Here is a 57,671-nt window from a genome sequence, read left to right as displayed (position 1 = left end):
AGCTTTATGAGTCGATATATTGTAGGAAGAACGAAACTTTTTTGACATTGAAACGTCTAACATTATAGGGTTTTGAAGCGAAAGATGTAAGAAATGTACAATTGTAGACAAAAGGGAGTCATCTTCCGGACTCGAACGTGTCTGAAATGTTCATAAAACGTTCTTAAACAGGGGGACGACGATGGTTACTGCTATTGCGTTAATAACGAGTTTTGTAGTGGCCTTGATAGCAACGCCTTTAGTGAAAAAACTAGCGTTTAAAATTGGTGCTACTGATCAGCCGAATGCAAGAAAAGTTCATACAGGGCAGATGGCCAGAATGGGCGGTCTTGCCATATACATTGCTTTTTTAGCAGGAGTGCTGATTTTACGACCCGAAAACGAAACTTATTTCTACATTCTCATTGCAGGCACTATTGTGATAGTCACCGGTGTGCTGGATGATATTTACGAATTAACAGCGAAGGTAAAATTTCTAGCACAAATTGCAGCAGCGATCATTGTCATCGTCGGCGGTGTGCAGGTAACCTTTATCAACCTGCCTTTTGGCGGAGACCTCGAGCTGGGGATTTTCAGTATACCTATTACGCTGCTTTGGATTGTTGGTGTTACCAATGCAATAAATTTAATCGACGGCCTCGATGGATTGTCTGCTGGCGTATCCGCCATTGTATTAACTACCATTTCGGTGCTGGCAATTTTGCAGAGCGATATTTTTATTGTCGCTTTAAGCATTGCGCTGCTCGGTGGAACGCTTGGGTTTTTAGTGTACAATTTTCATCCAGCTAAAATTTTCATGGGTGATGCCGGCGCTTTGTTTTTAGGATTTATGATTGCCGTTATAGCGCTAATGGGTTTTAAAAATGTTACCGTATTTTCTTTGATAGTCCCGGCGCTGATTTTAGCGGTGCCTATTTCAGATACATTTTTTGCGATTATTCGAAGGATCGTGCATAAGCAGTCGCTGTCTGCACCGGATAAATCCCATCTCCATCATTGCCTGCTGCGGCTTGGTTATTCCCACCGTGAAACGGTAATGATTATCTATTGCATAAGCGCAGTATGCAGTATCTCGGCTGTAGTGTTTACCCTCTCCACTTTATGGGTCTCCCTCATTCTATTACTGGTAATGCTGATTTTAATTGAGATCCTGGTTGAAAGCGTAGGGCTGGTCAGCCAGCAATACAGGCCGTTTTTAAATTTCATCAAGAGGTTAGCAGGATCCACAAAAGAGTGAGACACTTATTAAATTTTTGATGCAATAGATCCGCCGACAGCTTTTCACAGCTTTGGAGCCGGGTCTATTTTATTTAGATATGTAAATTTGGTTGAAGGTGGCGCAATCATGAAGATATTACTTGTATCTAATATGTACCCGAGCAGTAAACACCCTTCTTATGGAACGTTTGTAAAAAATTCCAAAGGCATTCTTGAAAGTAAAGGAATGGATGTCAAGGTATCAGTGATGACTAAAAAGAATTCGAAATGGGGAAAGGCGGCAGGCTATCTTTGGTTCTACCTCGCCTCTTTTGTGAAAACTCTTTTTCGCAGGTATGACATCGTTTATGTTCACTATCCTTCATTAAGCGCTCCCCCGGTAATTGCAGCTTCATGGTTTCGTTCAGTTCATTTATATGTAAATACTCATGGAAGCGACGTCCTGGCAAAGAATAAAAAGCAACGGCTCGTTAATTCTATAACCTCTATTGCGGTGAAAAAGGCAGAAAAGGTTCTTTGTCCCTCCAGTTATTTTAAAAAAATTGTGGAACAAAAATACAATCTAGCTCCAGAAAAGGTAGCAGTTTTCGCATCTGGAGGAGTGAACTCTAAGACATTTTCACCTAATTACAACCGTGAAGATGCGATAAATGAATTCAACCTTTCAGTGCCAGGTGAATATGTGGGCTTTATAGGAAGGCTGGAACCTGGAAAAGGGTGGAATACGTATTTGGAAACGATGCGCAAATTAACAGACAGGTATGGGCCGCGAGTAAAAGGAATAGTGATAGGGGATGGCAGTCAAAGAAACCTTTTCCATGAGCGGGTTTCAGAGTTAGATTTATGCTCCAGCATTATACATTTTGAAGCTTTATCTCCGGAAAAACTCGGCAGGTTGATGAGCTGCTTTGATGTATTTTGTTTTCCGACTGAAAGTGAAAGCCTGGGGCTTGTGGGAATTGAAGCATTGGCCAGCGGCGTGCCGGTGGTTGGGAGTGACATTTCTGTATTAAGAAGCTATATCGTTCACGGTAAAAATGGTTTCTTAGCTGAAAAAAATAACCCGGACAGCTTTTATAAGTCTATAATTGCTATACTGGACATGGAAGAATATGAATATGAGAGTATGAAAACGGAAGCGGTTAAGACAGCTGAACCATTTTATCAGGAACATATAGAGAAGGATTTTATAAATATATTCACGCGTAATAACTAGTAGATGCTTAAGCTGCGAGAGGAAGGGACTTTTGTAATGAGTAGTGAACTAATCAGCATAATCATACCAACAAGAAATAGAAGAGCATTATTGCAGCAGGCGGTGGATAGCGCTAGAGCCCAAACGTATAAAAACATTGAAATTATAGTGATAAACGAAGCATCTGAGGACGATACAGATGTTTACTTAAAAAATATTGAAGAACCACGGCTTAAAGTAATTACCCACAGTACTCCCCAGGGGGGGAATATTGCCAGAAACAAAGGGCTTGAAGCAAGCAGGGGGGCATATATTGCTTTTTTGGATGATGACGACGTATGGGCGGGGACGAAACTTGAAAAACAATACGAAGCATTCAAACGTGACAGCGCTATTGGGATTGTGACTTGCAGCAGCCTGGTCGTATACCAGGACCTGCAGATTGAACGCTACATGAACAGAGGGCAGAACTACTTATACAGTAATGAGGAAGCCTTCGCGAAAATTATGACAGAGAATTTTATAGGTGGCGCTTCTTTTCCACTTATTAAAAGAGAATGCCTGACGGAGGTAGAGGGCTTTCGTCCAGAAGTGGTGAGTGCACAGGAAACGGATTTGTATTTACGCATACTTGCGAATGGCCATAAAGTTTATGCTGTCGATGACGTTTTAATACTTTACAGAATACATTCCATGAACCGGATATCTGATAGCTTCAAGCCGAAAGTAAAAGGCCTCGAGCAGCTGTTTGAATACAAAAAAAACCACTTCATGCACCGCCTGCCGGCGCATGAAGCCAAAGAAGTGGAAGAAACGCATATAGTGGAAGTAAGTAAAATTTACACAAGAAACAGAAAATATAAAGCTTTTTTTCAGTACTTCAATGAAGAAAAGCAAAAATTGTCTTTAAAGAAAAAGATTCAGGTGTGGAGGAATGCTTTCGTGCACACCCTTCCCGTCCAGATATTTAAACAAAACTTGCAAAAAGTTAAAACAAAAAGGCTGGATAAAGAGTGGAAGGGGTATATGGACCAGAATTTTAAAAGCAATTGATAGAATCATTCTCAAGACCAGGCCCAGGTTTGAACTGCTTTAATACAAATTTATATAAAATCCTTTTATGCATAACCGAATTAAAATATTAAAATTTTTCTAAATTGAAAATAAAGTGAGTAATGACCGGGGCTGTTTAGAGACTTTTCTCTCTAGTGGAATGGTATAATGTATGATAGTATTCATGACGTGAGTGTACGTGCAAATGAATTAATATTATCTGTCCTTTTTAGGAGGATGCGACTTGATGGAAAGAACTACAAGCCTGAGGTTTGGGAATATAGCGAAGATTTTTCTTTTAACCTATTTATTAGTACAACCAGTTTTAGATTTGCTCATATTTTTTGACACCCCGCTGGTTTCGCAGTTCCGTGCTCTATTTATTGGGGCAGGGTTACTTTATTTATACTTTTTTTCTGCAGGCTGGATAAGAAAACTCTTATTCATTTATATTCCTGTATTATTTGTGTATTTTGCAATTAATTTCGGAGTTAATTATTTTGTGAAGGACCCCTATGTGCTTTCACTTGAAGTTACAAATATCGTAAAATCCATTTATTTTCCAATAGTTGTTTTTACGTATTTAACGTTTATTTATCAACAGGCAGAAGAAGGCATACATAAAAAAATCATCCCTTACATTTTAGGAATAAATATGCTCTTTATGGGGATTATAGTCTTCCTTGCCGATATTACCAATACAGGGCGTAGAGCTTATGGTTTTTTAGCAAAAGAAGGGCACACTGGGTGGTTTTTCTCGGGTAATGAAATCAGCGCCATTACTGCGATGAGCTTTCCATTTGTAGTGCTGGTGTTATTAAAAGCGGAGAAGCTATGGCAGAAGCTGGCTTTCCTGGCAGGAACCCTGTTAATCATATGGGCGATGATGACGCTTGGTACAAAGGTGGCTTTTGTCGGTCTTATTGCAGGGCTTGTTCTTGGGGTTATATACGCCATAATAATGCTTTTTCAGCGAAGATATCTAAATTTCGTTATTTTGGCTGCCGTTTTCGTTGTAACCGCCATAGCTGTTCCGGCTATGCCTATAGGCAATAACCTTGGTCTTGCTGTCACCGAGAGCATGAATGAAGAGCCGGAGCCTGTAGAAGAGGAAGAAGAAAGCGCGGCGGCAGAGGACCAGCCGGAAGGCGGGGAAAGTGAAGAAAGCGAAGAAAACGAAGATCAAAATACCGAAAAACCAAAAGAAGAAAAGCCAAGTCAGGAAATTTTGAACGCTATTAACAGTATTCCTTACCATTCTACTATTCTTAGCGGACGGGAAGAGCATTTGGCAGAGGCGGTTCACCAATTAAATGAAGCACCGGTTAGTCAAAAAATCGTAGGCATGGGCGTATATCAGAATTATCCAAGTGAAGAAGAAGCTGCACCTATTGAAATGGACTTGTTTGACTGGTTCTTCGATTATGGATTCATCGGCTTGCTGATACTGACGTTCCCAATATTTTTGACAGCGTATTTAATTATCCGAAATTTAATTAACTACAAGACGACTGCCCTGAATATGCACTTTTTCTTTGGGCTGATAAGCATGGGGCTTGGTATAAGTGCTTCCATTATTGCAGGCCATATTCTCTATTATCCTGCGGCAGCTATTTACTTGGCAGTAGCAATGGCATTGACCGTTAAGTATTCAGAGCAGCAGAATATATTATCGTTTCGCAGCAGAAGCAAATACTAATAAAAAGGATTCTATAAAATGAAAAAAGTAGTGTTTATTTCATCTGTCGGCGGTCATTTAACCCAATTACTGCAGCTAGAGCCGCTGTTTTCAGAATACAATTATCATATCATTACAGAAAAAACAGATATAACGGTGGATATGAAAGAAAAATACCCAATGTCCTTTTTAGTATACGGGGCCAGAAACTATCCATTCCGGTACTTGTTTAAGTTTTCTTACAACGTTATTAAATCACTATTCCTATTTTTGAAGCTGCGCCCAGACGTAGTGGTTACAACAGGCGTGCACACGGCGGTACCGATGTGTTACATTGCGAAGCTGTTCCGCAAAAAGGTCATCTATATTGAAAGCTTTGCCAAATCGCATTCCCCGAACCTGTCGGGGCGCCTGGTTTATCCTATTGCGGATCTGTTTATTGTTCAGTGGGAATCGATGAAAAAGTTCTATCCGAAAGCAGTCAACGGGGGGAGTATCTATTGATACTAGTAGTACTCGGTACACATGAACTTCCTTTTCCGCGGATCCTGCACGAAGTGGAGGCATTGATAAAGGAAGGATATATTCAGGACAATGTCATCGTGCAGAACGGCAACACGAAATTTGAAAGTGCACACATGACTCTTCGCCGTTTTATTCCTTCGGAAGAAATGGAAAAGCTGTTTCAGGAAGCGGAAATTGTTATAAGCCATGCAGGTACTGGCTCAGTGACGACGGCATTAAAGTATTATAAAAAAACCATCGTTGTGCCAAGGTTGAAAAAGCACGGAGAGCATAACGATGATCATCAGCTTCAATTAACCGAATCGTTTACAAGCAAGGGCCACGTTATTTCCATGACTGGAGAAAAAACGCTTAAACAGGCGATGGAGGAACTAACATTATTCGAACCTACTCCTTTTCACACGGGAAACGAGCAAATGCTGAAAACGATTAAAAATTATATTGATTCCATTTAACCACAGGTTTTGATTTAAAACCTGTGTTTTTTTATGCTTAACAATTTAAAAATCAGGGAAAAAAGATGGTTGAACAAGATAACGAAAGGAGAGTCAATGTAATGGGATTTATACTATTTCTTATCGTCGGCGGCCTGATTGGCTGGCTTGCCGGTTTAATTCTCGGCAAGGATATTCCAGGCGGCATTTTGGGTAACATTATTGCAGGCATTATCGGTGCCTGGATCGGTGGCTTGATTTTTGGTTCCTGGGGACCGGTGATCGGCAGTATTGCGATCTTCCCAGCGTTAATCGGCGCAATTATTTTCGTCGTCATTTTAAGCTTTATTTTAAAAGCAATCCGCTAAATACAAAAACGAAGCCGTCCTATTTTTAGGGCGGCTTCGCTTTTATGAAAGGGCGCGGTTTTTGCTGATCTGCTGCAGGGCTTTGTTGATGCCGAGCACTTCTGTGGCGGTATGGCCCATGCCGGGAAACGTTTCGAGTACAGCCCCGGTAATGTGATTGGCAAGGTAAACGGCATGCCGAAGGGGAATCATCTCATCTTCTTCCCCCGCCCATACATACGCGGGAGTATCGATGTTCTCCAGGTGATAGGCCCATGGCGTCGTGAGCGTCTGAAGGTCACGAAGGAAACCTTCAGCAGAGTGGGCGGATTCCTGAACCGCAAACCTCCATTTATCCAGCACAAATGGGGTCACGTACTGCTGCTCTTCCTTGGAAAGCTGTTCGTAATCTGTCTGGAAAATGTTATCCTCCATATTCGTCTGTTCCCAGCGGCTGCGCAAGAGCTCCGGTGCTTCCTGAATCGTTTGCAGCGGAGCTTTCAAAGAAGTGTCGAGCAGGCGAAACAACTCAGGATCCTCCGTAGGACCGATAGAGCCAACCAAATGAAGCTCGCTGATGCGTCCCTTTAAAAGACTGGTGCTTGTCACTGCATAGGGGCCGCCGCAGCCGACACCAATTAAGGAGCAGCGCTGAATCTCAAAATGATTCATTACTTCGTCGATATCTTTGGAAAATTGGAGAAAAGTGCCGTGAGGATCGGGGATGGACAAGCCGTAGCCCGGGCGGTCAACAGAAATAATACGAAGGGAGTTGGAAGCGGCAGCTTCTTCTCCGATCGCAGCTTCAAGCCGGGAGCTTCCGACCCCATGCACATACAGGACCGGTGTTCCGTCCGGGTCCCCGAACATGGAAATACTCAGCATGCGGCCGTCGCGTAAAGAAAGCGCTAATTGCTTCAATTGTCCCCTCCTCCTCCCGTTTCGTTGTCACTTGTAAAGGACGTGTAGGTATATTCTAGCATACAATGGGAAAAACGGAAGAATTTCATTCAGAAATAAAACGGCCCTCCGTGAAGGAGAGCCGCTGTTGATTCATTTTATACGGTGCGGGTCCAGTGAAGTACATCTTCTTTGTCCCCGGTCTGAATGCCGGTGATCGTGTCATACAGCTGCTTGGCGAGGGGGCCGGTTTCTTCGTCATTAATTTTATAGGTTTGGGCGTCCCACCGCAGCTTGCCTACAGGAGAAATGACTGCCGCTGTCCCGGTACCGAAAATTTCTTCGAGTGTACCTGCTTCATATGCAGTGCGTATTTCTTCCATATCAATTCGGCGTTCCTCCACAGGAATGTCCCAATAATGCAGGAGTTCAATGACAGAGTCGCGGGTAATTCCTTCAAGAATGCTCCCATTCAGAGCAGGCGTTACGACTTTTCCACTGATTTTGAAGAAAATATTCATGCTGCCGACCTCTTCGATATAGCGCTGCTCCACCCCGTCGAGCCAAAGCACCTGATCATACCCGGCACTCCCGGCCTGCTCCTGGGCTTTCAGGCTGGCCGCATAGTTTCCCGCTGTCTTCGTGAAGCCGACGCCGCCGCGGACGCTGCGGACGAATTCGTTCTCTACATAGATGCTGACTGGTTTCATGGCGTCGCCACCGCTTCCGTAATAAGAGCCCACAGGAGTTAAAATAATGAGCAGCTTGTAAGAGGAGGACGGCTTCACGCTAAGGCTTGCTTCCGTAGCGATCACAAACGGGCGGATGTACAGTGATTGCCCTTCCCCGCGGGGAATCCAGTCACGCTCAAGTGAAACGAGCTCCTTTAACGAATCAATCAATAGCTGCTCGTCGATCTCCGGAATGCTCATCCGGCGGTTGGACTGGTTCAGCCGTTCAAAGTTTTTTTCCGGGCGGAAAAGCATAATATCGCCGCCGGAATAATAAGCCTTCATTCCTTCAAACACAGCCTGGCCGTAGTGAAACACAAGGCTCGAAGGATCCATGGTAAGCGGCTGGTACGGCACGATTCTTGGATCGATCCAGCCTTCTCCTTCTACATAATCTACAACAAACATATGATCGGTAAAGTTTTTTCCGAAAGCGAGCTGAGAGAAATCCGGCTTCGGTTTCGGGGATTTTGTACGCTCAATGGTCAATGATTCAGCCACAGTAACATCACTCCTATGTATTTATCGTGCCATCCATCTCTCTTTTAATAACAACATTCAAATTGTATCATATATAGAAAAGTTCCATCCACTTGAAAGCCGGCGACAAGCGCTGTCCGCCTTCCGAAAAATAGCTCTTTTATTTTGCAGGAAGGAGACAGCGACCTCGAGCCGGCAGTGGATGGAACTGGACAAATAGAAAAGATTTCTCCACCTGCACACCAGCGGCAAAAGGTTAATCCAGCTTTAGTTCGCTGGTGTGTGCGCGCAGCTTGCGCAATGCGGATTTCCGCCATGATTTAACCGTGGAAGCTGCTACCCCGTGTTTCGCTGCAATGTCGCGTATGGGCAGGGCATGCACGGCGAAATCGGTGAGCCAGGTTCGTTCCCGTTCTGACAGAAGAGGAAAATAGGCCTCGAGCTCAAAGTGGTCCTCCATCTCTGATGGCTGCTCAAAAGGCTGGTGGTCATCAAACAGCTGATGCCGCTCGGAGAACCGCACTTCTTTTCGGAGCATCATTAGCATTTCACCTCGCACGAGGGTAAAAGCATAAGCGGAAAAAGTGCCTTTTTCGGGAGAAAAGGTACTGTAAGCCTTCCATAATCCTACATAGCCGGCCTGCATATATTCTTCCTGTTCCTGATAAATCCGGAGACGGGTAATCATTCGTTTAACGAGCGGAGTATATTGTTCGTATGTTTCTTCAAATGAAGCAGGAATTGTACTGGTCAATGGTCTCTCCTGGCGAAGCCGCGCGGTTCTGATTTATTCCATGGTAGGATCAGCATATACAAAGAGTAAGAATGCCGCCGGAGCACTACGTGCTGATAAATAGGGAGCGCTCTGTTGTATCATAGAAAGGGAAGGGCCTGCCAAAGTATAGAGAAAGAAACTCATGCCCAGAGAAAAAATAAAGCAGATCGGTTGAAAGCAAATAAAGATAGCGTACAATTAAAATAGGAATGATTACGATCAGGCAGGTGAATAAAATGCCAAACGAAAACAAAAGCGCGCAGGCAAATGTAGAATGGATCCAGCAGCAAATACAGGAACGCTCGCTCGGCATTATGACGGATATGCTGAAGGGGCTCGCAGACGGCAAGCGGATGCAGATTGCCCAGGCGCTCGCCCTGACACCGGAATTGAGTGTACATAGTATTGCAGAAATCATCGAATCTTCCATTGCTACAGCATCCCATCATCTCAGGTATATGCATAAGCTGGGATTGACGAAGTTTCGAAAGGAAGGAAGAACCGTTTACTATTCTCTTGATGATGAGCATGTCCGGCAGGTGGTGGAACTTGTCGTCAGCCACCAGGCAGAAATTAAAGAGCGGCAGGAAAATGAGGCGTAGCGGCGTCTCTTTTTTGTATCCAAATCGTGGTATAATGAAAGAAGAATCATTAAAGGAGGGGCTGAAGCGATGAAAAAACGTAAGGAGCTTATTTACTTACAGTGTTCTCATTGTAAGGAAGACACGCCCCATAACGTAGAGTATATTAATGGGGACGTGTACAGCATGGAATGCCGGAGGTGCGGCCGGGAGCTGACGTTAAACCGCGATATTATGAAAGAATGGTACAGCGAAGTGTATGACCGTGTAACCACTAAACCGACACGTTTAACAGAAGAATACAGGGAAAGCAGGACGCCGTTTGTCATAAGAATGCCGTTCCGGATGGCGAGCAAGCCGTACCGGCTGATGCGGGATTTCAATGATACCCAGAAAACCCTGCGTTATTATAAAAATAAACAAAAGAAATCTTCCTGACCACGCGTGAGCGGGGGAGGAAGATTTCTTATGAATGAGTATATTATCCACTGGCCAGCTGCCTGCGGGGGGAGGGGGCAGCCTCGGACACCCGGTTAAACTCCAACAGGGGACAATTTGTGCAGGCTTCTGATACTCCGGTGCATGTAGCAACGGAGTCAAGCACGCCATCTGTATATACGTAGGATAATTCGTGAAGGACCGTCTGTCTCGTTATTGAGCAATAAATGACCTGACGCGACATGGAGTAATCCATCGTATTTCACTCCTTCGGCGTATAATAAATAACATGAATAAGAGCAGTATATATCTGTTTACTTAATGACTATGTACCCGGAACTGCCTTGAAGAAAACTACGGGTTGTAAGCATATAGTCTCAAGCAGCTGATGTTTACGCCGGGAGGTATGCGGGGAAATAATATTTTTGATAGCCTATCAAATCTTAAAACAATTGACTCTGCACTAATGCTAATGAAGCTCGAAGGCATCACGGCTGAATAAGAAAGGAAAGAAAAAGGGGGAGCAGCCATGACACAGAAATACATGCTGATTGCAGTGGACCAGGACGGCCATGAAATTTCGCTGAAGAATTATAAGGGCCGTGAAGCGAAAGAAGAATTGATTTTAGAAGGAAAAGAGTGCGCAACTACAATGTATGAGCAGTTAAAGGAAGAACTTCATCCGAATTCGGTGAAAATGCTCAGCCTGTAAAATGAATATCAGAACCCCCCGGCAGCCGCTGCTGGGGGGTTCTTCTATCTCTCGATCAGCTCGATCCGGTTGACGAACGGGTCCTCTGTATAAAAGCGCGCAGCTCCATTCAGCGGCTGTTCAGGCTTTACAGGCCAATTGAACTCCTGAAGGCGTTCTCTGGCCAGCTCAAGGCTATGTACGCGAAGCGCGGGATGCGCTTTTAAGGCCGGAGAAAACGGCTCTTCTACGCCGATATGAACCTCAAGTCCGCCGCAGTCAAACCACACGCCGCCGCGGCTGGCTAAATCGTCAGGCTTTTGTATTTCCGGCATACCGAGAATGGCGTGGAAAAAATGCCGGGCTTTTTCTTCACTACCCGGCGGCGCAGCAAGCTGCACATGGTCGATGCCATTAAATAAAGTCATCAGAAAGTCATCCTTTCACTTTTTGGGCTATCGTTTTACCGATTTCAAGAGAAGCTGTTGCTGCGGGAGATGGAGCGTTTAATACATGCAGGCTGCGGCTGCCTGTAATGAAAAAGAAATCATCCAGAAGCGTCCCGTCTTCCTGGATTGCCTGCGCCCGTATGCCTGGTTCTCCAGCCATTAGCTCCTCCGGGAGAAGAGAAGGAATCAGCTGCTGCAGCTCTTTGGTGAACGCCTGCTTGGAAAACGAACGTACGTATTCCTGCGCTCCTTTCCTCCAGTACCGGGAAGCCAGTTTCATTAGTCCGGGAGAGCGGAAATGCTCCCAGGCATCGGCCGGATTCATATCCAATTTTCCGTAGCCTTCCCGTCCGAAGCTTAAGACCGCGTTCGGACCAGCCTCTACGCCTCCCTGGCTCATCCGTGTGAAATGAACGCCGAGAAATGGAAAAGCCGGGTCCGGGACCGGATAGATTAGCGAGGAGACCTTATGTTCAGCCTCCGGAGTAAGCGTATAGTATTCGCCGCGGAAAGGCACGATACGGACGTCTGTATGGTAGCCGGCCATCCGGGCGATTTTATCGCTGTGAAGCCCGCCGCAGTTAATAAACTTCCGGCCGGTGAACGTCTGATGCCTGGTGGTGACGCTGACAGTCTGGGCTTCTTCCTGAATATGCTGAGCCTGTTGGCCAATTAATATATCGCCGCCGCGCCTGCGGATCTCCCTGGCGAGAGCATCGGCTACCTCTGCGTAGTCGACGATCCCGGTTTCCGGCACTAACAGGGCATGCTGGGCGCTTACATAAGGTTCGCGTTCTGCAAGCTCGTCGAGCGAAAGGTAGCGCGGCTGCAGGCCATTTTGTCTGCCGCGTTCGTAGAGCCTGCGCAGCTGCAGCAGCTCACCTTCGTCCCTGGCTGCGATGATTTTTCCGCAGATAGTGTAATCCACCCCGTGCTGATCGCAAAAAGCTGTGAGCGACTTCCGGCCTTTCTCTGTAAGAACAGCCTTCAGGCTGCCGGGCCGGTAATAGATGCCGGAATGAATCACTCCGCTGTTTCGGCCTGTCTGATGCGAGGCCAGGTGGGATTCTTTTTCTAAAACGACTACCCCGGCACCGGGCTCTTCCTCGAGCAGCGCGTAGGCTGTAGCGAGTCCAACGATGCCGCCGCCGATGATGACATAATCGTACATATTGATGCTCCTTTAAACGACAATTTATTGGCAAGAACTGCTTATGCAAAGCATACCCGTTTTTTTGAAACTTACAACCACAGCAATTTCTTTTAAAGGATGTTTTTATTATAATAGATGAATACACCCGGTAAAGAAAAATAGGAAGTTTACCGCAGTGTGGGAAAAAGGAATAAAAAGAACGAAGTACATAACAACTATTCATATTAGGAAAGGATTGCACGCGCCATGGATGAGTTTAACGATGAGATTTTGACGAATTCGTTAATTTTAAAAGCGATCGACCATTCAAAAGTGGGGCTGGTTATCACAGACCCCAACAAGGATGATAACCCCATCGTTTATGTAAACCGGGGCTTTACCGATGTAACCGGTTATACGTACGAAGAAAGCATAGGGTATAACTGCCGGTTTCTCCAGGGGGAAAACAGAGATGAGCAGGCAATAGAAAATATGAAACGTGCGGTGGCGGCCCAGGAAGAATACGTCCTGGAACTCGAAAATTTTAAAAAAGACGGTACGCCCTTTTGGAATGAAATTTATATTGAGCCTATTTATATGGAAAACCGCCTGTATTATCTCGGTGTCCAGCGTGATATCACCCGGCAGAAAAAATACGAAGATGACCTGAACAAAAGCGAAAGCCAGGTGGACCGGTTGTCTACGCCCATTGTACCGATTACAGAAAAAATATCTGTGCTTCCGGTCGTCGGGGATTTATCCTACGAACGATTCGAAATGATATTTCATAAAATTTCTGAAACATACGGGAATGTCCATTACGAAAAACTGATTCTCGATCTTTCGGGGATGGATGAATACGACGAGCAGGTAGCCGATGGGATTATGAATCTGCATCACCTGCTGCGCCTGCTAGGTTCAGAGCTGATTGTAACCGGCATCAGGCCCGAGCTTTCGATGGCATTCACGTCGCAAAACATTTCGCTTTCCTACCTGCGAACTGCTGCCACTGTAAAAGAAATGCTGCTCGAGCTCGGGCTGACGTAGAAGCAGCGTAAAAATAAAAAGCCGGAATGCTCAAGATTCCAGCTTAGAAAACAGTGCTTATTTTTCCTCGTCCTGTCTCTTGGCGTCACCGGTTTTGTTCTGCACTTCACCTTTTATTTTGTCTTTCTTGGCATCGCGCTGCATTTTTGGATCATCCTTTGCATTGCCGGCCTGATCTTTTGCTTCACCCTTTACTTTATTAACAGCGCCTTTTACTTTATCGCTTAGGCCTTTTTTATCTGCCATAAATGAATACCTCCTGTGTTGAATTCTTATCTGGGGTATTCCCGGCGTGGTACGTGATAAAACAAATGATTCATCTAAAAATACGAATAAAAGGAGCTTGCCTTGATGTCTGTCATTATTGCCTATACGAACCCCCCGGAGCACGTCCGGGAATACCTGGAGGCGGAAGCAGAGCTTCATGTAGTCCGTCCGAATAAAGAACGGGATAAATTCATGGAGCTGCTTCCGAAAGCGGACGCGCTGATTGGAGCCGGTCTTCCGGTGGATCGGGAACTGCTGGATAATGCACCCGGACTCCGGGTAGTGAGCAATGCTTCCGCGGGAGTGGACAACCTTGACCTTGATCTGCTGACAGAGCGGGGCATCACGGTCACAAATACTCCGGCTGCGGTCGTTGATACGATGGCAGACACGATGTTTGGCCTGATGATCGGCGCCTCGAGGCGTCTGATGGAGATGCATGAGCTCGTCAAAAGCGGACAATGGGACCGGAATGCCCCGAAGGAATGGTTCGGGTTGAACGTACATCATAAAAAGCTTGGCATTATTGGAATGGGCGGTATAGGAAAAGAAATCGCACGCCGGGCTAAGGAAGGCTTCCGGATGGAGGTCAGCTACTACAACCGCTCGAGGCATGAAGAAGCGGAAAGGGAAACCGGTGCTGTGTATGAGCAGCTGGACGACCTTCTCGCTTCATCAGATGTGGTCATGGTGCTTTTGCCGCTGACAGAGCAGACGAAGCATATGCTCGGAACAGAGGCCTTCCGGAAAATGAAATCAACAGCGGTCTTTTTAAACGGCGGCCGCGGCTCGGTCGTAGATGAGCAGGCACTGATTACGGCTCTTCAGGAAAAAGAGATTTTTGCGGCCGGACTTGATGTGTTTGAAGAAGAACCCCTGCCCGCAGATCATCCGTTTCTTGCTATGCCGGAGGTAACGGTGCTTCCCCATATCGGAACTGGCACCACGGAAACCCGGGAAGCAATGTATATGGAGGCGGCCGCACAGTGCGTAAAGGCTCTGCGGGGAGAAAAGCCCGAAGCGCTCGTCAATAAAAAGGTATGGAATGAAGGCAGCCGGCAGCAGTTTAAGAAATGAAGGAAAGGCGGTTTTAGGCATAAGAAAAACCGCCCTCTGCATACGAGAACGGCTGTCTTTTTCCAGCGTGTATATGAGCGCTCCGTGATTTCAGCGCTTTTGTTTACGGCTTTTCCACCATTTTCTAACATAGGGATAAACAAAAGGTCCAACTTTGACAGCCATTTTAATTAGTTTTCTCATAGTAGATAACGTCCTCCATCTTCAAGTTCTTATTTACCGGATACCCTGTTGAAGGACGTGATAATCATGAAGTTCAACTTCAGCTGCTTTTCTGTTTGCGGAATTTCCGCTTGGAGGCCTGCTGTGGTTTTTTAACCTGCTGTTCTCCGTTTTTAATTGCGTCTTCCTGCATACGTTTGCGGGCTTCAATAAATAGCATGAAAATGCCCCTTTCCTTTAATAATGATTGTACAAGGACTATTCCCAGGATAAAACGAAGATAAAACATCGTTTTTAAAGAAAATGAGCGTATAGAGAAGCTATCAGCAAACAAACAGTGAAAATCGCTGAAAATGAGAAGAAAGGAGACTAAGTATGGGTAAACCATTAGTTGTAGCCTACAACCGGGTCAGCAGGGAGGCCCGTGAAAAATTAGCAGAAACGTGCGAGGTCCGTTATTTCGAACAAAGCGAAACACTCGAGGACCCGGAGTTCCGTGAAGCGGTAGCCGGGGCCTCGGCCATTATCGGTGTGGAATATGAAGTCGATGAAGCATTTCTGGAACAGGCCCCCTGCCTCCGCATTGCTGCCAACGTTTCTGTCGGCTACGACAATCTGGATCTGGAAGCTTTAAGCACCCGGGGCGTGTATGCTTCCAATACGCCGGAAGTATTAAACGACACGACCGCGGACGCGATTTTTGGGCTGCTGCTGGCGGCGGCGAGACGCATTCCCGAAACCGACCGCTACGTGAAAGACGGAAAGTGGCAAAACACGCTTCCAGATGATTATTTCGGCGTCGATGTGCATCACCGGACGCTTGGTATTATCGGCATGGGGCGGATAGGGGAAGCAATCGCCAAGCGGGCCCGCTTTGGCTTTGACATGAACATTTTGTATTACAACCGCTCACGAAAACCTGAAGCAGAGGATAAATACGGAGCGTCGTGGACGGAACTTGAGCCGCTGCTTGAACAATCGGATTTTGTCTGTACGATGACGCCGCTTACGAAAGATACCTATCATCTAATGGACGAAGCAGCATTCCGCCGGATGAAAGCCTCTGCTGTATTTATAAACGGGTCCCGGGGAGGCGTAGTAGATGAAGAGGCGCTCGTGAAAGCGATCCAGGAGCGCTGGATATGGAATGCCGGGGTAGATGTATTTTCGGAGGAGCCGGTTCCTTCCGGTCATCCGCTGTTGAAGTTTCCACACGTAGTGACGCTTCCGCATATCGGCTCTTTTACCGAGGAAAATGAGAACAATATGTCGTTGCGGGCAGCGGAAAACGTGCTTCAAGTATTAGATGGAAAGGAGCCTCAGGACCAGCTGTGAAGCAGGAGGGGTCTCCTGTTTTTTTAACAATATTGGTATAGACAACTATATTTTATACTGGTACGATGTAGAAAAGGAGGGGACTCGTAGTGGAAGATATTATTATACACTCAGCAACAATTGTAAACGCGGACCGTACGTCGCCTAATCAGTTTATCTGGATTCGCGGCGGGGCCATTCACCGGACAGGAAGCATGGACCTCCTGAAGCAGAACGTGCCGGAAGAAATACGCCTTCGGGCGGTCATGGTGGACGGCTCCCGGGGCTTCTTTATACCGGGAATGATTGATATGCATATTCACGGTGTCCAGGGGGCAGATGCGATGGACGGCACGGCGGAGGCGCTGGAGACAATGGCCCGGGTGCTGCCGGCTGAAGGCACGACTGCGTTTCTTCCAACTACGATTACCCAGAAGAGCGAAAGCATCACACGGGCGCTGGAGAAGATGGCTGAATACCGGGCAGCGGCGCCGGGGGACGGAGAGGCAGAAATTGCCGGTGTGCATATCGAAGGGCCGTTTTTTGAGCCTTCCAAGGCTGGGGCGCAGCCGGCCGAGTTTATGGTCAAGGCTTCTGTTGATTTGTTTGAACAGTGGCGCCAGGCTTCGGGAAATGCGGTCCGGATCGTTTCGCTGGCTCCGGAGCATGATCCGGGCTTCGCGTTGACGGCGCACCTGCAGCGTATCGGTATAACCGCCTCCGCTGCGCATTCCAACGCCTCTAAAGCGCTCGTAGACGAAGCGGTGAAAAAAGGACTTTCCCACGTTACCCATTTGTACAATGGAATGAGCGGACTGCACCACCGGGAGCCGGGCATCGCTGCGGCAGCCCTGTTAAATCCCGCACTTACCGTTGAAATTATCGCAGACGGCGTGCACAGCCACCCGGACATGGTGCAGCTTGCCTATCAGGCGGCAGGGGCCGATCGGCTCTGTGTCATTACCGATTCCCTGCGGGCCAAAAACCTGCCGGACGGGGTGTACGATCTTGGCGGCCAGCAGGTGACGGTGGCAGGAGACAAGCCGTATCTGCCGGACGGAACAATTGCCGGAAGCATGCTTGCCATGGATAAAGGATTTCGTAACATCCAGGCGTTCACAGGCTGCAGCCGCGAAGAAGCAGTGCGTATGACCTCTTTGAACGCCGCGCATGAAATAGGGATTGCGGAGCGAAAAGGGAGCATCGAGGCCGGCAAGGATGCCGACATTGTCTGGATGGATGAAAGTGCGCATGTGCAGAAAGTCTGGTGCCGCGGGAGCGTCGCCGCTACAGCCGAACAGAAAGGAGGAGTGCAGCCATGAAGCTTATTCCTGTTACTGACAGAGAAGCACTGAGCATACGGGCAGCAGAGATGGTCGCGGAAAAAGTACAGGAACAGCCGGACAGCGTACTCGGTCTTGCCACCGGCGGCACCCCGGAGGGTACGTATCAGCAGCTGAAAAAAATTTACGATCACGGGGAGGCAGATTTCTCCCGAATTACTACATTTAATCTCGATGAATATGCCGGTATGCCAAAAGACCATCCGCAGAGCTACCACACGTACATGCAGCACAAAGTTTTTCAGCCGCTGCAGCTGAAGCCGGAGCAGGTGCATCTGCCTGATGGCAGCGCAGCTGACCTGGAGCAGGAATGCACGCGGTATGAAAAGCGTATTGCGGAAACCGGCGGCATTGACATGCAGCTTCTCGGCCTTGGCGAAAATGGCCATATTGGGTTTAACGAACCCGGTACTTCCTTTTCGAGCCGGACGCATGTGGTACAATTGAAGCCGTCAACGAGAGAAGCCAACGCCAGGTATTTTGACAGTATTGAAGAGGTTCCGCAGCAGGCAGTAACCATGGGGATCGAAACGATTACAGACAGCCGTGCCATTCTGCTGCTCGTATTTGGCAGGCGCAAAAAAGAAGCACTTCTCCGCCTGCTGGAGGGAGAAGTGGATGAGGGCTTTCCAGCCTCCGTGCTGAAAAAGCATTCGAACGTAACGGTGATTGCCGATGAAGAGGCGCTGACAGACGTATCCGCAGAGGTGATGCGGCACTTTACCGGGTGAAAATGTAAAACGGGAGGACGCCGTGAATGAAAATTAATAAAAAATCCCCGCTTCCTATTTATTATCAAATACAAGAAATGATTCGTGAAAAGCTTGAGAACGGCGAATGGCCTCCGGGCTATATGCTCCCGTCCGAGCGCATTTTCGCGGAGGAATTTGATGTGAGCCGCATGACCGTCCGCCAGGCAGTAACAGAGCTTGTAAGCGAACAGCTTCTGACAAGGGAAAAGGGGAAAGGCACATTTGTAGCTGAACCTAAGCTTGAACAGACGCTTCAGGGACTTACGAGCTTTACTGAGGATATGAAAGCCCGGGGCATGAAAGCAAGCAGCGAGCTGCAGCTGTTTCAAATGGAAGAAGCAGATACGGCAACGGCGAGACTGCTCCAGCTGGAGGGCAGGTCCGTTTACCGGATGGAGCGGTTGCGGCTTGCCGATCATAAGCCGATGGCGCTTGAAAATTCCTACCTGAACGCGGATATGTTTCCAGGACTCGGCGAGGAAGCGGCGTCAGGATCTATTTATAACCGGCTTGAACAGGAGTACGGCATTACCATCGGCTCTGCGGATCAGTCCCTGGAGGCATCCCTTGCCTCAGAGCGTGAAGCGGAGCTTCTCGGCATCGTGCCGGGAGCGCCGGTACTTTTAATATCCCGGACCACCTATACCGCGGACGGGGCTCCGTTTGAACACGTTATCTCCTCTTATCGCGGAGACCGGTATAAATTCCGTATTCATATGCCCCGGCAGGGCTGACCGGCCGGGAGCGGCTTTCCTGGTTTTCTTGGCTGATTTACGTTAAAATGCTCGCAGGATAACGATTAGCCGATAATGAGGGAGGCCGCAAAAATGGATGATCGATTGTTTAAAGCAGCAATGGGCAAATTTACGACCGGGGTGACGGTGCTTACAACAGAGCTTGAAGGGGAAATCCGCGGCATGACGGCGAATGCGTTCATGTCTGTGTCGCTCGAGCCGAAGCTGATCCTGATCTCTGTCGCAAAAACAGCCTCGATGCACGAATACATGCAGCAGACAGACCAGTTCGCTATCAGCGTCCTCGGCAACAACCAGGAAGCAGTGTCACGCTACTTTGCCCGCCAGTCGGAGGACGACGCGGGGGTGAACTTTGAACGGTTTGAAGACCGTCCGGTTATTGAAGGAGCCATCACACAGCTTGCCTGCACGAAATACAATGAAGCCGATGCCGGAGACCATACGCTGTTTATCGGTTCGGTGGAGAATGTGACTGTCCAGGACGAAGCACCGCTCGTTTATTTTGAAGGCAAATACCGCTACATGGAATAATTCATCCGGCTTCTGGCCGGATGTTTTTTTATGCCCTGGCTCTTTTTTCCCGGGAAGGACCGTGCTACATTATATTTAAGATAACGCTTTCAAAAGGAGAGGTGTGAATCTTGAATAAAGCGGAATGGAGCCGGTGGGCGCAGACGGGTATACTGGACCGGACACGGATGGAGAAGCGGATCGCAGAGTCGTGGCATGCATGTGCGAAGGAGGGCGTCGATCCGGCGGGAGGCGTCGGACAGCTCCCTGAACGCAAGGAGTGGCTGGCCTATAAAAAGGAACGGGAGCTGTATCTGGAAGCGGCGAATCCCATGCTTCGGCAGCTTCAGGCGTTTTGTGAAGAGATGAAGCTTTTGCTTCTGCTTACGGACGAACACGGCAAAGTACTGTATATTAACGGCCATGAGGGTTCCCTGGAGCACGCTTCGAGCATTAGCTTTGGCGAGGGTGTCACCTGGACCGACCGGGCGGTGGGGACGAACGCCATCGGCACCAGTCTTGCTGCAGGAGAGCCAATCGCGGTGGTAAAAGAAGAGCATTATGCAAAGGCGTCCAAAAGCTGGGAGTGTGCTGCAGTACCGATATATGACGGCAAAGGGGGCATTTTAGGCGTGCTCGATATGTCGAGACCTTTTGGGTTTACACACAAGGAGCAGATCATGGGCACGGTGGTATCCGCAGCCTTCGCCATTGAGCGCTCCTGGCAGGAAAAAATCCGCCAGCAGGAAATCGAGCTGCTCCAGTATGCTCTCTCCAAGGATCACACGTTCACTCCGTATTTACTGACAAATGCTAACGGAACAGAAATTTACCGTCATCCGGAATGGCAGGAAGAAGAGGTGGATATCAGCCGGCTGGCCGTGCCGATATATTCCGCCGTAACCCGCCGACTGCTCGGCTACAGGTACCAGCCTGTAGGTGCAAATAACAAAAGGGATAAAGCCTCGGGAGCCCAACCGTTTTCCCGGGGAGCTGCCATAGGTACAAGCCCGGCATTTGAGCAGACAGTGGCAGAAGTACAAAAAGCGGCCAGGCAGTCGGTGTCGGTGCATCTTTCCGGAGAAACCGGCACCGGCAAAGAAGTCATGGCAAGGCTTGTGCATGACAATAGTGACTACCGGCACGGGCCGTTTGTTGCAGTCAACTGCGGGGCAATTCCGGAAAACCTGCTCGAAAGCGAGCTTTTTGGCTATGACAGCGGAGCTTTTACCGGAGCCAGACGGGGAGGAGCTGAGGGAAAGATCCGGGAAGCTAAAAACGGCACGCTCTTTTTAGATGAAATTTCTGAAATTTCCTTAGCAGCCCAGGTAGCGCTTTTGCGGGTACTGCAAGAAAAACAGGTTACCCCTGTGGGAGGTAAAAACGCTATTGCGGTTAACTTTCGGCTCATCACCGCAAGCAACAAAAATATTACGGAACTTGTGCAGGAAGGCTCCTTCCGGGAGGACTTTTATTACCGTATTTATGTGTATCCCATCAGGCTGCCACCGCTCAGAGAGCGGGTGGAGGACCTTCCGGGGCTGATCCGCCATATTTCGGGCAGGCAGGGGTGGAATATCGAGTGGCCGAAGCAGCTGCTTGCCCAGATGGCCGGCTACAGGTGGCCAGGTAATATCCGGCAGCTGTTTAATGTGCTTGAGCGCATGCATACGCATTACGAGGGGAACGTGCCGATGGATGTGCGGCTTGAGCCCTTTCTTTCCGATCCAGCTGTGTTACAGCCTGTAGCAAGTCGGCTCACGTACCGGGAGCAGATGGAGTGTGAGCGGATTGAACAGGCGCTTGAAGCATGCGGCGGCCGCGTTGCTTCATCGGCCAGGCAGTTGGGCATGGCCAGAAGCACACTGTATCGGAAACTGAAAAAATACGGATTGGAATAATTGCAACAAAATGAGACAAACCGGAGCAATATGCTTCAGGTTGTCTCATTTTTTTATAGAGAAAAGGACGGGTATGTAAAGCAGTCGCGCGAAAATAATGATTGTAATGTTGGCACAAAACTTGCAAGTAGATAAGGCAGAAATGCCCGCAGGCTTCTTTTGCCTGCAATAAATGAATTATAAAGGAGGATCACCATGGAAACGTCCAACACAAGAGCGCAGGCGATGGATTCGCACCAGGCCATGTGGATGTATCAAAAAATGTCTGAGATTCGCTATTTTGAAGATACCGTCCATGAAACCTTCAGCAAAGGCTCATTGCCGGGATTTGTTCATTTGTACGCAGGGGAAGAAGCCGTAGCCGTTGGCGTATGTGCTCATCTAAACGATAAAGACAGCATTACAAGCACTCACCGCGGACACGGGCACTGCATCGCGAAGGGCTGTGACTTAAATGGCATGATGGCGGAGATTTATGGTAAAGAAACCGGACTCTGTAACGGCAAAGGCGGTTCGATGCATATCGCCGATGTCAGTAAAGGCATGCTCGGGGCAAACGGCATTGTCGGCGGCGGATTTCCACTGGCTGCAGGAGCGGGATTGACGGCCAAACTGCAAAACACTGGAGGTGTGGCGGTCTGCTTTTTTGGAGACGGAGCCAACAACCACGGGACATTCCATGAGGGCATCAACATGGCAGCCATCTGGAACCTGCCGGTCATCTTTGTAGCTGAAAACAACGGCTACGCAGAAGCTACTCCGTTTTCTTATGCCTCAAGCTGCGAAAACATTGCCGACCGGGCAGCGTCCTACGGCATTCCGGGAGAAATTGTTGACGGCAAGGACGTCATGGCTGTATACGAAGCGGCAGAACAGGCAGTCCGGCGTGCGAGGAATGGAGACGGGCCAACGCTAATTGAATGCAAAACGTACCGGAACTACGGTCACTTTGAAGGCGATGCCCAGAAGTACAAAGGCTCAGAGGAGCGGGAAGAGCATCTCAAGGATAAAGACGCGATTTTACAGTTCCGCCAGTACATGCTGAAGCACAATCTTTCCAGCGAAGAAGGGCTGAACAAGCTGGATGAACAGGTGAAAGCTTCCATCCAGGCTGCAGTTGAATTTGCTGAAAGCAGCGACTACCCGGATGCCGGAAGCTTAATAACGGATGTGTATGTAAATTATACGAACACAGGGAGGGAGTCGTAATGGGACGGACAATCAGTTTTTCTGCTGCAATTAATGAAGCCCTTGCCGAAATAATGCGCAGGGATAAAGATGTGATCTTGATGGGCGAAGACGTAGCAGGAGGCGCAGCCGTGGATCATTTGCAGGATGAAGAAGCCTGGGGCGGGGTCATGGGTGTAACGCAAGGACTGGTGCAGGAATTCGGAAGAGACCGGATTCTCGACACGCCGATTGCAGAAGCGGGATATGTCGGCGCAGCCGTCAGCGCAGCAGCAACCGGCATGCGCCCGGTGGCAGAGCTGATGTTTAACGACTTCATTGGCAGCTGCCTCGATGAGGTCATGAACCAGGGGGCCAAGCTGCGCTATATGTTCGGCGGCAAAGCGAAGGTGCCGCTGACCATCCGGACGATGCACGGGGCGGGATTCCGGGCAGCAGCCCAGCATTCACAGAGCCTGTACGGTATGTTTACCGCGATTCCGGGTATCAAAACGGTCGTGCCGTCAACGCCGGCAGAAGCCAAAGGGCTTCTGATCGCAGCAATTGAAGATGATGACCTGGTTGTCTTTTTTGAAGATAAAACGCTCTACAACATGAAAGGCGAAGTGCCCGAAGGCTATTACACCACGGATCTTGGCAAAGCGGATATTAAACGCGAGGGAAGTGACGTCACGATTGTCGCCATCGGAAAGCAGGTGCATACCGCACTTGAAGCAGCGGAGCAGCTTGCAGCCAAAGGCATTCAAGCGGAGATTGTGGATCCGCGCAGCCTTTCGCCGCTGGATGAAGATACCATTCTCGCTTCCGTGGATAAAACCAATCATTTAATTGTGGTGGACGAAGCTACTCCGCGCTGTAACGTAGCTACCGATATCGCTGCCATGGTCGCAGATAAAGGCTTCGATTCGCTCGATGCGCCGATCAAGCGGATCACTGCTCCACATTCGCCAGTACCGTTTTCACCGGTGCTTGAAGATTTGTATCTTCCGTCTGCGGACACGATCGTACGAACCGTTATGGAGCTCACTGGCGAAGATACGGCGATGACTACGTAAACGAAAGGAGGGATAGTATGGCCACAGAGATCGTAATGCCGAAGTTTGGCATGAGTATGGAAGAAGGAACCATTGCCGAATGGCTGAAAAAGGAAGGAGAGGACGTTCAAAAAGGAGAACCGGTGGTCACAATCAGTTCGGATAAAATTACAAACGAAGTAGAGGCTCCCGCAGACGGCCAAATGCTCAAAATTACTGCTGCGGAGGATGAAACGCTGGCTGTCGGCCACGTGATTGCCTATATGGGAGAGCCCGGGGAAGAAATTACTGAAAGCACAGCAGCCGGAGAAAAATCAGCAACGACTGCTCCCGAACCGGCAGAAGAATCGGTTATTTCCCAGGAAATAACTCATGCACCTCAGGCTGATTCGCGCGTAAGGGTGTCCCCGGCGGCCAAAAAACTGGCAGCGGCGCACAGTATTTCGGTGGAAAACATCGAAGGCACCGGACCAAAAGGGCGGATTATAAAGAAGGATGTGGAAGCTGTAATAGAAACGGACGAAACGAAACACAGCGCTGCCCGGCCGCAGAATGAGCCCGCTTCCGCCAATCCATCGCTTGATACAACTCAGGTGACGGCTGTTAAAGGGATGCGTAAAGTAATCGCAGAACGTATGCACCAAAGTCTGCAGGAAAGTGCCCAGCTTACGCTGATGAGAAAGGCAGACATTACCGGCCTGCTGCAGATGCAAAAGCAGGCGAACGCTGAGCTTGAACAGCAAGGGGAAGCGAAAACGATGACGCTGACCGCGTTCATCGCCAAAGCAGCAGTACTGGCTCTCCGAAAGCATCCGGCGGCGAACGCTTCGTTTCAGGAGGGGACGCTTTACCGCTATGATCACGTGCATTTGGGAATAGCGGCCGCATTGACGGAAGGTCTCGTGGTGCCGGTTATTTTTCATGCCGAATCCAAATCAGTGCGGGAGATTGGAGAAAGCATCCGGGTGCTCGGACACGGGGCAAGGGAAAACCAGCTGGCATCTGAAGATATGCAGGGCTCCACGTTTACGATTACGAATATCGGTGCTACTGGCGTGGAATATTTCACCCCGGTTTTAAATACGCCCGAAGCGGCTATTCTGGGCGTCGGAGCCGTGCAGGACGGGATCCAGTTTCATGAAGGCATGCCGATGGAACGAAAGCTGCTGCCGCTCAGCCTGACGTTTGACCACCGGGCGCTTGACGGCGAACCGGCCGGGCGGTTTCTTGCAGAGCTTATCGGAATATTGGAGCATCCGCATCGCTTGTTTTACTAGTACACTGCTCGTAAATGGTTAAGCCGTTTCCATAATGGGAACGGCTTTTGTATGAAAAAGGAGTGAGATTATGACTGGAATCACCCACATCGGTTTAACCGTTCCGGATATCGACGCTGCTGTCGAATGGTACACACGGGTGCTGGATTTTGAGCTTCTGGCTGGTCCTTTTACGGCGAAAGCTGAGGGGACGGACGACGCCTCCACGAATATGACGATGGATCTTCTCGGCGAAGAAGTAAAAGAGATGCGCAACGCGCATCTGACCACAGGCAATCAGGTAGGTCTCGAGCTGTTTGAATTTGTTGATCCCAAGCCTGAACTGAAGGAAGGCCCGCCGTGGCAGCAACGTTTTTTTCATCTGTGTCTGCTCGTCTCTGGCATTGAAGAAACCGCGGCACGCATAGAAGCGGAGGGAGGAAAAAAGCGGAGCCGGATATGGGCACCAAGAGAGGGAAAACCGTACCGGCTTGTATATATGGAGGATCCATTCGGCAATATAATCGAACTGTATTCCCATAGCACTGAAGTAACCTACGGAAACATGGACAGCCCATAAGCTGTCTGCGTGAATGCAGTGCTTTTTCCTGCTGATCAATGTTATTCTATACAGATGAGTAAGCACGGACGGGAATGTCAGCAGGAGGCAGAGTATGTATCACGCAGAAACAATTAAAGAAAAGCTGCGGTTGTTTATGGTTATTTTAGTGCCCATTCTGATTACGCAGCTAAGCTATTTTGGCATGAATTTAATAGATACGATCATGTCCGGGCGGGCCGGCACCGACGACCTGGCTGGCGTTGCGATCGGGGCGAACCTGTGGATGCCGGTGTTTACAGCGGTGAACGGCATCCTGCTCGCCATCACCCCGATTGTTTCGCAGCAGCTTGGAGCCGGGGAAGGAAGGAAAATCGCCGGCACAATTACGCAGGGGCTGTACCTGGGCGTGCTTTTCGGGTTGCTTGTTATGGGGCTCGGAGCAGCGGCTTTAAGCCCGGCTCTTTCTTTTATGTCACTTGACCCGGGCGTCGAACGGATTGCGGCTCATTATTTAATCGGCCTTGCTTTTGGAATTATTCCGTTCTTCCTGTCGATTGTGCTCCGGAATTTTTTTGATGCCCAGGGGCATACACGGATTACAATGGTTATTATGCTTGGTACGCTTCCGTTTAATGCATTTTTTAATTATGTATTAATCTTTGGCAAATTTGGTTTTCCGGAGCTTGGCGGCATCGGGGCGGGCTATGCCACAGCGATTTCCTACTGGATCATTTTTGCGTTCAGCATTATAATGACGTTTCGTATCCCGGCAATGAGGCAGTTCCGCATCTTTTTGGATTGGTACAGGCCCTCCTGGCATGCATGGAAAGAGCAGCTGCGGATTGGCGTGCCGATGGGCATGTCACTATTTTTTGAATCAAGTATTTTTTCGGCAGTGAGCCTTCTGATGGCATCGCTGTTCAGCACTGTGACGGTCGCTGCCCACCAGGTAGCGCTCAGCTTCACGTCCCTGGTATTTATGGTGCCCCTGAGCATCTCTATCGCGTTGACGATAGTGGTTGCCTTTGAAGTTGGTGGCGGTTACCTGGAGGGGGCCAAAGCGTATACGCGCCTCGGGGTAACGGCAGCCATGGGCATATTGGGCGTGGCGTCCATAGGAATATTTCTATTGCGCGAGCCGATTGCCTATATTTACACGGCCAATGGAGAAGTAGTGCAGCTGGCGGCTCAGTTTTTCCTGTTTGCGATTGTCTATCAGATTTCAGACGCTGCGCAGGCCTCGCTTCAGGGTGTGCTCCGGGGCTATAAAGACGTAACGGTGCCGTTTTTTACCGCCCTTGTATCCTACTGGGCCCTCGGACTGCCGGCCGGCTATTTGCTTGCTGTTGCGACGCCGCTTGGCCCTTTTGGTCTCTGGCTCGGTATTACTGTCGGACTGACAAGCGCCGCGATCGGTTTTTTCGTACGGTTAAAGATTGTAGTGAAAAGGAAGGAAAAAGTTTACAGCCTCTCTTAATCTTTCTTACTGTTAAAGCCCCAGCCGGTCCCGGTACTTCTCCAGCCACTGTTCGTTTTGGTCGTCCCCGCCATCAGCATTGCCACTCGCAAAGATAGGGGGCATGTTTCCGCGGTCTGTCGTGATCTCAATGGCCCGGGCAATAATTGCCTGCAGCATAGCCGTTCCTATCGCCGTAGAGCTTGAAGCAAAGGGGGCAGTGAGTGCTGGATGCGTAAGCAGGGCATCGCCGGAAGGGGCATGGTTATCGAGAACGATATCAACCACATGCATCAGCTTTAATCCATCCTTATGGCGGGAGGGCTGGGCCGAAGAATAAGCAACCGATGTCAGGCCGGCAACCTTAGCGCCGGCTTTTTTGGCATGAAGGGCGACGTCAACCGGAACAGGATTTCTTCCCGACGTAGAGATAACAATCACAGTGTCCTCCGGCTGAATATGCTCGTCTGCTAAAAACGTTTGGGCGTAATCGTTTGTCCGCTCAAGCTCTGAGGACCGGACAGCTCCTTCATGGAGCATTAGCGGTTCATGAAGAATGGGATGGATCGGCACGAGCCCGCCGGCCCGGTAGTAGACTTCGAGCGAAAGAAGGTGGGAGTGCCCGCATCCAAACAAATGCACAAGGCCGTCCTGCTCAAGCGTTTTGGCAATGGCTTCTGCGCATGCTTCCATCGGCCCGCTTTCTTTTTCTTCCACAGCATTCAGCTGCTGGTGGATTCGGGAGAAATATTTTTCTATCATAATATATATCATCCTTTCTGTACGGTAAAAGTATACCTGTTTTATGGCAGAGAAAAAGCCCCCGCCTTTAAAACGGGGGCAATTGTTATTCTGCCTTGGAATCAGGGTGCTGGGTACGCATAGCGTCGGCGACAAATTCCACCTCTGTGCCAATAATGACCTGCAGATTGGTTTTATCTACCTTCACCACGCCCCTTGCTCCGTTCTGCTTCAGTTGGTCTTCGTCAACTTCGTCCATATCGTTCATCTGGAGCCGCAGTCTCGTTACGCAGTTATCAATCGACTGGATGTTGGAGTAGCCCCCGAGAGCAGCCACATAGTTTTTAGCGAGCGATTCGTATTTACCCTCACCGCTGAACGTATTAGTTGTGGTGACCGTTTCTTCATCCTCGCGGCCCGGTGTTTTAATATTCAGCAGCCGAATCAGCACTGAGAAAACCACGAAGTAAAGAACACCGAATACTAATCCTACCCCGAGAAGTAGCACAGGCTTGGTTGCAATGCCGAAGTTGAGCAAGTAGTCTATAAAGCCAGCGGAAAAACCAAAGGCGTCTAATATTCCCAGCTGGAATGTTACCACCATCGCAAGCCCGGTCATGAGCGCGTGCACGACGTAAAGCAGCGGGGAAAGGAACATAAATGTAAATTCAATCGGTTCCGTAATACCGGTCAGGAAAGAAGTGAGTGCCAGGCTGCCGAGCATACCGGCAACTTCTTTGCGACGCTCCGGCTTTGCAGCCAGAATCATGGCGAGACACGCGCCCGGAAGGCCGAACATCATGATTGGAAAGAATCCGGCAGTATAGGCGCCAGCATCCGGGTCACCATTTAAGAAACGAGTGATCTCACCGTTATAGCCCTGAAAAGAACCAAAATCAAACCAAATGTACACATTAATTATATGATGCAGGCCGGTTGGAATCAGGAGTCGGTTTAAAAATCCGTACAGCCCGGCTCCGGCAGCTCCAGTTCCTGTAATTACATTGGTAACCTGGTCAATACCAGTCTGTACCGGCGGCCACACATAGCCGAAAATAAACGCAAATACGAGCATCGTAACGGCCGTAATAATAGGCACAAACCGCCTGCCCCCGAAGAAGCCGAGGAACTGCGGCAGTTGAATGTTATAAAAGCGGTTATATAATAGTCCGGCCGTAATACCTGCGATTATGCCGCCAAACACTCCCATGTTAATATCATCGTTTATGCCTTCTAATCCTCCAGTTAAAATTAAATAACCGACAACGCCCGCGAGTGCGGCGGCGCCACTGCCGTCCCTGGAAAAACCAATCGCCAGTCCTACCGCAAACAGCAGTGCCAGGTTATCGAAAATAAACTGGCCGGCGTTGGCGACAAAGGCAATATCGAGCAGATCCTCCTGCCCGAAGCGCAGAATAAGAGCGGCAGCCGGCAGGACTGCGATTGGAAGCATTAATGAACGCCCGAGCTTTTGGAACTTGCCCATGATTTGAATGTTTCCAAGCATAAGTAGATCCCCCTTTAATAGAATGTATGATGAAAATGTACCTTATTTTAGTTATAGATGTCTATACCAATTTTCTTAAAAATTTAAAAACTCTGTCAGAGAATCTGGCAACATCCATAAGTTAACGCTTACAAACATAGTAACACATTATATATAGATGTCTATACCATTTTTAAAATAGATTTTTATGACGGACATGATACGATAAAAAGAAAAAGGAAAGGTGAGAAAAATGAAATTTGATCTTCACAACCATCATGATCGCTGCGGACATGCAGAAGGAACCATTGAGGATTACATTCAGGCAGCGATCCGGAAAAAGCTGGACGTGATCGGCATTTCCGACCATTCCCCGTTCTTTGCAAGTAGCGAAGAACATCCTTATCCCCGCATTACGATGGCTAAAGGAGAATTTCCGGTCTATATTGAAGAAATTCGTCAGCTGAAAGAAAAATACATAAATGATATTGAAGTGCTGATCGGAGTGGAATCCGATTATTTTCCGAACCAGGAGACGCCGTATCGTCTGCAGTATGACAACTATCCGATGGATTACGTGATCGGTTCGGTCCATTTTGTAAACGGCATAAATATTTTCGACACTTCAAGATGGGACGGTATGGATGATGCAGATATCCGTCAGGTAAAGGAAGAGTATTACCGCCAGATTATGCTCTCTGCCAAAAGCGGAATGTTTGATATTTTAGGCCATATTGATGCCCTGAAGGGTTATTTTCCCTACGCAGCAGAGATCGATACTCCGAAGGTGGACGAAGCTCTCCGGGTGATTGGGCAGGAAGGGACGGCCATTGAGATTAACACATCGGGTAAAACTAAATACTGCGGGGGCTGGTATCCGTCGGACGATCTGCTTGAACGCGCCCTGTACTACAGCGTTCCCGTAACTTTTGGTTCTGATGCCCATGTACCCGAAAGGATTGGGGAAGACCTGGAAGAAGTACAAAAGCGTTTGAAGCAGATTGGCTATCGTTCCTGGAGATTTTTTCGGCAGAGACGCCCGGTGGATGTTTATTTATAAGTGTACAAAAGCTAGCTGTATTGCCTTTTTAAGAAGCAATACAGCTTTTTCATCAATAAATTTACTAAAATATAACTAAAGGATAATAGTGAATGATTACATTATTAACAGCAGAGAAAGATAAAATAGTTTGGTATATCTTTGTTAATTCAGTAAAAAAAGGCATTTATCAATAGAATTAGACGAAGCGAAACATAATTAAATTAATTTTCAAACTTTTATTGAAAGCGTTTGCTCAATGTGTTAACTTAATAAAAACGAATAAAAATTTACTAAATAAAAATTTAGGGAAGGATGTTATTTTATGAAAAAAAGGTTGTTGCTTTCAGTGCCTGTCGTTACAGCGGTAGCATTGAGCGGTTGCGGGGGCGGAGGGGGAGACTCTTCGGGTGAAGGTTCTGGTGAAACATTAACATTGTATTCCTCGGTAACGAATGAATCAGAAAAAGAAACGTTCGAAGAACTCGTTGCCGACTTTGAAGAAGAGAGCGGCATCCAGGTGAACGTGAATCTGCCGGGAGCGGATTATGAAAGTCAGCTTCGTGTACAGATGGCGTCTAACGAAATGCCGGACGTTTTCGATACCCACGGCTGGGCACAGAATCGGTACGGTGATTATACTGAAGACCTTTCCGGAGAAGAGTGGGCCAGCGATTTAAACGATAACATGAGCTCGCTGTTGTCGGACGAAGACGGAAAACTATATGCATACCCAATCAACGAAGCGCTGGATGGGATCAGCTACAACAAAACGCTTCTTGACGAGCATGGCATTGAAGCGCCCGAAACATACGACGAGCTGCTTGCAGCAATGAGACAGCTCGAAAAAGAAGCTGGAGATGAAGTGACGCCGATGTTTATGGCTCAGGAAGGCGCCGGAGCAATCGCCCAGTATTTCGATCAGATGGCTACGCCGCTTTTGACCTCTGCTGAAGGTGAAAACAATTATGAAGAAGAATTGAAAGAAGGTACGTTTGACTGGAGTAATTATACATTCCTGCCGGAACAGCTGCAGACGATGCACGAGGAAGGTTTAGTTAACGAAGACGCGGTCAACGCTAACGGTGCCCAGGCTGTAAATCTCATGGCCCAAAACCAGATTGCTTTCATCTTTGCTGGTGGTTCATTTGGAGCTGACGTAACAGAATTGAACCCTGACGTGGAAGTGGGAATGGTACCGGTGCCTTCCATTCATGAAGGGGACGACCCGAGCTGGATCGGCGGCGAACGCCATACGCTGGCTGTCTGGAATGATTCTGACATGAAGGAAGAAGCGAAAGAGTTTATCTCCTTTATGGCTGAAGAAGAAAATGCGAAGACAATGGCTGAAGCTACCGCCCTCCCGTCACCGCTCGAAAGCGTAGATTCGGAGAGCTACTATGAAGATTCCTACGCCAAATATGAAGATATTGAAATTGAACCGTACTTTGATCGGGAATACCTGCCGAGCGGTATGTGGGACATAATTGGAAGCACTGGGGAAGAGCTTTTGGCCGGCTCAATGACCCCTGAACAGGTGTCCAATGAAATGGCTACAGAATTCGAGCGTCTCCGTGAAGAAGTTGGGGTTGAAGAAGGCGAAGACATTGAAGAAGCAGAAGAGCCGGAAGTAGACGAAGAAGAAGCAGAGTAACCAGGAGGATAGAATGGAAAGGGCTTACTTCCGGGCAGGCCCTTTTCCTTTTATAGGAGTGAAAAAGATGGAAAAAACCGAAAAATACGAATCGGCAGCCTCTAACGCCAAGAAAAACAAAATTAAAAAATCAAAAAAGTCCTCGCTCTGGATTATGTATGTTCCGGCGCTTGCCTTTGTTATTATCTTCATCGTTTATCCGTTTATTAACGGTCTGCGTATTTCATTTACAGACTGGGACGGTTTCTCGCAGACAAGGAACTTTGTCGGCTTCGAACAATATACCCGGATGCTCACCGACCCCACCACGTGGCTCGTAGTGCGCAATACGCTGCTTTACGGTATCGGAAGCACGTTTTTACAGATGACGGTAGGCCTGCTGTATGCGCTGCTGCTCATGCAGAGCCTGAGAATGCGGGCCATTACTAGAACAATCGTGTACATGCCGGTTATTATCAGCCCGCTTATCATGGGGTATATCTGGTACTTTATGTTTGCTTACAGTAACGGAGCGTTAAACGATGTTGTCATGCTTTTTGGACTTGATCGTATTAATTGGCTGAATAACCCCAGCCTGAACCCGTTTTTAATCGTACTGGTAAACACATACCAGTTTGTAGGCATTTCGATGATTGTATTTATTGCCGGACTGCAAAGCGTATCCAAAGAATATTATGAAGCAGCTCGCATCGATGGAGCCTCCCTGTTCCAACAGTTTAAAAACATCACGATTCCGCTGTTAATGCCGGCAATTACAATCAATGTTGTGCTAAATATTATCGGAGGGTTAAAGCTGTTTGACGTGATTGTATCCTTAACCGGTGGCGGCCCGGGAGATGCCTCGCAGTCTATGTCGACATTCATGTACTCGCTGTACTTTGACCGTCAGGATGCAGGCTACGCAGCCACACAGGGTGTGCTGATGGTTATCATTATTCTCGTTATTACGCTGGCCTCGGTCATTTACCTGCGCCGCAAGGAGGTAGAAGCATAATGAATCGTTTTTCGGGGAAGCAGCGCTTAGGGTTGAATCTATTGTGTCTGCTCATATGTCTTTTGCACATCGTTCCCTTTTATATTTTGATTACTACTTCGCTCAAAGCACTAGGTGATTTTAGCTCTATGTGGGTCCTGCCGCAGGAATGGAGCTTTGAGAACTTTACGGTGGCCTGGGAACAGGCCCAACTCGGGACAGCAATGTTTAACTCAGGCTTCATTACGTTTTTCTCCGCGGCCTGCCTGATTCTTGCTGGTTCGCTGGCTGCTTATCCGCTCGCGAGAAGGCAGACGAAGTTGAACAAATTTGTATACTTGTTTTTTATCGGTATTATGATTGTGCCGCCGCTGACGGTCCTCGTGCCGCTTTACCAGATGGTCGTGGACTGGGGACTTTTAAATACGCGGGCCGTGGCTATATTTAATAACGTTGCAGCATTTCTTTCAATGACAATCTTTCTGTATGCCGGGTTTATTCGCTCTACGGTGCCGAAAGAGCTTGAAGAAGCGGCAAAAATTGACGGTGCAAATACGCTGACTATTTTCTTCCGGATCGTGTTTCCGTTGCTTAAGCCTATTACAGCTACGGTATTAATCATTGCCTGCGTCTACATCTGGAACGACTTCCAGTTTGCGATTTTCTTCCTTCAGGAAGCGAGCGTGCAGACGCTGCCGGTAGCAGTAAACAGCTTCTTTGGGGAAAACTCCGCCAATCTGAATCTGGTGGCCGCGGCTTCTCTTGTGGCGCTGCTGCCGATGACCCTGTTGTTCTTATTTCTGCAGCGCTTCTTTATCGAAGGCCTTGCACAGGGATCGATCAAATAAAATAAAAAGTGGGGAGAAACCAAAATGCCTATTCATTACAGCAGTGCCACTAAAACATTTCATCTGCAGGCAGCAAATACGAGTTACGTGTTCGATGTGCTTCCAAACAATCAACTTGGGCATATTTACTACGGAAAACGTCTGCCGCACCGTGAGAATTTTTCCCATCTGCGACGGTTTGAAGAACGTTCGAATACGGCTTCTGTATTTGAAGAAGCCCCTTCATTTTCGCTCGAAAGCGTGCAACAGGAATATCCAGTCTATGGAACAACTGATTTCCGTGAACCGGCGCTGCACATTCAGCAGGAGGATGGCAGCCGTATTACTAATTTCCAATATGAAAGCCACGTCTTTCTTAAGAATAAGCCGGAACTGTCAGGGCTGCCGGCCACATACACAGAGCACGGAGATGAAGCTTCTACGCTCGTCGTTACTCTGAAAGATTACCATCTGAACGCGGAATTAACTTTGCTGTATACTCTTTTCGAAGCTTCGGGGGTCATTACTCGGAGTGCAGCTGTTTATAACGGCGGAAGTGAACCGTTTCGTCTGCTTGGTGTCAAAAGCATGAATGTCGATTTTCCGGACGCAGAGTTTGAGATGCTGCATTTATCCGGTGCCTGGGCGAGAGAGCGTCACGTGAAAACACGAAAGCTTGAAGAGGGAATACAGCAGATTGCAAGCACCCGAGGCATCAGTAGTGCCCAGCACAACCCGTTTCTGGCGTTGAAGCGGCCGGGAACAGATGAAAGCCGGGGCGAAGTATTTGGTTTCAGCTTTGTTTACAGCGGTAATTTCGAGGGCCGGATAGAGGTGGATCATTTCGGAGTATCGAGGATGTCTATGGGGCTGCCGGATTTTGATTTTTCATGGAAGACAGAACCAGGCGAAACATTTCAGGCGCCTGAAGTCGTGATGGTACATTCGATGGAAGGTTTAAACGACATGAGCCACAAATTTCATGATCTGTACCGCAGCCGACTTGTGCGCGGCCCGTGGAGGGATAAAGCACGACCAGTGCTTTTAAACAACTGGGAAGGCACTTATTTTGATTTCAATGAAGAAAAGATTGTTTCCATGGCGGAAACAGCCAGTCAGTGTGGTATCGAATTGTTCGTCCTGGATGATGGGTGGTTCGGTCGCAGGAACGATGACACGACATCGCTCGGGGACTGGTTTGAAGATGAAAGTAAGCTTCCAAACGGCATCCGGGGGCTGGCGGAAAAAATCACAGGCATGGATATGCGTTTTGGCCTGTGGTTTGAACCGGAAATGATATCAAAACAAAGCGAACTGTTTCAAAAGCATCCGGACTGGATACTTGAAACACCGGGGAGACAGCCCTCACAGGGAAGGAATCAATTTGTGCTGGACTTTTCAAGGCCGGAGGTAGTTGATGAGCTCTACCGTCAGATGTCCCGGCTGCTGAAGGATGCTGCCATCACTTATGTGAAGTGGGACATGAACAGGCCGCTTACAGAAGTTTACTCTAAGGTGTATCCGCCGGACCGGCAGCAGGAAATCATGCACCGTTACGTGCTCGGTGTCTATGATTTGTATGAGCGGCTGACGACAGAATTTCCGCATGTATTGTTTGAGTCCTGTGCAAGCGGGGGATGCCGGTTTGATCCCGGCATGCTGTACTACGCGCCGCAGACATGGACGAGCGACAATACCGATGCTGTGGAAAGACTCCGTATCCAGTACGGTACGTCGATGGTGTATCCGCTGAAGACAATGGGTGCCCATGTATCTGACGTACCCAACCATCAGGTGCACCGGACTACGAGTCTGCAGACACGGGCGGACGTTTCCTATTTTGGAAATTTTGGCTACGAGCTTGATATTACGAAGGAGCCGGATTTATCAGTGCTGCAAAAGCAGGTGGAATTTTACAAACACTACCGGGAGCTTCTCCAGGAAGGTGACTTTTACCGGATTACGAGCCCGTTTGAGGGTGATGGAAACGTGACTTCCTGGAGCGTGGTTTCGAAGGATAAGAAAACGGCAGTCATTGGCAGGTACCAGGTGCTCGAAGAACCAAATGATGGGTTCAGCCGGGTTTATGGGGGCGGACTCACTGAAGAGCTGCTTTATGCAGTGGAAGGAACAGACTGGCAACTGTATGGTGCTGAACTGATGTATGCAGGGCTTCCGGTGAATACAGAGGGGGTAAAAAAGCCTATAGGAGATTATGCCTCCACCGTTATAGTACTGCGGGCAGTATAGAGAATCAGTAAGCCGGAAAAAGTGATATTCGCTTTTTCCGGTTTTTTTCGCGTTAGTATAAAAATACTAATAAAGACCGCTATAATTATCGAGAATGAAGACCGATGAAAGTAGTAGAAGAATAACGTACGATAAAAGAATATGTGTGTAATTTATAATTATACAACAAGAAAGTATAGACGCCGGCAGGACAATATGAAAAAATATATTAAGTATAATTCAAATGGCTGCTTATTTTTGCATAAAAACAATTGTTAAATTAATTCTTACACAAGTGCAAAAAATTAATAATATGAAGACCGTCACTGAAGAAAGGAGATTCACCCTTAATGCCAGCAAAATATGAAGAACAGTTACAGGAAATACTGCTTGAGGCGGTGCAGAACCATAACTATGACCGCGCCGAACAGGCCGTACATTATATGCGCAGCCTCGAACGAATGAAGGCTTTTATCGCGGGAGAGGATGCCAGTTACCCGGAACGGAATAACGCGGAGGCGGTCCCCTTTGGAGAAAACGGGTTGATCGACCTGTCCGCTCCCACAGTTCCCTTCAGAGATCCCCATCTGAACGTTACCAGCGCTTCTGCAGCCCAAAACCGGGATACGCTTCTTTTATACTACATTGAAGAAGAGGGGCTGCTGAAATTCAAAAAAGCACCACAGACATACGCTGTAAGCGTTGAATTTTTCAGGACGTTCTTACAGAACCTGGTTTCCTGGGAGAATAAATCTCCTTTCTCTTCAAAGGATTACTTTGAAGCCTTTGGGGATTCACTGAAGGAAAAATCCACCTATCAGGCCTCTACGCTTCGCCAGTTTATCACTCTGCTGTTCCGCTACTGCGTGAAGCTGAATATTCTTGAAAAACCGGAAGTGCATCAGCGCAGCAGGTATATTCTGGCAGAGGATATTAGCGTGGAAGAGGTCATCGACTACATTAAAGAACATAGAATATTACAGATGTGAAAATAACGCATAACTTCTTCCGCCTTTTCGCAGGTGGAGGAAGTTTTTTATGTTTACTGGGCATATTATACCGTGTACAAAGGTTTAAGTAGGTCTAAGATCACTAATAAAGTTACGAATTTGTGTGCTAAATTACATTTGTGTAACAAAAGTTCCACTTCTATTGAATTAGTTGTGCCTCCAACATATACTACGAGTAGTTAATAAATACGGAAAAAACATACTTAATCACTTAAAAATAAAATAACAGGAGGTGTAATCGTCTTAAACTCTTAATAATAAAAAATATCCCTTTTATTACATATATTTCTATCAGATGAGCTGTTCTGAAACTTTAGATTCACAACATACACACTCCGGATATTAAGAGACCTTACAGACGAAAACATATGAAAAAATTCTTATTCAGCGCTGCGCTTGCAGCAGGACTTCTAGCTACGCCGAGCATTGCAGACGCTGCTCTTGGAGACCAAACATTAAAAATAGGACACCGGAACTCTGACGTAAAGGAGCTGCAGGAGTACCTGCAAAGCGAAGGGCATCACAGCGGCGCCATTGACGGTGTATTCGGCCCGGTAACAGCAAGCTCGCTGAAGTCGTTCCAGCGTGCGCAGAACATTGGTGTGGACGGAGTAGCAGGCCCGATCACATTCAGTAAAATGAATCTTGGCGGCAGCAGCTCTTCCTCCAACGTTTCTTCGAATTCCTCAGGTTCTTCCAGCTCGAGCGTGTCTTCAAGTCTCCGTCGGGGGGACCGCGGAAGTGAAGTGACCAGTCTGCAGAGCACGCTGAAAAGCAAAGGGTTTTATAACAGCTATGTGGATGGCGTATTCGGCCCTGTAACAGATGCAGCAGTAAAAGACTTTCAGCGCGCTGCAGGCATCGGGGTGGACGGCGTCGTCGGGCCGGTTACCAGAAAAGCATTGAGCAGTAATGTGACGGCTTCTTCAGGAAATTCCAGCTCCTCTTCGAGTTCCAATTCCAGCGCAGTAGCAGGCGTATCGACCGGCTCGTCCTCAGCGGTAGTGGAAACAGGCAAGCAGTATATGGGCACTCCATATGTATGGGGCGGCACTACACCGAGCGGCTTTGACTGCAGTGGCTTCGTCCAGTACGTTATGAATCAGCACGGTGTAAAGACGCAGCGAACTGTAGCGCAAATGTGGACCCAGGTATCGAAGGTGTCGAATCCAAGCGTCGGCGATGTCGTATTTTATGAAACAAGAACTGGCCCTTCCCATATGGGATTTTACGTTGGAAACGGTAAGTTTCTCCATGCCGGTGCTTCGACTGGCGTCACGATTTCCGATATGAACAGCTCCTACTGGAAATCCCGTTACATTGGCGCAGGACGTTTCTAAACATAATAAATAAACGAGAGGCTGAAAAGCAGAGTCATTGCTTTCAGCCTCTTTTTTGTGATAAAAGTCTTGCGGGAAGGATGTTGGCAGACTGAGATATAGTTACTTTGACGGGGGAGGTTATGTGCTATACTTAAACTGCTTAATCATTTCCATGCCGAAGGAATAATAAAGGCTGAGGGCCGAACCAAAGGAGTGGGAGAGTTGATTGACATTAACAGATACATCTTAAGTGAGGAAGACGATACTGCAGAGAAAAAGAATAATGTCAGGCAATGGCTCACAGAATGCCAGAAAACAGGAGTTACAGATATTATCGTGGCTCCAGCGCAGTGGCATGAAAACGATAAACGTCCAGGAGATACAATTCCATTTTTAATAGAGCAGTTTCAAAAGCAGTGGTACAGTGAATTAGGCAACATTCGTATTTATCCTGGCCAGTGCGTTCGGCTGACAGATACACTGATCAATGAATTAAAGACGGAAGAAGCACTAACGCTAAACGGCAGCCGGTACGTTCTTGTAGAGTGGAGCGAAGAGCTTTCCTATCACAACATGCATGCGAATTTACATGAACTGCGTATGGAAGGGTACATGCCCATCCTTGCAGAACCGGAAAAGGAACCGGGTTTTCAGCAGCACCCTGAAGAGCTGTACCGACTGATTAAAGACGGATCGCTCGCACAGGTGAGTGCAGAAAGCTTCAGCAAAGCCGCCCCGAAGCCGCAAAGGCATCTGGCAGAAAAAATGATTCAGCACCGGTGGGCTAACATGACAGCGAGTATGACCATCGATCCCTCTGAAGAGGGAGCTTCCCTGGAAGGAGCCTTCAACAGTATTGAAAAGCTGGCTGGAAAAGGTTATGCAGAAATGCTGAAGGACAACGCAGCATGTGTGCTGAATAATCGTTATGTGAGTACCGAGGAGCCGCTTCCGTTAAAAGAAAAAAGAAAATGGTTTATGCCAAACCGTTCCAAAGCCAAATAAAAAACGGCGTCCTCGCTGAGGACACCGTTTTTTTTATTTATTCTGCGGGAGCTTCTTCACCGTTTTCAAGCTCGAGATGCTCACGGAGCGTGTTCGAGATTTCCTGCACTTCGGCTGGATCTTGCTCCATGTAGTAAATTCCATCAATTGTCCGGTCCTGGCCGTTTTCAAAGCTAATGTTTTCAATATCATTCCGGGCGCTGAAGTAATTCGAGCGCAGATCCTTCATGTCATCGAAGGTCATGTTCGTGCGCACATTTTCCTCTACCACATCGAGATAGTCGCCAATGCGAGTGATGGATGTCACGCTCTGTCCTTTATTCGCAATAGCTTCAAGTACCTGGCGCTGGCGCTCGTTACGTCCGAGATCCCCGCGTGGATCTTCTTTTCTCATACGAACATAGGTAAGTGCTTTTTCCCCGTCCATTTCGATTTCACCTTCTGGAAAATCATAGCCGTTGTCGCTGAAAGCAAAAGTATTGTTGACGGTTATTCCACCTACCGCATCTACCATATCCTCGAATCCTTCAAAGTTAATAGTAGCGTAATAGTCAATCGGTACGTTCAGGAAGTTTTCCACGGTATTCATTGCCATGTCAGCCCCGCCAAACGCATTTGCATGTGTGATTTTGTCTTTTCCTTCATCTCCCCGTCCGATCATTTCCGTATACGTATCTCTTGGAATGCTGACCATTTTGGTTGATTCAGTTTCAGGATTTACAGTAGCCACAATCATGGTGTCGGTCCGGCCTGAGGTGCTTCCATTCCGGGCATCAACGCCCATGAGCAGAATGGAAATCGGCTCGCTTGCATCCATGTCTACATCGGCTTCCCGAAGGTTGCTCTGGCGATCGTTGCCCTCGTTAATATTTTCCGCGGTATCTGCGACCGAGTCGTAAAGGTACCAGGCATAGATGCCGACTGCTATAAGGAGCGCCAAAAACAGCCCGCCAATAATTAATAATGCTTTTTTCATATGTCTCCATTTCTCCTGTCTGCCTGGTTATGTAGTATTGCTTCATTTTATAGTTAATTCAGCAATAGTTCAATAGGCTGTAATTATATGATATCTGCTACAAATAATAGTCGCCTAAACTGCCGGGAAGTTACAAAAAAATCCAGACAATAGAATTGCCTGGATACGTTTAGTTATTTACTTACCCCTTTAATGGATTCCGGGGTGGCGCCGGCGGTCATGGCGCAGAAAGCTTCCTGTTCTTCAGAGGAAAGTGTTTGAATGAGCTGCTGCAGCTGGGCGTCGTCTGTCTGCCTGCGCAGCTTCTGGACTTCTTCTATATAAAGGCTTCGTACAGAAGCCGGCAGCGCCTGAACGTCATCCGGAAGATTCTCTGTCTGTTCGAATAGCTTGCAGAGGCTCTGATAGCGAAGCTGAAGCTTCCGGGTGAGCTGGACGGCATGCGCCCAGAGCGTATAGAGCTCTTCGTTGTTTTTCATCAGCGTGCTGCGTTCTTCCTCGACGCTTCGAAGTGTTTGAATACTAGTTAATGTGATCATACTGTGCGCCCTCCTCGTGTTCATCCCAAGGTTTTTCCAGTGTTATAAATTTCGCTAGCTCCTTGCTTTTCTGCCGGTGGTGCTTGCGGTCAATTTCGCGGTCTTTGCCGGTTTCAAATAGCGTTTTTTCTTCATCCGTTTCTGGAATAATGCCTGGAACCGGTACCGGTTTGCCGTGATCGCCGAGAGCGACGAACGTTAAAAAGGCGGTAGCTGCTATCCGGCGTTCTCCGCTCATCATGTCTTCAGCGATCACCTTGCAGAAAATTTCCATCGAGCTTGTGCCTGTATAGGATACAAAGGATTCAATGCAGACTGAATCTGTCTGGAAAATCGAACAGAGAAAATCAATGGAATCGGTCGAAGCGGTCACGCACTCCTTCGCCCGGGAGTGCCGGCGGGCCGACAGCGTGGCGCAGCTGTCGAGTTTTTTCATCAAAACGCCGCCAAATAGAGAATTATAATTATTTAAATCGTTCAGCAGTACCTGGTCAGTGTTGACGATACGGCTTTCACGCATTTTCCGTGCCTGCATAGTGAAGTCTCCTTTCATTTATAAGGATACTCTATACAAAATCATAATGAAAATGAATGATTAACATATTTAACATAACCTTTGTCTATGCTAAAGACGTTAATGCTCCTGCCCCATTTGGGAAAGCACCGGAATGGAAAAATCGAGCCATTCTTTAGCGATAAAGGAGAGGTAATGCTCGCGATGCCAGATAAGGCCAAGCCTCCAGCGGAGCGTTTCGTCGGAAAGCGGACGAATAATTACCTGCCCGCCCAGCTCCCGGCAAATACTTTCGGGAAGAAGGGTAATGCCGAGACCGCTCGCCACCATTTTCTCAATAAAATCCCACTGTGAGCTTTCTGAAAGAATGTTGGGCATAAACCCGATATCCCGGCAGGCGGCAATTATCTGCTGGCGCAGGGAAAAGTCCTGGTTGAACAGCAGGAATCGCTCCCGGTTCAGCTCGGCAAGCCCGACAGACGACTGCACAGCAAGGGCGTGTCGGGAGGGAAGCACGACCTGAAGCGGCTCATCAATAAAGGGATGGATATGAAAAAACGATTCCTCTGTTGGCAAAACGACGGCGCCGACATCAAGGTCGCCGTGCAGCAGAGCTTCTTCGATTTTTTTTGACCCGTTTTCTTCGAGGTGGAGGGTGATTTCGGGATACTTTTCGTGAAAAGGGGCGATCACGCGAGTGAAAAAGGAAGAACTTAAAATAGGCGGAAGCCCGATGCGGAGCTGTCCTCGCTTTAAGCCGCGGAGAGCGTCAAGCTCGTGCTCAAGGCCATGATAAGCGTGGCGTATCTTTTTGGCCTGTTCAAGCATGACTGCTCCGGCATCTGTAAGGGTCAGCTTCTTGCGAGAGCGGTCAAACAGCGTTACGCTCCATTCCTCCTCAAGCTGGCGCAGCATTTTACTAATCGTCGGCTGGGTAACGTACAGATGTTCAGCGGCGCGGGTAATGCTTTCAAGCCGGGCGGCTTCCATAAAATAAATGAGCTGGCGGTAGTCCATGCGATCACTCCAATAATTAGATGATACCATTGTAATAAATCCATAATAAAAAAGAAAATATTGACACTTCTTTATGAAAGCGTTACCATATAATTACTTATTAAAACAATTTTAAGAAGTATAGGTGGCTATCATGACGGTAACGAACGCAAACATGTTAAAAACAGCAAACCGACGGCGTGTATTTGAATTGCTGCACCGCAGTGAAGAGCCAATGACCCAGCAGGAAATGGCTAAAACGACAGGCTTAACAGTAGCCTCCGTAGGAAATATTCTGGTTGATCTGGAAAAAGCACGGCTGCTGCAGGAGGCGGGGCAGGCACTGTCCAATGGAGGCAGAAAACCTACGCTGTATACCCTGGATTCCGAGTGGCACTATTTAGTCGGCGTAAGCATTTCCGTAGAAGAAGTGGTGCTTGTGATTACTACGTTAAAGGGGGAGATAATTTACCGGGAAACAGAATCTTTTTCTCTAGCAGAAGAGCCTGAAGCGGTAATAGGGAGAGTGATAAATAGAGTTGAAAAAATTGTAAATGCGCCCGAGTTCCAGTTAAAAAAGATGGTAGGTATCGGTATTAGTTCACCCGGCCCGGTTAATGCGGATAAAGGCACCATTTTATCCCCGCCGCACCTGCCTCTATGGCGAAACATCCAAGTCGTTACATTATTTGAAAAAGCGTTTGATACAGCTGTCTGTCTTGAAAAAGACGCAAACTGCATGCTGCTCGGAGAATGGCATTACGGTCATGCACGGGAGGCAGAAAACGTGCTTTATTTTATGATCGATTTTGGTATAGGGAGCAGTTATATCATCAATGGCCAACTCTTCCGGGGCACGACTCACCTGGCGGGGGAGGTAGGATTCGAAAGCAGGCGGCTGCGTCCGAAAAACAATGTAACAGGAAAGGCTTTATACTCTATTCTTCCCATTTTAGAAGAAACAAAGGGCCGGATACATCGAGGTGATTCAACATCACTGCCAAAAAATTTACATTCCATAGAAGAATTCATCGAAGGCCTGGCAAAAGGGGACCCGCTGGCGCAGGAGATCATTCAGGAAAGCATGGAGGACGTCGGCAGTGCCATTGCCGATAAAGTGAATTTTCTTAATCCGGAATTAGTCGTCATTGGCGGCAGGTTGATTACAGCTGTCCCGGAGTTTCCTGAAGAAGCAGAAAAAATAGTTAGAGAATGTGTTTATCCTGAAACAGCAGGCGCAATGGAGTTTATTTCGTCGAAGTTCGGGCAGGAAGCGGAGGCTATGGGAGCGGCTTCCCTGATTCTAAAACGAGCGCTGCACTAAGAAATTTCTGCAGCCTTTAGCTTTTAAAGACTTATTAAAACTGTTTTAAGAAGTGAAAGGTTAGAAAATAATGCAGATCGGAGGCGGAGCCTCATGAAAAAATCAATATCGATTGGAATGTCTATGCTGGTAATAGCAGGACTGGCAGGCTGCAATGGTGACAACCCGAGCGCAGAAGAAAAAGAGACGCTCACCTGGTACACGACAGCAGGCTATTCACCTGAAGCCCCATCAGCCGCAACATCAGATTATATTTCAGAAAACATAGAATCCTTTGAAAAAGAACATCCGGATATGAACATTCAACTTAGTCTGCAATCGAGCAACATTGATGAAGCGATGGCCAGACTGCTTGAACAGGCAAATACCGGCCGGGCGCCGGATATGGCTGCGATTGACGGCTATATGCTGGATCGTTACAAGGAATATTTGCAGCCCCTGGATGAACTGATGGAAGAGCGGGGTCTCGATCCAGATGATTACCTTCCTTTTGCGGAGAAGGTATTACGGGGCGATGACGGAAAGATCTATGGCCTGTACATGAGTACGGATACGAGAATGCTTTATTATAACAAGGAAATCATTGAAGAACCACCGTCGACCTGGGACGAAGTCATTGAAGTATCCAATGAAGTACAAAAAGAAGGCTATGAAGGGCTTGTGCTTCCGCTGGGAATTGGAGAAGGCACCTCGGTGACTTCGTTATGGCCGTTATTCTGGTCGCAGGGCGGCGAGCTGGTGGATGAGGAAGGCAACCCGACGTTTGGTGAAGGAAAGAACCGGGAGGCCATGATCCGTACGTTTGAAACGCTCGACCGAGCCCAGGAAGAAGGAGCGGTTTCCAAACGCATGGCAAGCTCTGGACAGGAAAATGATGCAAACGGGGAAGTTGCTGCCGGCGATACGGCCATGTTTTTAGGTGGAAGCTGGCAGGCGGCTACGATAAAGGAGATACTTGGCGATGATTTTGAGAACTGGGAAGTAGCTTCACTCCCGACAATTGGGGAAGGCGATCCAACCGTATCAAGCGCCGGCGGCTGGGCCTGGGGGATTTTTACAGATGACCCGGAGAAGAAGGAAGCCGCCTTTGATTTTCTTATGGATTCCTTTATCAGTGAAGAAGGGATGGGCGAATTCACTTCGATTCAGGGGTCGCTGCCGGCCCGGACGTCTGTATATGAATCCGATTCTTACAATCCCGGCGCTTTCAATGACGAGTTTCTGACATCTTTGGAAACAGAGGCCGAAGCCCGTCCGGGGGCTTCAAAATATAACGAAATTTCGGTACAGCTGCAAACGGCTATTTCCCAGGTAATATCCGGGAGCAAGGAGCCGGAACAGGCGGTTGATGATGCATGGGAAATTGTCACCTTCGGAGAAAGCGGTGAGAGCGAATGAGCACATACGATAAAGCATTTCCCCCTCAGCAAACGGAACAAAAGCGGAGGCCGAGAAAAACAATGTGGGACACCCCGTATCCCTGGCTAATCCCTCTTTTGCTGGTATTGGCCGCAGTATTCTTCTACCCAATTCTCCAAATAGTGCGGCTTAGCTTCACAGATGCAAATATGATTCAGGTAGGGTACGACTATACGCTGGAATCATATCTTCGCATGTTTACACTTCCAGGCTTTTTGCCGATGATCGGAACAACAGCGTTCTTCGTATTTTTCAGTGTTGTTTTTCAGCTCTTTGCTGGATTTATCGTTGCACTTCTCATTGTACAGGGGGAGAAAATGAACCTGCGGGGCACAGTCGTCGTGCGTACCTCTGTTCTCGTGGCCTGGGCCATTCCAGGTGTTGTCATTGGGGTTATATGGGGCATGCTGTACAACGAAACAGACGCAGGCATTATCAATTATGCTCTGAGTACCATAGGCCTCGGGCCCGTTTCCTTTCTCTCAGACCCGACCATGGCGCTGTTATCCGTGACGCTCGCCAATATATGGCGCGGCACAGCGTTCAGCATGATTTTAATGTATGCAGGATTGAAAACGGTTTCGAAGGATGTGCTCGAAGCAGCGGTTATTGACGGAGCAAGTGCACTCCAGCGCATGAAAAATGTTATTCTGCCTGCGATCGCTCCTATTATACTGGTGAACCTGATTATTATTTCTATTGATACCTTCAATACGTTCGATATGGTGATGGCCCTTACAGGCGGCGGACCGGGTAACAGCACAGAAGTTATCGCTTTAAGTATTTATACAGCTATTTTCAGGGAGTTTAACCTCGGAGAAGGTGCTGCGACTGCCGTAGTGCTGTTGGTTGTGAACGTAGTGATGACGCTTGTGTACTTAAAGGTACTCGGCCGAAGGGGGGAGGAATAAATGATGGTAGGTGCGAAAAAACAGCAGTGGATAAGGATTGGGCTGTATATAAGCTACGTGCTTGTCGTACTCAGCTTTTTGTTTCCGCTTCTCTGGGTGCTTTCCCTGTCCCTGCAGACAAGGTTTGAGGTGCTTCAGGTGCCTCCAAGTATCATCCCGACAAGCTTTGCGATTGGGAACTACCGGGAAGTGCTGGATTCAGCCCCGGTGCTCCAGTATTTGTGGAACTCGTTTCGAATTGTGGCTTCCACGGTTGTATTAACACTGCTCATTGCAGTTCCGGCAGCGTTTGCCTTATCAAGGTACCGGATGAAGTTTAAAAGCCAGCTGATGGTCGCTGTGTTAATGACCCAGATGATTTCAGCAGTAGTTATTACCATCCCATTGTACCGGCTGTTTGCAAGCTGGGGGCTTTTGAACCAGCTGTGGCTGGTCGTTCTCGTATACGTTGCCGTTGTGCTTCCGTTTACCACATGGTTTTTGAAAAATTATATTGATACCGTGCCGGTGGATATGGATGAAGCGGCAATTATTGATGGGTGCAACAAATGGCAGATGCTGAGCCGCGTTCTGTTTCCGGTCAGCATACCTGGTATCGTTTCCGTAGTAATTATTGTCGCCGTGCAAAGCTGGTCGCAGTTTGTTATTCCATTCATCCTGATCGATGATGCATCGCTGTACCCGGTTTCGGTCGGCGTGGTAAACCTTCAGTCCACCCAGACCCAGATTACGACCCACCTGCTTGCCGCAGGAAGCATTATGTCCATTATTCCAGTAGTCATTTTATTCGTCCTGCTGCAGCGCTACATTGTCGGAGCATTGACGAGCGGAGCTGTTAAAGGGTAGCAGGGATTTACTTCAGAGAGGATGAAAAATATGTTTTGGACAGAAGAAAAATTAGGACAGCGAATAAGCGAGCTGCAAAAATATCGTTATATCAACAAACAGCCTATCGGGCATTTTCAAACGGTAGAAGAACAAACAGGAGAAGAAATCATCCAGGCCATGCCGAAGCAGGAAACGACCGAAATGAATATTGGCGACCGCTGGGAAGGGAGGGACCGCTACCTCTGGCTGAAAGCAGAAGTGGAGCTTCCGGGCGAGTGGCAGGGAGAAAAGGTCGTCGGTGTGTTTGACTTCGGAAAAACAGGCGGCGGCCACAATTCCGGATTTGAGTCACTGCTGTACGTCAACGGCGAGCCAATGCAGGCCGTCGATGGGAACCACAAAGAGGTATTTTTTCCAGAGCGGTTGATCGGGCAGAGAATCACGCTTGAGTTCCGGCTCTGGTCCGGTCTCGAAGGAATTAAAGGAAACCGGGAAATTCAGGAGCATCGGCTGCAGACTGCCTTTATCTCCTGCCTGCATGAGCCGGCGGATGATCTGTATTACACGGCAGGGGCAGCTTTAGACACGGTCGCCGTACTTAGCGGGCGGGACGCAAAAAGAGCCCTGCTGCTGCAGGCACTGGACCGGGCGTTTAAGCAGATCGACTGGCGCGTGCCGGGGAACGGAGCATTTTACGAGTCGGTGGAAGAAGCGAACGACAAGCTTCATAACGAACTGAAGCCGTTGCAGGAAGAGCATCCGCTGACTGTGCGCGCCGTAGGCCACACCCATATTGACGTTGCCTGGCTCTGGCGCCTCAAGCATACGAGGGAAAAAGCGGGACGTTCCTTTTCCACTGTCCTGAAATTAATGGACCAGTACCCGGAATACCAGTTTCTGCAAACGCAGCCACAGCTGTATGAATATATCAAAGATGACTACCCGGAGATTTACGAACAGATCAAGCAGCGCATAGCTGAAGGCCGCTGGGAGGCTGGGGGCGCCATGTGGCTTGAAGCCGACTGCAACATCCCTTCCGGTGAATCTCTCAGCCGGCAGCTTTTATACGGCCAGCGCTTCCTCGAACACGAGCTTGGCGTGAAGCGGTGCCGGTATCTGTGGCTTCCGGACGTTTTCGGCTACTCGTGGGCGCTGCCGCAAATTTTAAAGCAGGCGGGCATCGATACGTTTATCACCACCAAAATCAGCTGGAACCAGTACAACCGTATGCCGCATGATACATTCACCTGGCGTGGCATCGATGGCACAGAGATTGCTGCTCATTTTATTACGACGCCGGACGGCTCAAGCAAATACACATACAATGGTGAAATTGAAGCGGAAAGCATTCAGGGTATATGGGATCAGTACCGGGACCGCTCCTTTAACAATGAGCTGCTTTTATCCTATGGATACGGAGACGGCGGCGGCGGGGTCAACCGGGATATGCTGGAAAAAATACGCCGGTTCGACGAGATGCCGGGGCTCCCAAATGTGAAAACAGGGAGGGTAGACCAGTATCTCGACGGGCTTCATGAACGCATGGAACAAACCGACCAGTACGTGCACAAGTGGGACGGGGAGCTGTATCTGGAGTACCACCGTGGCACCTACACAAGCCAGGCCTACAATAAAAAAATGAACCGCACCGCAGAGCTTCGCTACCGCCGGGCGGAATGGCTCGACACCCTGGCGTATCTCCAGAACGGTTCGTGGCACAGGGGCCGGCAGGAAAAGCTGCAGCAGGGATGGAAAATCATTCTGCGCAACCAGTTTCATGATATTATTCCGGGTTCTTCAATTCGGGAAGTGTATGAAGACAGCACAAAGGAATATGCAAAAGCGCTGGAGCTCGTTGAAGCAAACGAACAGGAAACAAAGACGGAACTGCTGAAGCATGAACAGGCCGGACAGGAACAGACTGTTTTCAACCCGGCCTCCCATTCGCGCGGGGCACTGATCCAGGTGCCGGATGGAGAGACCGGATGGACCAGCCATACGGGTGAGCAGCTGCAGATGCAGACAGAAGAGTCTGGAGAGGTGTTCGTGCACGTGCCGGATCTCCCGGCGCTCGGGTACAAGGTGATTTACGCCGGCGGGGCAGCACAGAAAAAAGAGGAAACGCCGTTTCAGTACGAGAGCAGGCGCCTGGAAACTCCTTTTTATACGATCGATTTTAATGATCGCGGCCAGCTCGTGAGTGTGTATGATAAAGAGTCCGGACGTGAAGCATTGGACGGGCCGGCGAACGTTCTCGAGGTGTTTGAGGACAAGCCGCTTTCGTACGACGCCTGGGACATCGATATTTTTTACAAAGAGAAACAGTATGCCGTTTCTGATTTGAAAAAAATTCACCTGGCCGAAACCGGGCCGCTTCGTGCGGTCATTGAATTGGAATGGAGCTACCAGTCTTCTTCGGTGTACCAGAAAGTTATTGTGTACAGCCATTCAAGAAGAATCGATTTTAAAACGACGGTCGACTGGCATGAGCACCAGCAGCTGCTGAAAGCAGCGTTTCCAGTAAAGATCCGTGCCACCGAAGCTACCTATGATATTCAATACGGCAATGTCACGCGCCCAACCCACTGGAATACAAGCTGGGATATGGCCATGTTTGAAACCGTCGGCCACCAGTGGGCGGATCTTTCGGAGCGCGACTACGGCATCAGCCTGCTTAATGACTGCAAGTACGGCTATGACATCAAAGACAATGTAATGAAGCTGACGCTGTTAAAGTCCGCAATAGAACCGGATCCGACCCAGGACCAGGGCGAACATATTTTCACGTACAGCCTGTTTCCTCATAAGGGAGACTGGTTTGATGGCGGCACTGTACAGGAAGCAACGGAGCTCAACATTCCGGCGGAAAGCGTGGATGGAACGATGGAAGCACACGAATACAGTTTTCTGCAGACTGAGGCGGCTAATATTACCGTGGACGCCGTCAAGCAGGCGGAGGATGATGACGGCATTATTGTGCGTTTGCATGAGCACGGAGGCGTGCGCGGGGAAGTAACGTTTGCAAGCGCCCATGCCTTTTCCACCTGCATGGAATGCAGCCTGCTGGAGGAGCCGGTGAAAAAGCTCGAAGCCGGCTCCAGCCTGACGTTACACTTTAAACCGTATGAACTCAAAACGATCAAGCTGACGATTTGAACAGCACGGAATTACAGTCCGGAAGACTTCGGCTAACGACGTCTTCCGGGCTTTTTATTGTGGAGTATTCTCCGCAGGTCTTCTGCATAAAATTGCGAAAATATGGTAAGCTGTTGGTGTGGAAAAAATGTAAAGGAGCAAATAATTATGATCGATTTGCATTCACATATACTCCCCGGCATTGATGACGGGGCCGCAACAATTCAGGACAGCATCGAAATGGGAAGAGCCGCACAGGTGAACGGCATACACACCGTGGTTGCCACACCGCATCATAAAAATGGTGCCTGGGACAACAGCGGGCAGGATATTCCCCATCTGGTGGACTACGTGAACGAGTCGCTGAAAAGCGCCCGTATCGACGTGAAGGTGCTGCCGGGCCAGGAGAACCGGATTAACGGGGAACTACTTAACGATTTGAACAAAGGCATCTCCATTGGCCTCAATCACAGCCGCTACGTGTTTGTTGAATTTTCGAGTGCGCAGGTGCCAAGATACGCGAAGCAGCTGATGTTTGAGCTGCAGGTGGAAGGCTACGTGCCGGTCATTGTGCATCCGGAACGGACAAAAGCGTTCCGCGAGCAGCCGGACCTTTTGCATGAATTTGTGAAAAACGGGGCGCTCACCCAGGTCACCGCCCACTGCTTTACCGGTAAAATGAATAAGAGCATCAAGCAGTTTGCTGAAGACATGGTGACCCACAGCTTAACCCATGTCGTGTCGACCGATGCTCATAACATCGATATGCGCCCGTTCGACCTGCGGGAAGCCTATGATTACATTGACCATCATCTGGGAGCAGAATATGTAGACACCTTTTTGGAGAACGCCGAGCGCATTATTGAAAATAAAGACCCGCTGCTTGATGAGCCGCTCAAAATTAAAAATAAGAAAAAATTTCTAGGGTTGTTTTAAATGAATTCATGAAAAGAAAAGGGGATTTTGGTTGCCAAAAGTAGTTATTATCGGCTCACATTTACAAGATAAAGGCGGAATTGTATCCGTTCTTAAAAACTTGTTCACTTCTTCGCTGGTGGAAAAGCATGACCTTAAAATGATTCCGTCATACATCAATAAGTCCAAGGCTGTGCGGGTGAAGATGTTTCTCCGCGCCTTTGCTCTGCTGATAAAAGAAGTGAAGCACGACCGGCCGGACATTGTTCATCTGCACGCTTCGGTGGCAGGGAGTTTTTACCGCAAGGCTTTATTCATTTTTTATTTAAAGAGCAAAGGGATCCCGACAGTACTTCATATTCATGGGTCAAGATTTGAAAGCTTTTATAATACGATGCATCCTGTACAAAAAAAGTTTGTCCGGTATGTACTTGGCTTAAATGAGCGAGTAATAGTTTTATCCGACTATTGGAGAGATTTTTTCCAGGCGATCATGCCTGCAGAAAAAATTGCCGTAGTGGAAAATGGAATAAGCCTGAAAGACTATCATTATGATAAAAGCGGCCCTGAGGTGAATATTTTATTTATGGGACGTCTTGGGGATCGAAAAGGCGTGTATGATCTACTGGAGGCAAGTGGCCGGCTGGCAGAGACGCATAGCGGCTTCCATGTCTACCTTGCCGGAGACGGCGAAGTGGAAAAGGTGGCAGCCCTGGTCAAACAGAAAGACCTGGAGGAGTACATTCATGTGCTTGGCTGGGTAGGGGAAGAAGAAAGAGCAATGTACTTAAAAAATGCTGACCTCATGATACTCCCGTCGTATAATGAAGGCTTTCCAATGGCGATTTTAGAAGCAATGAATTATGGTTCGGCCGTTATTTCTACAAGAGTCGGCGGTATCCCCGAAATGATTGATGAAGGGGTGAACGGCTTTGTGATTGAGCCGGGAGACATAGATGGGCTGGCGTCCCGTATGCAGGAACTGATAGAAAACCCAGCCCGGCGGGAACAAATGGGGAAAAGTAATATAAAAAAAGTGCACGATCAGTTCGACGTCGATGCACAGGCAGAAAAAATTGACAGTATCTACTGGGAAATACTTAAAAGGTAATACGATGCATCTTTAAAAGCGCAGTCCGCCGAGCTGTGTTTTTTATGCAGAGCCGTTAGTCTCATTAGTATACGCTCATCTAAACAGGGAAGAATATGTGATAGGATAAGTTGTAGTCTGCTTAGAAGAATGTTAGTGAAAACAGCAGTTATTTCGATGTGGCACTGGAGGGATAGGGTTGTCTGACTTCATTTATAGTTCAAAAAAGAACAAAAGCCGGAAGCTTCAACAACTATTGAAAATATTTGACCCGGAAAAACGAAAGTCCGCAGTTGCCGCAGAAGGGCCGTGGGGATCCATCGCTTTTTTTGAGAATCACTATAAAAGCAGTGAATGGATCGAAACAGATGATTACATAGCAATACTCACAGGCGGCCCTTTAATTAAAACGGAGAATAAAAGCTTTAATACGAATCGTGTGCAGAAAATTATTAATGAATGGAATAAAAAGAACGAAAAATTTGATGAATACATCGACGGGCCTTTTTTCTTTTGTCTTATCGATAAAAATGAGAATAAAATTCATGCAGTAACTGATTTAATGGGCTTCATTCCTGTGTATTATTCAGCTGAAGACGACACAGAAGAAGTAGTTCTAGGAACTCATGTGGACGCTGTTGCCAAAGCATCACACCGTTCCGGGGACATCGATTACGTTTCGTTCGCTGATCTGATAGTAAATAAGACGATCACTTATCCACACACGATGTATCAGGGAGTCTTCCAGGCACATCCAGCTTCCTACTATACGTTGGATCCCGCTGAGCATGAAATAAAGAAAAACCGCTGCTACTGGCTTCCGAAAGAAGAAAACAAACAGAACCTGGATGAACTGGCTTCGAGATTGGAGAAAAGCTTTACGCAGTCGGTATCGCAAATAACAGAGGGTTGTGCAAGCGCCGCGGTGTTTGTAAGCGGGGGCGAGGATTCCCGGATAGTACTGGACTCTATGCCCCGAAGCGTAGAGAGGGTAGGACATTTGTTTTTAGACGATATAAACAGAGAACTAACCATTGCTAAAAAAACTGCTTCTGTTTACAAAATAGATACGAAATTAGGCTTAAGGGCTAAATCATACTACCTGGATCAGTGGCTTCCGGTTTCCCTGGCCCAGGGCTCCAGCTCTCCGGCGTATCATGCCCATGCATATGGCATGAGCCGGTTCCTTGGACTGGACCAATACGGGGCTGTAATAGGCGGTCTCGGGGCAGATGCTTATTTAAAAGGCAGCCGGGTGAAAAATGTACATAAATACAAGTTCCGGGGCTTAAAGTACAGGCTTGATACGCTGGATAAAAACAACAGCTCCTCTGACTTTTTTTTAGAAAACCAAAGTCCTTCGTTTATTGGTAAAAACGTTTATGAAGCCGTAGTGAAACGAAGAAAGAAGCATAAGGATTATATAGCCTCCTTTCGGCCTGCGAGCGCGGTAGAATGGAGTGAGCTCTGGCCGGCTTCGATGAACGAAAGCATGTCTAACTTTTTCGTGCACCGGCGCGTATTCAACAATTATGAGCCTTTTTTACAAAACGAAGTGATGAAAATAGCGGCAGCAGCCCCTCAGGAGTATAAAATTAACCGCCAGCTCTTTCACCGGGCGTTTAGGAAGCATTTAAAAAAGTCGTGGTATGTTTCCCACACTAAAGGCCAGCTTCCCTATTTTTCAGCAAAGGTCAATTTCCCAATCATGGCGGCGATACGTACCAAAAGATCGCTGGTGGATACTGTGTCGAAAAACAAAGTAAACCAGGATTCTTGGGCAGACTTTGATCGTCTGGTGAAGGACCATAAAGCGTACATTACCGAAGAGCTTCAACAATTAAATGGAAGCCAGTTGCTGGCGCCGCTTTTTGATGAAAAAATGGACGAAGAAGAATTACTGGAGACATTGAGTGCCAAAGAAATACTTATTGTTCTGCAGGCAGCAATGCTTCAAAACAGCTTAAAGCCTCAATAGAAGGCTTCTTTGTCGAAAACAGATATTTTCCTTAATTGGCGGACTGGAGAAAGGACGGGACATGGCGCACGAAAACAATTCATCAAAATGGAAACGTCTGATTTCTAATAAATTTATTCGCAATATGAGCGTCCTGATGTCGGGAACAGTGCTGGCTCAAATCATTACAGTTGCTGTGACTCCTGTGTTGACAAGACTGTATACCCCGACAGAATTTGGCATATTGGCTCTGTTCACTTCCATTGTTGTAGTATTGACGGCAATAATGACCTTAAGGTATGAAATGGCTATTGTACTTGCAGAAGATGAAGAAGAAAGTGCAAATGTTTTTGCACTTTCTCTGCTGATCACAGCATGTATTACTATTTTTCTATTTATTATTGTATGGCTCTTGCGGGAGAATATTGCCGGTTGGCTGAATACGCCGGGACTGGCGCCGTGGCTGTGGCTGGTGCCTGTGAATGCCATGCTGATGGGGCTTTATAAGTCCTTTGAATTCTGGTCGACACGCAACAAACGCTATAAAAAAATCGCTGCTTCAAGAGTATCCAGGGCGATTGGGGTCGTAGGGGGACAGCTCTCCGGCGGTTTCCTTCGTTTCGGTGCAGGGGGGCTTGTCGGCGGCCAGGTGCTCGGACAGTTTCTTGCAACGTCCACGCTTATGTACGATACACTCAAAGGCCAGAACTACCGCGTGTTTAAAAAAGTCAATACACGCCTGTTCCGCCCGATTATCGTAAAATTTAAAGACTTTCCAATGTTCAGCTCGACGCAGGCCCTGGTAAATGCTTTTTCACAGAACATGGCTCCTTTTCTTCTTGGCGTTTTCTTCGGAACAAGCGTGGTGGGCTTCTATTCCCTTGCACTGAAACTAGTGAAAATGCCGACCAACTTAATTTCAGAGTCATTCAACCAGGTGTATTTTCAAAACGCTTCAGACATGTACAATAAAGGAAAAAACTTAGGGCCGCTCTTAATAAAATCCACCCTGTATTTAGCCGCCGGAGCATTAATCCCGGCGATTCTGCTAATTATATTCGCCCCGTGGGCGTTCAGCTTCATTCTGGGCGAAGAGTGGAGAGAGGCCGGTGTGTATTCGTCCTGGCTAATGGTATGGCTTTATTTTGGGTTCATCAATCGGCCCGCCATTGGAACCATACAGGTGCTGAAAATCCAAAAGATCCTGTTTAATTATGAGCTGCTGCTGCTCGTTTTTCGCATTGCTGCCATGCTCGTTGCTGCGAATTATTATACAGCTGTTACAGGTATTGCGATCTACAGCTTACTCGGGGCAGTATTTAACTTAGCTATTATTTTAATTACGATATTTATCGTGCGACGCAGAGAAGCGCAGAACGAACCCGAATAAAAAGACACCTCCCGCCCCTGAAACAGGGAAGAGGAGGTGCTTTTTTGCGTTGCTTAATTAATGGTGTCGATGCTCATGATATTGGAAGTCATCACGTTACTTCCAACCTTGGAACGAAACTGATCAGCGGACATTTCCTCGTCGCCCTGTTCAAAATGAACGATCACCTTCTGAAGCCGTTCATTCTTCGTTTCAAAGTCGACATCGAGAACCTTGCCTTTGTTGTAAGCCTTAAAGCTGCTCAAGTTGGAAAGCTCCTGATTAGAAATGGAATAGGTCCAGGAATTCTGCGCGTATCTCGAAACGTCGTAAGGATCCGGAACACCTATTAAATATGGAACAGAATTGCCCCAAACGTCGCCGGCATCAACGGTGTGGCCGCTTGCGGAAGCTGAATAGATCGCTTCTGCCAATCGTCCGCCGTAGTTAATGGTCTGTCCGCTTGTTGCCTGGATAGCGTTCAGCACCATAGCGTCGTTCCGGCTCCCGGTTGGTACGCCGTGATACACCTGGGAGCGAGTGTCGTCATAAACGTCGAAGTTTCTGACAGAGGACAGCTTCGTCAAAGCGTAGCTTCTCGAAGCAACAGCCTGGGCTTTAAAAGCTTCCGGCTCCTGCCAGCCGACGATCATTTCATAAGGAACGACTCCTTCAAGATAGGTGTCGATATTGACGTGGTTGACGACGTCCATTACCCATTCGCTTCGGTACGTATTTCCGTTAACTTTAACGTTGGACTTAGGGAAATGAAGCTCCCCTTTGTACAAATTACCCTGGTACGAAAAGGTGCCGTTGCCAGAAGCAATAACTTCTGCGGAAGAGGTGACAGAGTTGCCGTTGTTCGTGATAGTATACTGTCCGCCCTCTGCAGTATTTGCGTAGTTTACAGTAGTTTCACCGGTAAGGCTGCTCATAAGCGTGGTTCCGTTCGTATCCTTGATGCTGTAAGTGCCGGAACTGCTGAAAACAGCGTTATTGGTTTGTTCTTCAAACAGAACGCGAATGTTTTGGGACTTATACTGTTCGGACGTGCCTACATTAATCCCAGTATAATAATGATTTAGTATCTCTTTATAGCTCTGGCCGTTTTGGGCCATACCGTAAGCTCCCCACTGGGTCATGCCAACGCCGTGCCCGAAGCGGTCTTTACCGGTGAAAACGTACGTTGTTTCCCTTTCCTCCACCAGGGCCCGCAGGGTCGGGGCGTCTGCTACGCCAGTAACATTAAGGCTTCTTGCCTGCTGAAAAGCTTTTAACTGTTCAACGGCGGAGCTGTCAAAAACAGAGCTCGAGCCTGCATTGAAGCCTGCAGCTTTTAGGTATTGTTTTACGAGAAGAACTGCTTCGCCCTCATCGCCCTGCTTAATTTCCTCGGTGAAAGGGGCAGGCATTTCTACAGTCGATTCGTCCTCGGTATCTTTATCCGTCTGCGGGTTGTTCAATACCTCGCTGATTTTTGCGAGGGTCTTCGGTCCGGCGATGCCGTCCACAACCAGCCCGTGGTCGCGCTGGAAATCCTTCACGGCGGCTTCGGTGATTGGGCCGAAGTGCGTGGTTGGTTCGGAGATGTCGAGGTAACCAAGCGTATACAGATCCGCTTTCATGGCTTTCGCCGCTTCGCTGCGGACACCGTCTTTCAGAAGGGTGCTATCACTGTCCAATTCTTCGTCCTCGGTGTTTTTGTCCTTTGTTGAATCTTTCAGGACCTCGTTCAGCTTTGCGAGGGTGTTTGGTCCCGCGACGCCATCTACGACGAGGCTGTGGTCGCGCTGGAAGGCCTTAACAGCCGCTTCCGTCTGCGGGCCGAAGCGCTCGTTCGGCTCAGCAATGTCGAGGTAGCCCAGGGTGTACAGGTTCTGTTTCATCACCTTGGCTGCGGGGCTAGCCACGCCGTCCTTCAGAACCGTATCGGTACTGATTGGCTCCTTATCTTTTTCGTTGGAGCTGTTATTTTTCTTTAGCACTTCACTCAGCTTCGCCAACGTGTTCGGACCGGCGACGCCGTCCACGACGAGGCCGTGGTCGCGCTGGAAGGCCTTAACAGCCGCTTCCGTCTGTGGGCCGAAGCGCTCGTTCGGGTCAGCGATATCGAGGTAGCCGAGCGTGTACAGGTTCTGTTTCATCACCTGGGCTGCGGGGC

At 48.2% G+C, this 57,671-nt stretch carries 54 protein-coding genes (1 of these 54 running past the window's edge); 40 read left to right on the top strand and 14 right to left on the bottom strand.

The window, feature by feature from the left end:
* Positions 1-181: 181 nt before the first annotated feature.
* The 7 genes from ACTTK6_RS01345 (at position 182) to ACTTK6_RS01315 (ending at position 6,471) form a co-directional block, all read left to right on the top strand.
* Positions 182-1,237: a glycosyltransferase family 4 protein gene (locus ACTTK6_RS01345; RefSeq protein ID WP_462832429.1), complete on the top strand. Its 1,056-nt coding sequence runs from the start codon at positions 182-184 to the stop codon at positions 1,235-1,237.
* Between the two features lie 108 nt (positions 1,238-1,345).
* The gene (locus ACTTK6_RS01340) at positions 1,346-2,434 is read left to right on the top strand and encodes a glycosyltransferase family 4 protein (RefSeq protein ID WP_462832428.1); all 1,089 of its coding nucleotides are present in this window, start codon (positions 1,346-1,348) and stop codon (positions 2,432-2,434) included.
* Positions 2,435-2,470: 36 nt separating this feature from the next.
* Positions 2,471-3,466, top strand: coding sequence for a glycosyltransferase family 2 protein (locus tag ACTTK6_RS01335; RefSeq protein WP_462832427.1), 996 nt, complete (start codon positions 2,471-2,473; stop codon positions 3,464-3,466).
* A 247-nt stretch (positions 3,467-3,713) separates the two neighbouring features.
* Positions 3,714-5,165, top strand: coding sequence for an O-antigen ligase family protein (locus ACTTK6_RS01330; RefSeq protein ID WP_462832483.1), 1,452 nt, complete (start codon positions 3,714-3,716; stop codon positions 5,163-5,165).
* A gap of 18 nt (positions 5,166-5,183) precedes the next feature.
* The gene (gene pssD, locus ACTTK6_RS01325) at positions 5,184-5,648 is read left to right on the top strand and encodes a PssD/Cps14F family polysaccharide biosynthesis glycosyltransferase (protein WP_079474712.1); all 465 of its coding nucleotides are present in this window, start codon (positions 5,184-5,186) and stop codon (positions 5,646-5,648) included.
* Entirely contained in the window at positions 5,645-6,124 is a 480-nt protein-coding gene (gene pssE, locus ACTTK6_RS01320; RefSeq protein ID WP_462832426.1) for a PssE/Cps14G family polysaccharide biosynthesis glycosyltransferase, read from the top strand. The genes pssD and pssE overlap by 4 nt, the downstream gene beginning before the upstream one ends.
* 101 nt (positions 6,125-6,225) lie before the next feature.
* The gene (locus ACTTK6_RS01315) at positions 6,226-6,471 is read left to right on the top strand and encodes a GlsB/YeaQ/YmgE family stress response membrane protein (protein WP_079474714.1); all 246 of its coding nucleotides are present in this window, start codon (positions 6,226-6,228) and stop codon (positions 6,469-6,471) included.
* Positions 6,472-6,513: 42 nt separating this feature from the next.
* Here the strand turns inward: ACTTK6_RS01315 and ACTTK6_RS01310 are convergent, their stop codons facing one another.
* The 3 genes from ACTTK6_RS01310 to ACTTK6_RS01300 form a co-directional block, all read right to left on the bottom strand.
* The gene (locus ACTTK6_RS01310) at positions 6,514-7,371 is read right to left on the bottom strand and encodes an alpha/beta fold hydrolase (RefSeq protein WP_462832425.1); all 858 of its coding nucleotides are present in this window, start codon (positions 7,369-7,371) and stop codon (positions 6,514-6,516) included.
* 137 nt (positions 7,372-7,508) lie between these two features.
* On the bottom strand, positions 7,509-8,582 hold the full coding sequence (locus ACTTK6_RS01305; RefSeq protein WP_079474716.1) for a branched-chain amino acid aminotransferase: 1,074 nt from the start codon (positions 8,580-8,582) through the stop codon (positions 7,509-7,511).
* 235 nt (positions 8,583-8,817) lie between these two features.
* Positions 8,818-9,315, bottom strand: a complete 498-nt coding sequence (locus tag ACTTK6_RS01300; RefSeq protein WP_462832424.1) for a sigma-70 family RNA polymerase sigma factor — start codon at positions 9,313-9,315, stop codon at positions 8,818-8,820.
* 257 nt (positions 9,316-9,572) lie between these two features.
* On the opposite strand from ACTTK6_RS01300, the gene ACTTK6_RS01295 reads away from it, so the two are divergent.
* Both ACTTK6_RS01295 and ACTTK6_RS01290 read left to right on the top strand, forming a co-directional pair.
* Positions 9,573-9,938, top strand: a complete 366-nt coding sequence (locus ACTTK6_RS01295; protein ID WP_179124025.1) for an ArsR/SmtB family transcription factor — start codon at positions 9,573-9,575, stop codon at positions 9,936-9,938.
* 69 nt (positions 9,939-10,007) lie between these two features.
* The gene (locus tag ACTTK6_RS01290; RefSeq protein ID WP_079474728.1) at positions 10,008-10,355 is read left to right on the top strand and encodes a hypothetical protein; all 348 of its coding nucleotides are present in this window, start codon (positions 10,008-10,010) and stop codon (positions 10,353-10,355) included.
* Positions 10,356-10,398: 43 nt separating this feature from the next.
* On the opposite strand, the gene ACTTK6_RS01285 is transcribed toward ACTTK6_RS01290, so the two are convergent.
* Entirely contained in the window at positions 10,399-10,611 is a 213-nt protein-coding gene (locus ACTTK6_RS01285) for a hypothetical protein (RefSeq protein WP_079474729.1), read from the bottom strand.
* Between the two features lie 273 nt (positions 10,612-10,884).
* On the opposite strand from ACTTK6_RS01285, the gene ACTTK6_RS01280 reads away from it, so the two are divergent.
* Positions 10,885-11,067, top strand: a complete 183-nt coding sequence (locus ACTTK6_RS01280; protein WP_079474730.1) for a hypothetical protein — start codon at positions 10,885-10,887, stop codon at positions 11,065-11,067.
* Between the two features lie 44 nt (positions 11,068-11,111).
* Here the strand turns inward: ACTTK6_RS01280 and ACTTK6_RS01275 are convergent, their stop codons facing one another.
* Positions 11,112-11,474, bottom strand: coding sequence for a VOC family protein (locus tag ACTTK6_RS01275; protein WP_462832423.1), 363 nt, complete (start codon positions 11,472-11,474; stop codon positions 11,112-11,114).
* Between the two features lie 7 nt (positions 11,475-11,481).
* On the bottom strand, positions 11,482-12,666 hold the full coding sequence (lhgO, locus tag ACTTK6_RS01270) for an L-2-hydroxyglutarate oxidase (RefSeq protein ID WP_462832422.1): 1,185 nt from the start codon (positions 12,664-12,666) through the stop codon (positions 11,482-11,484).
* Between the two features lie 228 nt (positions 12,667-12,894).
* On the opposite strand from lhgO, the gene ytvA reads away from it, so the two are divergent.
* Positions 12,895-13,674 carry a YtvA family blue-light photoreceptor gene (ytvA, locus tag ACTTK6_RS01265; protein WP_462832421.1) on the top strand — a complete coding sequence of 260 codons (780 nt, stop codon included), beginning with the start codon at positions 12,895-12,897 and terminating at the stop codon, positions 13,672-13,674.
* 57 nt (positions 13,675-13,731) lie between these two features.
* Here the strand turns inward: ytvA and ACTTK6_RS01260 are convergent, their stop codons facing one another.
* The gene (locus tag ACTTK6_RS01260; protein ID WP_462832420.1) at positions 13,732-13,920 is read right to left on the bottom strand and encodes a CsbD family protein; all 189 of its coding nucleotides are present in this window, start codon (positions 13,918-13,920) and stop codon (positions 13,732-13,734) included.
* Between the two features lie 105 nt (positions 13,921-14,025).
* On the opposite strand from ACTTK6_RS01260, the gene ACTTK6_RS01255 reads away from it, so the two are divergent.
* The 12 genes from ACTTK6_RS01255 to ACTTK6_RS01200 all read left to right on the top strand — a co-directional run bounded on the left by ACTTK6_RS01255 (position 14,026) and on the right by ACTTK6_RS01200 (position 27,272).
* Positions 14,026-15,018, top strand: coding sequence for a 2-hydroxyacid dehydrogenase (locus ACTTK6_RS01255; RefSeq protein ID WP_462832419.1), 993 nt, complete (start codon positions 14,026-14,028; stop codon positions 15,016-15,018).
* 537 nt (positions 15,019-15,555) lie between these two features.
* On the top strand, positions 15,556-16,515 hold the full coding sequence (locus tag ACTTK6_RS01250) for a 2-hydroxyacid dehydrogenase (RefSeq protein ID WP_079474736.1): 960 nt from the start codon (positions 15,556-15,558) through the stop codon (positions 16,513-16,515).
* Positions 16,516-16,604: 89 nt separating this feature from the next.
* A complete protein-coding gene (gene nagA, locus ACTTK6_RS01245; RefSeq protein ID WP_462832418.1) occupies positions 16,605-17,816 on the top strand; it encodes an N-acetylglucosamine-6-phosphate deacetylase in 1,212 nt (403 codons plus the stop codon).
* On the top strand, positions 17,813-18,568 hold the full coding sequence (gene nagB / locus ACTTK6_RS01240; protein WP_094907672.1) for a glucosamine-6-phosphate deaminase: 756 nt from the start codon (positions 17,813-17,815) through the stop codon (positions 18,566-18,568). Before nagA ends, nagB begins: the two co-directional genes overlap by 4 nt.
* A 26-nt stretch (positions 18,569-18,594) precedes the next feature.
* On the top strand, positions 18,595-19,323 hold the full coding sequence (locus ACTTK6_RS01235) for a GntR family transcriptional regulator (protein ID WP_079474738.1): 729 nt from the start codon (positions 18,595-18,597) through the stop codon (positions 19,321-19,323).
* A gap of 93 nt (positions 19,324-19,416) precedes the next feature.
* Complete coding sequence (locus ACTTK6_RS01230) at positions 19,417-19,875, top strand: flavin reductase family protein (protein ID WP_462832417.1); 459 nt, start codon at positions 19,417-19,419, stop codon at positions 19,873-19,875.
* A 110-nt stretch (positions 19,876-19,985) separates the two neighbouring features.
* Positions 19,986-21,755, top strand: coding sequence for a sigma-54-dependent Fis family transcriptional regulator (locus tag ACTTK6_RS01225; RefSeq protein ID WP_462832416.1), 1,770 nt, complete (start codon positions 19,986-19,988; stop codon positions 21,753-21,755).
* Positions 21,756-21,950: 195 nt separating this feature from the next.
* Positions 21,951-22,964, top strand: a complete 1,014-nt coding sequence (locus ACTTK6_RS01220) for a thiamine pyrophosphate-dependent dehydrogenase E1 component subunit alpha (RefSeq protein WP_462832415.1) — start codon at positions 21,951-21,953, stop codon at positions 22,962-22,964.
* Positions 22,964-23,998, top strand: coding sequence for an alpha-ketoacid dehydrogenase subunit beta (locus ACTTK6_RS01215; protein WP_462832414.1), 1,035 nt, complete (start codon positions 22,964-22,966; stop codon positions 23,996-23,998). Before ACTTK6_RS01220 ends, ACTTK6_RS01215 begins: the two co-directional genes overlap by 1 nt.
* Before the next feature lie 17 nt (positions 23,999-24,015).
* Positions 24,016-25,254 (top strand): dihydrolipoamide acetyltransferase family protein, encoded by a 1,239-nt coding sequence (locus ACTTK6_RS01210; protein WP_462832413.1) that lies wholly within the window; start codon positions 24,016-24,018, stop codon positions 25,252-25,254.
* A 70-nt stretch (positions 25,255-25,324) separates the two neighbouring features.
* Complete coding sequence (locus ACTTK6_RS01205) at positions 25,325-25,813, top strand: VOC family protein (RefSeq protein ID WP_094907670.1); 489 nt, start codon at positions 25,325-25,327, stop codon at positions 25,811-25,813.
* A gap of 94 nt (positions 25,814-25,907) precedes the next feature.
* Positions 25,908-27,272: an MATE family efflux transporter gene (locus tag ACTTK6_RS01200; RefSeq protein ID WP_462832412.1), complete on the top strand. Its 1,365-nt coding sequence runs from the start codon at positions 25,908-25,910 to the stop codon at positions 27,270-27,272.
* 12 nt (positions 27,273-27,284) lie between these two features.
* On the opposite strand, the gene ACTTK6_RS01195 is transcribed toward ACTTK6_RS01200, so the two are convergent.
* A complete protein-coding gene (locus ACTTK6_RS01195) occupies positions 27,285-28,013 on the bottom strand; it encodes an SIS domain-containing protein (protein ID WP_462832411.1) in 729 nt (242 codons plus the stop codon).
* A gap of 85 nt (positions 28,014-28,098) precedes the next feature.
* Positions 28,099-29,481 (bottom strand): N-acetylglucosamine-specific PTS transporter subunit IIBC, encoded by a 1,383-nt coding sequence (gene nagE, locus ACTTK6_RS01190; RefSeq protein WP_462832482.1) that lies wholly within the window; start codon positions 29,479-29,481, stop codon positions 28,099-28,101.
* A gap of 250 nt (positions 29,482-29,731) precedes the next feature.
* On the opposite strand from nagE, the gene ACTTK6_RS01185 reads away from it, so the two are divergent.
* The 8 genes from ACTTK6_RS01185 to ACTTK6_RS01150 all read left to right on the top strand — a co-directional run bounded on the left by ACTTK6_RS01185 (position 29,732) and on the right by ACTTK6_RS01150 (position 39,537).
* Complete coding sequence (locus tag ACTTK6_RS01185) at positions 29,732-30,538, top strand: histidinol-phosphatase (protein ID WP_079474743.1); 807 nt, start codon at positions 29,732-29,734, stop codon at positions 30,536-30,538.
* A 304-nt stretch (positions 30,539-30,842) separates the two neighbouring features.
* Positions 30,843-32,171 (top strand): ABC transporter substrate-binding protein, encoded by a 1,329-nt coding sequence (locus ACTTK6_RS01180; protein ID WP_462832410.1) that lies wholly within the window; start codon positions 30,843-30,845, stop codon positions 32,169-32,171.
* A 154-nt stretch (positions 32,172-32,325) separates the two neighbouring features.
* Complete coding sequence (locus ACTTK6_RS01175; RefSeq protein WP_425320078.1) at positions 32,326-33,165, top strand: carbohydrate ABC transporter permease; 840 nt, start codon at positions 32,326-32,328, stop codon at positions 33,163-33,165.
* A complete protein-coding gene (locus ACTTK6_RS01170) occupies positions 33,165-33,992 on the top strand; it encodes a carbohydrate ABC transporter permease (RefSeq protein WP_079474745.1) in 828 nt (275 codons plus the stop codon). The genes ACTTK6_RS01175 and ACTTK6_RS01170 overlap by 1 nt, the downstream gene beginning before the upstream one ends.
* 24 nt (positions 33,993-34,016) lie before the next feature.
* Positions 34,017-36,221, top strand: coding sequence for an alpha-galactosidase (locus ACTTK6_RS01165; protein WP_462832409.1), 2,205 nt, complete (start codon positions 34,017-34,019; stop codon positions 36,219-36,221).
* A gap of 329 nt (positions 36,222-36,550) precedes the next feature.
* The gene (locus tag ACTTK6_RS01160; RefSeq protein WP_462832408.1) at positions 36,551-37,189 is read left to right on the top strand and encodes a hypothetical protein; all 639 of its coding nucleotides are present in this window, start codon (positions 36,551-36,553) and stop codon (positions 37,187-37,189) included.
* Positions 37,190-37,578: 389 nt separating this feature from the next.
* Entirely contained in the window at positions 37,579-38,550 is a 972-nt protein-coding gene (locus ACTTK6_RS01155; RefSeq protein ID WP_462832407.1) for a C40 family peptidase, read from the top strand.
* Between the two features lie 204 nt (positions 38,551-38,754).
* Positions 38,755-39,537: a CpsB/CapC family capsule biosynthesis tyrosine phosphatase gene (locus ACTTK6_RS01150; protein ID WP_462832406.1), complete on the top strand. Its 783-nt coding sequence runs from the start codon at positions 38,755-38,757 to the stop codon at positions 39,535-39,537.
* 37 nt (positions 39,538-39,574) lie between these two features.
* Here ACTTK6_RS01150 and ACTTK6_RS01145 read toward each other — a convergent pair whose 3' ends face one another.
* The 4 genes from ACTTK6_RS01145 to ACTTK6_RS01130 all read right to left on the bottom strand — a co-directional run bounded on the left by ACTTK6_RS01145 (position 39,575) and on the right by ACTTK6_RS01130 (position 42,583).
* Complete coding sequence (locus ACTTK6_RS01145; RefSeq protein WP_079474750.1) at positions 39,575-40,513, bottom strand: LCP family glycopolymer transferase; 939 nt, start codon at positions 40,511-40,513, stop codon at positions 39,575-39,577.
* Between the two features lie 173 nt (positions 40,514-40,686).
* On the bottom strand, positions 40,687-41,052 hold the full coding sequence (locus ACTTK6_RS01140; protein WP_462832405.1) for a hypothetical protein: 366 nt from the start codon (positions 41,050-41,052) through the stop codon (positions 40,687-40,689).
* Positions 41,036-41,587, bottom strand: a complete 552-nt coding sequence (locus ACTTK6_RS01135; RefSeq protein WP_079474752.1) for an acyl-CoA thioesterase — start codon at positions 41,585-41,587, stop codon at positions 41,036-41,038. Before ACTTK6_RS01135 ends, ACTTK6_RS01140 begins: the two co-directional genes overlap by 17 nt.
* 99 nt (positions 41,588-41,686) lie before the next feature.
* Positions 41,687-42,583 carry a LysR family transcriptional regulator gene (locus tag ACTTK6_RS01130; RefSeq protein ID WP_079474753.1) on the bottom strand — a complete coding sequence of 299 codons (897 nt, stop codon included), beginning with the start codon at positions 42,581-42,583 and terminating at the stop codon, positions 41,687-41,689.
* Positions 42,584-42,716: 133 nt separating this feature from the next.
* Here ACTTK6_RS01130 and ACTTK6_RS01125 point away from each other — a divergent pair, with 133 nt between their 5' ends.
* The 9 genes from ACTTK6_RS01125 (at position 42,717) to ACTTK6_RS01085 (ending at position 55,531) form a co-directional block, all read left to right on the top strand.
* Positions 42,717-43,886: an ROK family protein gene (locus tag ACTTK6_RS01125; protein ID WP_462832404.1), complete on the top strand. Its 1,170-nt coding sequence runs from the start codon at positions 42,717-42,719 to the stop codon at positions 43,884-43,886.
* Between the two features lie 93 nt (positions 43,887-43,979).
* The gene (locus ACTTK6_RS01120; RefSeq protein ID WP_462832403.1) at positions 43,980-45,284 is read left to right on the top strand and encodes an extracellular solute-binding protein; all 1,305 of its coding nucleotides are present in this window, start codon (positions 43,980-43,982) and stop codon (positions 45,282-45,284) included.
* Entirely contained in the window at positions 45,281-46,216 is a 936-nt protein-coding gene (locus tag ACTTK6_RS01115) for a carbohydrate ABC transporter permease (RefSeq protein ID WP_462832402.1), read from the top strand. The genes ACTTK6_RS01120 and ACTTK6_RS01115 overlap by 4 nt, the downstream gene beginning before the upstream one ends.
* Positions 46,217-47,062, top strand: a complete 846-nt coding sequence (locus tag ACTTK6_RS01110) for a carbohydrate ABC transporter permease (protein ID WP_462832401.1) — start codon at positions 46,217-46,219, stop codon at positions 47,060-47,062. It abuts the gene before it with no gap.
* A gap of 30 nt (positions 47,063-47,092) precedes the next feature.
* Positions 47,093-50,200: an alpha-mannosidase gene (locus ACTTK6_RS01105; RefSeq protein ID WP_462832400.1), complete on the top strand. Its 3,108-nt coding sequence runs from the start codon at positions 47,093-47,095 to the stop codon at positions 50,198-50,200.
* Positions 50,201-50,347: 147 nt separating this feature from the next.
* Positions 50,348-51,115 (top strand): tyrosine-protein phosphatase, encoded by a 768-nt coding sequence (locus ACTTK6_RS01100; RefSeq protein ID WP_079474757.1) that lies wholly within the window; start codon positions 50,348-50,350, stop codon positions 51,113-51,115.
* Between the two features lie 31 nt (positions 51,116-51,146).
* Positions 51,147-52,205 carry a glycosyltransferase family 4 protein gene (locus ACTTK6_RS01095; RefSeq protein WP_462832399.1) on the top strand — a complete coding sequence of 353 codons (1,059 nt, stop codon included), beginning with the start codon at positions 51,147-51,149 and terminating at the stop codon, positions 52,203-52,205.
* A gap of 178 nt (positions 52,206-52,383) precedes the next feature.
* Positions 52,384-54,162, top strand: coding sequence for a hypothetical protein (locus ACTTK6_RS01090; RefSeq protein WP_462832398.1), 1,779 nt, complete (start codon positions 52,384-52,386; stop codon positions 54,160-54,162).
* A 61-nt stretch (positions 54,163-54,223) separates the two neighbouring features.
* Positions 54,224-55,531 (top strand): lipopolysaccharide biosynthesis protein, encoded by a 1,308-nt coding sequence (locus ACTTK6_RS01085; RefSeq protein WP_462832397.1) that lies wholly within the window; start codon positions 54,224-54,226, stop codon positions 55,529-55,531.
* Positions 55,532-55,584: 53 nt separating this feature from the next.
* Here ACTTK6_RS01085 and ACTTK6_RS01080 read toward each other — a convergent pair whose 3' ends face one another.
* Positions 55,585-57,671 carry the 3' portion of a peptidoglycan-binding protein gene (locus tag ACTTK6_RS01080; protein WP_462832396.1) on the bottom strand. The gene runs 1,321 nt beyond the window's last position, so the window shows 2,087 of its 3,408 coding nt (coding positions 1,322-3,408); its start codon lies off the right edge, out of view; the stop codon is at positions 55,585-55,587.

The organism is Marinococcus salis, assembly GCF_054971365.1.
Note: the sequence above shows the minus strand (reverse complement) of the source record. Positions and strands in the feature narration are given on the sequence as shown.

Bases quoted from the DNA above. Each gene is read 5' to 3' on its own strand.
- ACTTK6_RS01185 (WP_079474743.1), top strand. From the start codon at position 29,732: ATGAAATTTGATCTTCACAACCATCATGATCGCTGCGGACATGCAGAA.
- ACTTK6_RS01180 (WP_462832410.1), top strand. From the start codon at position 30,843: ATGAAAAAAAGGTTGTTGCTTTCAGTGCCTGTCGTTACAGCGGTAGCA.
- ACTTK6_RS01115 (WP_462832402.1), top strand. From the start codon at position 45,281: ATGAGCACATACGATAAAGCATTTCCCCCTCAGCAAACGGAACAAAAG.
- ACTTK6_RS01165 (WP_462832409.1), top strand. From the start codon at position 34,017: ATGCCTATTCATTACAGCAGTGCCACTAAAACATTTCATCTGCAGGCA.
- ACTTK6_RS01085 (WP_462832397.1), top strand. From the start codon at position 54,224: ATGGCGCACGAAAACAATTCATCAAAATGGAAACGTCTGATTTCTAAT.
- ACTTK6_RS01345 (WP_462832429.1), top strand. From the start codon at position 182: ATGGTTACTGCTATTGCGTTAATAACGAGTTTTGTAGTGGCCTTGATA.
- nagB (WP_094907672.1), top strand. From the start codon at position 17,813: ATGAAGCTTATTCCTGTTACTGACAGAGAAGCACTGAGCATACGGGCA.
- ACTTK6_RS01220 (WP_462832415.1), top strand. From the start codon at position 21,951: ATGGAAACGTCCAACACAAGAGCGCAGGCGATGGATTCGCACCAGGCC.
- ACTTK6_RS01315 (WP_079474714.1), top strand. From the start codon at position 6,226: ATGGGATTTATACTATTTCTTATCGTCGGCGGCCTGATTGGCTGGCTT.
- ACTTK6_RS01100 (WP_079474757.1), top strand. From the start codon at position 50,348: ATGATCGATTTGCATTCACATATACTCCCCGGCATTGATGACGGGGCC.
- lhgO (WP_462832422.1), bottom strand. From the start codon at position 12,666: ATGTACGATTATGTCATCATCGGCGGCGGCATCGTTGGACTCGCTACA.
- ACTTK6_RS01140 (WP_462832405.1), bottom strand. From the start codon at position 41,052: ATGATCACATTAACTAGTATTCAAACACTTCGAAGCGTCGAGGAAGAA.
- ACTTK6_RS01230 (WP_462832417.1), top strand. From the start codon at position 19,417: ATGGATGATCGATTGTTTAAAGCAGCAATGGGCAAATTTACGACCGGG.
- ACTTK6_RS01155 (WP_462832407.1), top strand. From the start codon at position 37,579: ATGAAAAAATTCTTATTCAGCGCTGCGCTTGCAGCAGGACTTCTAGCT.
- ACTTK6_RS01170 (WP_079474745.1), top strand. From the start codon at position 33,165: ATGAATCGTTTTTCGGGGAAGCAGCGCTTAGGGTTGAATCTATTGTGT.
- ACTTK6_RS01290 (WP_079474728.1), top strand. From the start codon at position 10,008: ATGAAAAAACGTAAGGAGCTTATTTACTTACAGTGTTCTCATTGTAAG.
- ACTTK6_RS01130 (WP_079474753.1), bottom strand. From the start codon at position 42,583: ATGGACTACCGCCAGCTCATTTATTTTATGGAAGCCGCCCGGCTTGAA.
- ACTTK6_RS01110 (WP_462832401.1), top strand. From the start codon at position 46,217: ATGATGGTAGGTGCGAAAAAACAGCAGTGGATAAGGATTGGGCTGTAT.
- ACTTK6_RS01235 (WP_079474738.1), top strand. From the start codon at position 18,595: ATGAAAATTAATAAAAAATCCCCGCTTCCTATTTATTATCAAATACAA.
- ACTTK6_RS01160 (WP_462832408.1), top strand. From the start codon at position 36,551: ATGCCAGCAAAATATGAAGAACAGTTACAGGAAATACTGCTTGAGGCG.
- ACTTK6_RS01275 (WP_462832423.1), bottom strand. From the start codon at position 11,474: ATGACTTTATTTAATGGCATCGACCATGTGCAGCTTGCTGCGCCGCCG.
- ACTTK6_RS01145 (WP_079474750.1), bottom strand. From the start codon at position 40,513: ATGAAAAAAGCATTATTAATTATTGGCGGGCTGTTTTTGGCGCTCCTT.
- pssD (WP_079474712.1), top strand. From the start codon at position 5,184: ATGAAAAAAGTAGTGTTTATTTCATCTGTCGGCGGTCATTTAACCCAA.
- ACTTK6_RS01330 (WP_462832483.1), top strand. From the start codon at position 3,714: ATGGAAAGAACTACAAGCCTGAGGTTTGGGAATATAGCGAAGATTTTT.
- ACTTK6_RS01200 (WP_462832412.1), top strand. From the start codon at position 25,908: ATGTATCACGCAGAAACAATTAAAGAAAAGCTGCGGTTGTTTATGGTT.
- ACTTK6_RS01195 (WP_462832411.1), bottom strand. From the start codon at position 28,013: ATGATAGAAAAATATTTCTCCCGAATCCACCAGCAGCTGAATGCTGTG.
- ACTTK6_RS01205 (WP_094907670.1), top strand. From the start codon at position 25,325: ATGACTGGAATCACCCACATCGGTTTAACCGTTCCGGATATCGACGCT.
- ACTTK6_RS01340 (WP_462832428.1), top strand. From the start codon at position 1,346: ATGAAGATATTACTTGTATCTAATATGTACCCGAGCAGTAAACACCCT.
- ACTTK6_RS01295 (WP_179124025.1), top strand. From the start codon at position 9,573: ATGCCAAACGAAAACAAAAGCGCGCAGGCAAATGTAGAATGGATCCAG.
- ACTTK6_RS01285 (WP_079474729.1), bottom strand. From the start codon at position 10,611: ATGGATTACTCCATGTCGCGTCAGGTCATTTATTGCTCAATAACGAGA.
- ACTTK6_RS01280 (WP_079474730.1), top strand. From the start codon at position 10,885: ATGACACAGAAATACATGCTGATTGCAGTGGACCAGGACGGCCATGAA.
- ACTTK6_RS01250 (WP_079474736.1), top strand. From the start codon at position 15,556: ATGGGTAAACCATTAGTTGTAGCCTACAACCGGGTCAGCAGGGAGGCC.
- ACTTK6_RS01120 (WP_462832403.1), top strand. From the start codon at position 43,980: ATGAAAAAATCAATATCGATTGGAATGTCTATGCTGGTAATAGCAGGA.
- ACTTK6_RS01255 (WP_462832419.1), top strand. From the start codon at position 14,026: ATGTCTGTCATTATTGCCTATACGAACCCCCCGGAGCACGTCCGGGAA.
- ACTTK6_RS01125 (WP_462832404.1), top strand. From the start codon at position 42,717: ATGACGGTAACGAACGCAAACATGTTAAAAACAGCAAACCGACGGCGT.
- ACTTK6_RS01105 (WP_462832400.1), top strand. From the start codon at position 47,093: ATGTTTTGGACAGAAGAAAAATTAGGACAGCGAATAAGCGAGCTGCAA.
- ACTTK6_RS01335 (WP_462832427.1), top strand. From the start codon at position 2,471: ATGAGTAGTGAACTAATCAGCATAATCATACCAACAAGAAATAGAAGA.
- ACTTK6_RS01210 (WP_462832413.1), top strand. From the start codon at position 24,016: ATGGCCACAGAGATCGTAATGCCGAAGTTTGGCATGAGTATGGAAGAA.
- ACTTK6_RS01260 (WP_462832420.1), bottom strand. From the start codon at position 13,920: ATGGCAGATAAAAAAGGCCTAAGCGATAAAGTAAAAGGCGCTGTTAAT.
- ytvA (WP_462832421.1), top strand. From the start codon at position 12,895: ATGGATGAGTTTAACGATGAGATTTTGACGAATTCGTTAATTTTAAAA.
- ACTTK6_RS01135 (WP_079474752.1), bottom strand. From the start codon at position 41,587: ATGCAGGCACGGAAAATGCGTGAAAGCCGTATCGTCAACACTGACCAG.
- ACTTK6_RS01175 (WP_425320078.1), top strand. From the start codon at position 32,326: ATGTATGTTCCGGCGCTTGCCTTTGTTATTATCTTCATCGTTTATCCG.
- ACTTK6_RS01215 (WP_462832414.1), top strand. From the start codon at position 22,964: ATGGGACGGACAATCAGTTTTTCTGCTGCAATTAATGAAGCCCTTGCC.